This is a genomic window from Nocardia sp. NPDC003482, from assembly GCF_053588115.1.
Genome location: NZ_JBSFPI010000001.1, coordinates 200,223 through 253,373 on the forward strand (window position 1 = coordinate 200,223; position 53,151 = coordinate 253,373).

61 protein-coding genes and 1 pseudogene (2 of these 62 running past the window's edge) are annotated in these 53,151 nt (G+C 70.9%); 27 read left to right on the forward strand and 35 right to left on the reverse strand.

Features of this window, described 5'->3' with window-relative positions:
• On the forward strand, positions 1 to 758 hold the 3' portion of the coding sequence (locus tag ACWDSJ_RS00905; protein WP_450028614.1) for a helix-turn-helix domain-containing protein. It extends 481 nt beyond the left edge of the window; the window shows 758 of its 1,239 coding nt (coding positions 482-1,239); its start codon lies off the left edge, out of view; its stop codon occupies positions 756 to 758.
• Here the strand turns inward: ACWDSJ_RS00905 and cutA (ACWDSJ_RS00910) are convergent.
• Complete coding sequence (gene cutA, locus ACWDSJ_RS00910; RefSeq protein ID WP_450028615.1) at positions 739 to 1,071, reverse strand: divalent-cation tolerance protein CutA; 333 nt, start codon at positions 1,069 to 1,071, stop codon at positions 739 to 741. The genes ACWDSJ_RS00905 and cutA (ACWDSJ_RS00910) overlap by 20 nt on opposite strands.
• A 128-nt stretch (positions 1,072 to 1,199) precedes the next feature.
• On the opposite strand from cutA (ACWDSJ_RS00910), the gene ACWDSJ_RS00915 reads away from it, so the two are divergent.
• Positions 1,200 to 2,009, forward strand: coding sequence for a phosphotransferase enzyme family protein (locus ACWDSJ_RS00915; RefSeq protein WP_450028616.1), 810 nt, complete (start codon positions 1,200 to 1,202; stop codon positions 2,007 to 2,009).
• A gap of 6 nt (positions 2,010 to 2,015) precedes the next feature.
• Here ACWDSJ_RS00915 and ACWDSJ_RS00920 read toward each other — a convergent pair whose 3' ends face one another.
• Positions 2,016 to 2,555, reverse strand: coding sequence for an NUDIX hydrolase (locus ACWDSJ_RS00920; protein WP_450028617.1), 540 nt, complete (start codon positions 2,553 to 2,555; stop codon positions 2,016 to 2,018).
• 149 nt (positions 2,556 to 2,704) lie between these two features.
• Entirely contained in the window at positions 2,705 to 2,881 is a 177-nt protein-coding gene (locus ACWDSJ_RS00925; RefSeq protein ID WP_450028618.1) for a DUF6011 domain-containing protein, read from the reverse strand.
• A gap of 310 nt (positions 2,882 to 3,191) precedes the next feature.
• Between ACWDSJ_RS00925 and ACWDSJ_RS00930 the strand changes: the two genes are divergently transcribed.
• Positions 3,192 to 3,473 carry a hypothetical protein gene (locus tag ACWDSJ_RS00930; RefSeq protein ID WP_450028619.1) on the forward strand — a complete coding sequence of 94 codons (282 nt, stop codon included), beginning with the start codon at positions 3,192 to 3,194 and terminating at the stop codon, positions 3,471 to 3,473.
• A 10-nt stretch (positions 3,474 to 3,483) separates the two neighbouring features.
• A complete protein-coding gene (locus tag ACWDSJ_RS00935) occupies positions 3,484 to 3,882 on the forward strand; it encodes a hypothetical protein (protein ID WP_450028620.1) in 399 nt (132 codons plus the stop codon).
• Between the two features lie 81 nt (positions 3,883 to 3,963).
• Here ACWDSJ_RS00935 and cutA (ACWDSJ_RS00940) read toward each other — a convergent pair whose 3' ends face one another.
• Together cutA (ACWDSJ_RS00940) and ACWDSJ_RS00945 are read right to left on the reverse strand one after the other, a co-directional pair.
• Positions 3,964 to 4,296: a divalent-cation tolerance protein CutA gene (gene cutA, locus ACWDSJ_RS00940; protein WP_450028621.1), complete on the reverse strand. Its 333-nt coding sequence runs from the start codon at positions 4,294 to 4,296 to the stop codon at positions 3,964 to 3,966.
• Between the two features lie 19 nt (positions 4,297 to 4,315).
• Positions 4,316 to 5,533: a cytochrome P450 gene (locus ACWDSJ_RS00945; RefSeq protein WP_450028622.1), complete on the reverse strand. Its 1,218-nt coding sequence runs from the start codon at positions 5,531 to 5,533 to the stop codon at positions 4,316 to 4,318.
• Positions 5,534 to 5,596: 63 nt separating this feature from the next.
• On the opposite strand from ACWDSJ_RS00945, the gene ACWDSJ_RS00950 reads away from it, so the two are divergent.
• Entirely contained in the window at positions 5,597 to 6,130 is a 534-nt protein-coding gene (locus ACWDSJ_RS00950) for a TetR/AcrR family transcriptional regulator (protein ID WP_450028623.1), read from the forward strand.
• 3 nt (positions 6,131 to 6,133) lie between these two features.
• Here ACWDSJ_RS00950 and ACWDSJ_RS00955 read toward each other — a convergent pair whose 3' ends face one another.
• Entirely contained in the window at positions 6,134 to 7,372 is a 1,239-nt protein-coding gene (locus ACWDSJ_RS00955; protein ID WP_450028624.1) for a multidrug effflux MFS transporter, read from the reverse strand.
• Positions 7,373 to 7,488: 116 nt separating this feature from the next.
• On the opposite strand from ACWDSJ_RS00955, the gene ACWDSJ_RS00960 reads away from it, so the two are divergent.
• The gene (locus ACWDSJ_RS00960) at positions 7,489 to 8,073 is read left to right on the forward strand and encodes a dihydrofolate reductase family protein (protein WP_450028625.1); all 585 of its coding nucleotides are present in this window, start codon (positions 7,489 to 7,491) and stop codon (positions 8,071 to 8,073) included.
• A 180-nt stretch (positions 8,074 to 8,253) separates the two neighbouring features.
• Positions 8,254 to 9,072: a hypothetical protein gene (locus tag ACWDSJ_RS00965; RefSeq protein ID WP_450028626.1), complete on the forward strand. Its 819-nt coding sequence runs from the start codon at positions 8,254 to 8,256 to the stop codon at positions 9,070 to 9,072.
• Here the strand turns inward: ACWDSJ_RS00965 and ACWDSJ_RS00970 are convergent.
• Positions 9,053 to 11,395 carry an ATP-binding protein gene (locus ACWDSJ_RS00970; RefSeq protein WP_450028627.1) on the reverse strand — a complete coding sequence of 781 codons (2,343 nt, stop codon included), beginning with the start codon at positions 11,393 to 11,395 and terminating at the stop codon, positions 9,053 to 9,055. The two genes, ACWDSJ_RS00965 and ACWDSJ_RS00970, sit on opposite strands and share 20 nt — an antisense overlap.
• Positions 11,396 to 11,568: 173 nt before the next feature.
• Between ACWDSJ_RS00970 and ACWDSJ_RS00975 the strand changes: the two genes are divergently transcribed.
• On the forward strand, positions 11,569 to 12,477 hold the full coding sequence (locus tag ACWDSJ_RS00975; RefSeq protein WP_450028628.1) for a universal stress protein: 909 nt from the start codon (positions 11,569 to 11,571) through the stop codon (positions 12,475 to 12,477).
• Positions 12,478 to 12,483: 6 nt separating this feature from the next.
• Here the strand turns inward: ACWDSJ_RS00975 and ACWDSJ_RS00980 are convergent, their stop codons facing one another.
• The 3 genes from ACWDSJ_RS00980 to ACWDSJ_RS00990 form a co-directional block, all read right to left on the reverse strand.
• On the reverse strand, positions 12,484 to 13,131 hold the full coding sequence (locus ACWDSJ_RS00980) for a response regulator transcription factor (RefSeq protein WP_450028629.1): 648 nt from the start codon (positions 13,129 to 13,131) through the stop codon (positions 12,484 to 12,486).
• A gap of 56 nt (positions 13,132 to 13,187) precedes the next feature.
• Positions 13,188 to 14,192: an Acg family FMN-binding oxidoreductase gene (locus ACWDSJ_RS00985; protein ID WP_450028630.1), complete on the reverse strand. Its 1,005-nt coding sequence runs from the start codon at positions 14,190 to 14,192 to the stop codon at positions 13,188 to 13,190.
• A 116-nt stretch (positions 14,193 to 14,308) separates the two neighbouring features.
• On the reverse strand, positions 14,309 to 16,042 hold the full coding sequence (locus ACWDSJ_RS00990) for a GAF domain-containing protein (protein ID WP_450028631.1): 1,734 nt from the start codon (positions 16,040 to 16,042) through the stop codon (positions 14,309 to 14,311).
• 198 nt (positions 16,043 to 16,240) lie between these two features.
• Between ACWDSJ_RS00990 and ACWDSJ_RS00995 the strand changes: the two genes are divergently transcribed.
• Positions 16,241 to 17,131 carry a universal stress protein gene (locus ACWDSJ_RS00995; RefSeq protein WP_450028632.1) on the forward strand — a complete coding sequence of 297 codons (891 nt, stop codon included), beginning with the start codon at positions 16,241 to 16,243 and terminating at the stop codon, positions 17,129 to 17,131.
• Between the two features lie 172 nt (positions 17,132 to 17,303).
• Here ACWDSJ_RS00995 and ACWDSJ_RS01000 read toward each other — a convergent pair whose 3' ends face one another.
• The 6 genes from ACWDSJ_RS01000 to ACWDSJ_RS01025 form a co-directional block, all read right to left on the reverse strand.
• Complete coding sequence (locus ACWDSJ_RS01000; protein WP_450028633.1) at positions 17,304 to 17,525, reverse strand: ferredoxin; 222 nt, start codon at positions 17,523 to 17,525, stop codon at positions 17,304 to 17,306.
• Positions 17,522 to 18,760 (reverse strand): NADH-ubiquinone oxidoreductase-F iron-sulfur binding region domain-containing protein, encoded by a 1,239-nt coding sequence (locus tag ACWDSJ_RS01005; RefSeq protein ID WP_450028634.1) that lies wholly within the window; start codon positions 18,758 to 18,760, stop codon positions 17,522 to 17,524. Before ACWDSJ_RS01005 ends, ACWDSJ_RS01000 begins: the two co-directional genes overlap by 4 nt.
• Complete coding sequence (locus ACWDSJ_RS01010; RefSeq protein ID WP_450028635.1) at positions 18,757 to 19,326, reverse strand: ferric reductase-like transmembrane domain-containing protein; 570 nt, start codon at positions 19,324 to 19,326, stop codon at positions 18,757 to 18,759. The genes ACWDSJ_RS01005 and ACWDSJ_RS01010 overlap by 4 nt, the downstream gene beginning before the upstream one ends.
• Positions 19,323 to 20,246 carry an FAD:protein FMN transferase gene (locus ACWDSJ_RS01015; RefSeq protein ID WP_450029011.1) on the reverse strand — a complete coding sequence of 308 codons (924 nt, stop codon included), beginning with the start codon at positions 20,244 to 20,246 and terminating at the stop codon, positions 19,323 to 19,325. Before ACWDSJ_RS01015 ends, ACWDSJ_RS01010 begins: the two co-directional genes overlap by 4 nt.
• Complete coding sequence (locus ACWDSJ_RS01020) at positions 20,246 to 20,485, reverse strand: hypothetical protein (protein WP_450028636.1); 240 nt, start codon at positions 20,483 to 20,485, stop codon at positions 20,246 to 20,248. Before ACWDSJ_RS01020 ends, ACWDSJ_RS01015 begins: the two co-directional genes overlap by 1 nt.
• A gap of 279 nt (positions 20,486 to 20,764) precedes the next feature.
• Entirely contained in the window at positions 20,765 to 20,980 is a 216-nt protein-coding gene (locus ACWDSJ_RS01025) for a hypothetical protein (RefSeq protein WP_450028637.1), read from the reverse strand.
• 116 nt (positions 20,981 to 21,096) lie between these two features.
• Here ACWDSJ_RS01025 and ACWDSJ_RS01030 point away from each other — a divergent pair, with 116 nt between their 5' ends.
• A complete protein-coding gene (locus ACWDSJ_RS01030; RefSeq protein ID WP_450028638.1) occupies positions 21,097 to 21,669 on the forward strand; it encodes a hypothetical protein in 573 nt (190 codons plus the stop codon).
• Here ACWDSJ_RS01030 and ACWDSJ_RS01035 read toward each other — a convergent pair.
• Both ACWDSJ_RS01035 and ACWDSJ_RS01040 read right to left on the reverse strand, forming a co-directional pair.
• Entirely contained in the window at positions 21,638 to 24,241 is a 2,604-nt protein-coding gene (locus ACWDSJ_RS01035; RefSeq protein WP_450028639.1) for a LuxR C-terminal-related transcriptional regulator, read from the reverse strand. The two genes, ACWDSJ_RS01030 and ACWDSJ_RS01035, sit on opposite strands and share 32 nt — an antisense overlap.
• A gap of 184 nt (positions 24,242 to 24,425) precedes the next feature.
• Positions 24,426 to 24,818 (reverse strand): VOC family protein, encoded by a 393-nt coding sequence (locus ACWDSJ_RS01040; RefSeq protein WP_450028640.1) that lies wholly within the window; start codon positions 24,816 to 24,818, stop codon positions 24,426 to 24,428.
• 115 nt (positions 24,819 to 24,933) lie between these two features.
• Between ACWDSJ_RS01040 and ACWDSJ_RS01045 the strand changes: the two genes are divergently transcribed.
• Complete coding sequence (locus ACWDSJ_RS01045; protein ID WP_450028641.1) at positions 24,934 to 25,947, forward strand: sigma-70 family RNA polymerase sigma factor; 1,014 nt, start codon at positions 24,934 to 24,936, stop codon at positions 25,945 to 25,947.
• A 78-nt stretch (positions 25,948 to 26,025) separates the two neighbouring features.
• Positions 26,026 to 26,451, forward strand: a complete 426-nt coding sequence (locus ACWDSJ_RS01050) for a hypothetical protein (protein WP_387357428.1) — start codon at positions 26,026 to 26,028, stop codon at positions 26,449 to 26,451.
• A gap of 3 nt (positions 26,452 to 26,454) precedes the next feature.
• On the opposite strand, the gene ACWDSJ_RS01055 is transcribed toward ACWDSJ_RS01050, so the two are convergent.
• The 5 genes and pseudogenes from ACWDSJ_RS01055 to ACWDSJ_RS01075 all read right to left on the reverse strand — a co-directional run bounded on the left by ACWDSJ_RS01055 (position 26,455) and on the right by ACWDSJ_RS01075 (position 32,317).
• Complete coding sequence (locus ACWDSJ_RS01055; RefSeq protein ID WP_450028642.1) at positions 26,455 to 27,222, reverse strand: DUF1707 SHOCT-like domain-containing protein; 768 nt, start codon at positions 27,220 to 27,222, stop codon at positions 26,455 to 26,457.
• Between the two features lie 8 nt (positions 27,223 to 27,230).
• On the reverse strand, positions 27,231 to 28,301 hold the full coding sequence (locus tag ACWDSJ_RS01060; protein WP_450028643.1) for a DUF1707 domain-containing protein: 1,071 nt from the start codon (positions 28,299 to 28,301) through the stop codon (positions 27,231 to 27,233).
• Between the two features lie 38 nt (positions 28,302 to 28,339).
• Positions 28,340 to 29,017 carry a SanA/YdcF family protein gene (locus tag ACWDSJ_RS01065; protein WP_450028644.1) on the reverse strand — a complete coding sequence of 226 codons (678 nt, stop codon included), beginning with the start codon at positions 29,015 to 29,017 and terminating at the stop codon, positions 28,340 to 28,342.
• A gap of 44 nt (positions 29,018 to 29,061) precedes the next feature.
• Positions 29,062 to 30,375, reverse strand: a complete 1,314-nt coding sequence (locus ACWDSJ_RS01070) for an MFS transporter (protein WP_450028645.1) — start codon at positions 30,373 to 30,375, stop codon at positions 29,062 to 29,064.
• Positions 30,372 to 32,317: pseudogene (locus tag ACWDSJ_RS01075) on the reverse strand (heavy metal translocating P-type ATPase). Before ACWDSJ_RS01075 ends, ACWDSJ_RS01070 begins: the two are co-directional and overlap by 4 nt.
• A gap of 95 nt (positions 32,318 to 32,412) precedes the next feature.
• Here ACWDSJ_RS01075 and ACWDSJ_RS01080 point away from each other — a divergent pair.
• A complete protein-coding gene (locus tag ACWDSJ_RS01080) occupies positions 32,413 to 32,778 on the forward strand; it encodes an ArsR/SmtB family transcription factor (RefSeq protein ID WP_450028646.1) in 366 nt (121 codons plus the stop codon).
• 2 nt (positions 32,779 to 32,780) lie between these two features.
• Here ACWDSJ_RS01080 and ACWDSJ_RS01085 read toward each other — a convergent pair whose 3' ends face one another.
• A complete protein-coding gene (locus tag ACWDSJ_RS01085; protein ID WP_450028647.1) occupies positions 32,781 to 32,939 on the reverse strand; it encodes a hypothetical protein in 159 nt (52 codons plus the stop codon).
• Positions 32,936 to 33,598 carry a class I SAM-dependent methyltransferase gene (locus ACWDSJ_RS01090; protein ID WP_450028648.1) on the reverse strand — a complete coding sequence of 221 codons (663 nt, stop codon included), beginning with the start codon at positions 33,596 to 33,598 and terminating at the stop codon, positions 32,936 to 32,938. Before ACWDSJ_RS01090 ends, ACWDSJ_RS01085 begins: the two co-directional genes overlap by 4 nt.
• An 88-nt stretch (positions 33,599 to 33,686) precedes the next feature.
• Between ACWDSJ_RS01090 and ACWDSJ_RS01095 the strand changes: the two genes are divergently transcribed.
• Positions 33,687 to 34,316: a TetR family transcriptional regulator gene (locus tag ACWDSJ_RS01095; RefSeq protein ID WP_450028649.1), complete on the forward strand. Its 630-nt coding sequence runs from the start codon at positions 33,687 to 33,689 to the stop codon at positions 34,314 to 34,316.
• A gap of 43 nt (positions 34,317 to 34,359) precedes the next feature.
• On the opposite strand, the gene ACWDSJ_RS01100 is transcribed toward ACWDSJ_RS01095, so the two are convergent.
• Positions 34,360 to 35,004 carry a hypothetical protein gene (locus ACWDSJ_RS01100; protein WP_450028650.1) on the reverse strand — a complete coding sequence of 215 codons (645 nt, stop codon included), beginning with the start codon at positions 35,002 to 35,004 and terminating at the stop codon, positions 34,360 to 34,362.
• 135 nt (positions 35,005 to 35,139) lie between these two features.
• Between ACWDSJ_RS01100 and ACWDSJ_RS01105 the strand changes: the two genes are divergently transcribed.
• From ACWDSJ_RS01105 to ACWDSJ_RS01115, 3 genes are read left to right on the forward strand one after another with little or no spacing between them, the layout of a single operon-like run.
• On the forward strand, positions 35,140 to 36,249 hold the full coding sequence (locus ACWDSJ_RS01105; RefSeq protein ID WP_450028651.1) for a sensor histidine kinase: 1,110 nt from the start codon (positions 35,140 to 35,142) through the stop codon (positions 36,247 to 36,249).
• Between the two features lie 37 nt (positions 36,250 to 36,286).
• Positions 36,287 to 36,943, forward strand: a complete 657-nt coding sequence (locus ACWDSJ_RS01110) for a response regulator (RefSeq protein WP_450028652.1) — start codon at positions 36,287 to 36,289, stop codon at positions 36,941 to 36,943.
• Between the two features lie 39 nt (positions 36,944 to 36,982).
• A complete protein-coding gene (locus ACWDSJ_RS01115) occupies positions 36,983 to 37,477 on the forward strand; it encodes a DinB family protein (RefSeq protein ID WP_450028653.1) in 495 nt (164 codons plus the stop codon).
• Here ACWDSJ_RS01115 and ACWDSJ_RS01120 read toward each other — a convergent pair whose 3' ends face one another.
• Positions 37,478 to 38,245, reverse strand: coding sequence for an AraC family transcriptional regulator (locus ACWDSJ_RS01120; protein WP_450028654.1), 768 nt, complete (start codon positions 38,243 to 38,245; stop codon positions 37,478 to 37,480).
• A 55-nt stretch (positions 38,246 to 38,300) separates the two neighbouring features.
• Between ACWDSJ_RS01120 and ACWDSJ_RS01125 the strand changes: the two genes are divergently transcribed.
• A complete protein-coding gene (locus ACWDSJ_RS01125; RefSeq protein ID WP_450028655.1) occupies positions 38,301 to 39,308 on the forward strand; it encodes a zinc-binding dehydrogenase in 1,008 nt (335 codons plus the stop codon).
• Here ACWDSJ_RS01125 and ACWDSJ_RS01130 read toward each other — a convergent pair.
• Complete coding sequence (locus ACWDSJ_RS01130; protein WP_450028656.1) at positions 39,281 to 40,222, reverse strand: patatin-like phospholipase family protein; 942 nt, start codon at positions 40,220 to 40,222, stop codon at positions 39,281 to 39,283. The genes ACWDSJ_RS01125 and ACWDSJ_RS01130 overlap by 28 nt on opposite strands.
• Positions 40,223 to 40,266: 44 nt before the next feature.
• On the opposite strand from ACWDSJ_RS01130, the gene ACWDSJ_RS01135 reads away from it, so the two are divergent.
• Positions 40,267 to 40,680 (forward strand): NUDIX hydrolase, encoded by a 414-nt coding sequence (locus ACWDSJ_RS01135; protein WP_450028657.1) that lies wholly within the window; start codon positions 40,267 to 40,269, stop codon positions 40,678 to 40,680.
• Here ACWDSJ_RS01135 and dinB read toward each other — a convergent pair whose 3' ends face one another.
• On the reverse strand, positions 40,681 to 41,904 hold the full coding sequence (dinB, locus tag ACWDSJ_RS01140) for a DNA polymerase IV (RefSeq protein ID WP_450028658.1): 1,224 nt from the start codon (positions 41,902 to 41,904) through the stop codon (positions 40,681 to 40,683).
• A 115-nt stretch (positions 41,905 to 42,019) separates the two neighbouring features.
• On the opposite strand from dinB, the gene ACWDSJ_RS01145 reads away from it, so the two are divergent.
• On the forward strand, positions 42,020 to 42,541 hold the full coding sequence (locus ACWDSJ_RS01145; RefSeq protein ID WP_450028659.1) for a pyridoxamine 5'-phosphate oxidase family protein: 522 nt from the start codon (positions 42,020 to 42,022) through the stop codon (positions 42,539 to 42,541).
• Here ACWDSJ_RS01145 and ACWDSJ_RS01150 read toward each other — a convergent pair.
• Positions 42,520 to 43,032, reverse strand: coding sequence for a carboxymuconolactone decarboxylase family protein (locus ACWDSJ_RS01150; RefSeq protein WP_450028660.1), 513 nt, complete (start codon positions 43,030 to 43,032; stop codon positions 42,520 to 42,522). The two genes, ACWDSJ_RS01145 and ACWDSJ_RS01150, sit on opposite strands and share 22 nt — an antisense overlap.
• The gene (locus ACWDSJ_RS01155) at positions 43,029 to 44,108 is read right to left on the reverse strand and encodes an NAD(P)H-dependent amine dehydrogenase family protein (protein WP_450028661.1); all 1,080 of its coding nucleotides are present in this window, start codon (positions 44,106 to 44,108) and stop codon (positions 43,029 to 43,031) included. The genes ACWDSJ_RS01150 and ACWDSJ_RS01155 overlap by 4 nt, the downstream gene beginning before the upstream one ends.
• A gap of 159 nt (positions 44,109 to 44,267) precedes the next feature.
• On the opposite strand from ACWDSJ_RS01155, the gene ACWDSJ_RS01160 reads away from it, so the two are divergent.
• The 3 genes from ACWDSJ_RS01160 (at position 44,268) to ACWDSJ_RS01170 (ending at position 46,665) form a co-directional block, all read left to right on the forward strand.
• A complete protein-coding gene (locus tag ACWDSJ_RS01160) occupies positions 44,268 to 45,389 on the forward strand; it encodes an NAD(P)H-dependent flavin oxidoreductase (RefSeq protein WP_450028662.1) in 1,122 nt (373 codons plus the stop codon).
• A gap of 200 nt (positions 45,390 to 45,589) precedes the next feature.
• A complete protein-coding gene (locus tag ACWDSJ_RS01165) occupies positions 45,590 to 46,402 on the forward strand; it encodes an HNH endonuclease family protein (protein WP_450028663.1) in 813 nt (270 codons plus the stop codon).
• A 35-nt stretch (positions 46,403 to 46,437) separates the two neighbouring features.
• On the forward strand, positions 46,438 to 46,665 hold the full coding sequence (locus ACWDSJ_RS01170) for a hypothetical protein (protein WP_387357448.1): 228 nt from the start codon (positions 46,438 to 46,440) through the stop codon (positions 46,663 to 46,665).
• A 1-nt stretch (position 46,666) separates the two neighbouring features.
• Here the strand turns inward: ACWDSJ_RS01170 and ACWDSJ_RS01175 are convergent, their stop codons facing one another.
• A complete protein-coding gene (locus tag ACWDSJ_RS01175; RefSeq protein ID WP_450028664.1) occupies positions 46,667 to 47,104 on the reverse strand; it encodes an SRPBCC family protein in 438 nt (145 codons plus the stop codon).
• A 25-nt stretch (positions 47,105 to 47,129) separates the two neighbouring features.
• A complete protein-coding gene (locus ACWDSJ_RS01180) occupies positions 47,130 to 47,699 on the reverse strand; it encodes a TetR/AcrR family transcriptional regulator (protein WP_450028665.1) in 570 nt (189 codons plus the stop codon).
• A gap of 40 nt (positions 47,700 to 47,739) precedes the next feature.
• Between ACWDSJ_RS01180 and ACWDSJ_RS01185 the strand changes: the two genes are divergently transcribed.
• The 4 genes from ACWDSJ_RS01185 to mtnC all read left to right on the forward strand — a co-directional run bounded on the left by ACWDSJ_RS01185 (position 47,740) and on the right by mtnC (position 52,276).
• A complete protein-coding gene (locus ACWDSJ_RS01185; protein ID WP_387357451.1) occupies positions 47,740 to 48,990 on the forward strand; it encodes a KasA/KasB family beta-ketoacyl-ACP synthase in 1,251 nt (416 codons plus the stop codon).
• Between the two features lie 333 nt (positions 48,991 to 49,323).
• The gene (gene mtnA / locus ACWDSJ_RS01190) at positions 49,324 to 51,009 is read left to right on the forward strand and encodes an S-methyl-5-thioribose-1-phosphate isomerase (protein ID WP_450028666.1); all 1,686 of its coding nucleotides are present in this window, start codon (positions 49,324 to 49,326) and stop codon (positions 51,007 to 51,009) included.
• The gene (locus tag ACWDSJ_RS01195) at positions 51,006 to 51,584 is read left to right on the forward strand and encodes a 1,2-dihydroxy-3-keto-5-methylthiopentene dioxygenase (protein WP_450028667.1); all 579 of its coding nucleotides are present in this window, start codon (positions 51,006 to 51,008) and stop codon (positions 51,582 to 51,584) included. The genes mtnA and ACWDSJ_RS01195 overlap by 4 nt, the downstream gene beginning before the upstream one ends.
• Entirely contained in the window at positions 51,581 to 52,276 is a 696-nt protein-coding gene (gene mtnC / locus ACWDSJ_RS01200; protein WP_450028668.1) for an acireductone synthase, read from the forward strand. The genes ACWDSJ_RS01195 and mtnC overlap by 4 nt, the downstream gene beginning before the upstream one ends.
• 91 nt (positions 52,277 to 52,367) lie before the next feature.
• Here the strand turns inward: mtnC and ACWDSJ_RS01205 are convergent, their stop codons facing one another.
• Together ACWDSJ_RS01205 and ACWDSJ_RS01210 are read right to left on the reverse strand one after the other, a co-directional pair.
• Positions 52,368 to 52,949: a GTP-binding protein gene (locus tag ACWDSJ_RS01205; protein ID WP_387357455.1), complete on the reverse strand. Its 582-nt coding sequence runs from the start codon at positions 52,947 to 52,949 to the stop codon at positions 52,368 to 52,370.
• 5 nt (positions 52,950 to 52,954) lie between these two features.
• Positions 52,955 to 53,151 carry the 3' portion of a DUF742 domain-containing protein gene (locus ACWDSJ_RS01210; RefSeq protein WP_387357456.1) on the reverse strand. It continues 175 nt past the right edge of the window, so only the last 197 of its 372 coding nucleotides appear in the window; its start codon lies off the right edge, out of view; it ends in the stop codon at positions 52,955 to 52,957.

Below are 53,151 nucleotides of genomic sequence, written 5' to 3' on the forward strand. Positions count from 1 at the left end.
ACTGCGCTCTGTCGGTCCGTAGGGCTCTGACGGAACTCGCTGCCGAGCAGGCTCAACAATCCGGGTGGGCGGCGTTCGACGCGGGATTCACCGATATCGCCGTCACCTTGTACACCTACAGTCACCGCGCGGCACAGGAAGCCGACAGTCCGGAACTTGTGGCGAACGCGTGCATCCACATCGCGTACGCGACCGGTTCGACGGACGCGCTTCGCGCGGCCGACTCCGCCTGCGAGACGATTGGTGTCGAAGCCAGGCCGAGGGCGAAGGCCCTCTTGGAATCCCGACGGGCGTGGGCGCTGGCGAGCCTCGGAGACCGCGAAGGCGCTGCGCGGGCGCTCGACGCGGCTCGCACCGCGCTTCTGGCCGACGACGGGACCGACGCGGCTTGGTGCGCCTGGGTCGATCACGCGGAGCTCGACATCATGACCGGCCGCGTCTGGTCGGTCCTGCACGAGCCGGAGAAGGCGATCGCGCCCCTTCGCGCGGCGCTGTCGTCGTATCCCGACCAGTGGGCACGCGATAAGGCGCTGTATCTGACCTGGCTCGCGGACGCGTACATCGATGCGGGCGACCCGACCACGGCATTGACCATGGCCGAAACGGCGTCGGGGCTCGCGGAGAAGGTCGCCTCGGTTCGGCCTTCGGCCCGGGTGTGGGAGGTGGCCCAGCGTTGTGTGAGCAGGGGCGCCGTGGGGGCAGCCGACCTCGTCCGTCGGCTCGCGATCGGCTCGTCGGCTAGTGATGGTCGGCTGTAGTGCGACCGACCCATTCGGCGTAGCTGTCCGCACACCAATCCAGCTGTGTCGCTGTGACTTCCGGGCTTTCCCATGGATGCAGCTCGGCCACTCGAGCTGCCAGGCGATCGCGAGTGTCCTGAGAGGTACGAAGGTTGACTCGCCATTCGTTTCCCTCGCCGAGTTCGCCGAGGTGCCAGAATATCGAGGTGTACGGACCGGTGATCTCCGCGCCCGCCGCAAGCCGTTCTCCCACTGCGGTTCTCGCGATCGCCACCGCATCCTCCCGCGTCGGGGTCGTCGAGGTAACCGTCCAGACACCGGTCATCGCCATGCTTGTCAGGGTAGTACCTTGACCAGCTCGGGCCGTGGAGGGCGAGCATCGGAGGACTACTGAACAATTCGTCGAGACTAGTGCTTGCCAGAGCTGCTCACCTGGTCGGTGTCGAGGTGAACGGCAGCATGATCATCCGTGAGGGCTCGCACGCCATCTATCGGCTCGCGGGTGGCATAGTCGCCCGAATCGGAAGGCCCGGGACTCGGGACGATGCCGAACGTGAGGTGCGAATCGCGCAGTGGCTCAACGACTCTGCCATACCGGCCGTTCGACCGGTGGCGTCGTTGCCGCAGCCGGTTGTGGTTGATGAACATCCGGTCACCTGGTGGCACTTGATTCCGGATCATCGTCCGGCGACGCCGGGACAGCTCGGGTCGGTGCTTCGTGGGCTGCACGCCTTGGCTCCGCCGACGACCTTCGCGCTGCCGGATCAACATCCGTTCGAAGACCTGCGGGAGCGACTTGCCAGTGCTGCGGTGATGAATGAGTCCGAGCGCGGCTGGTTGCTGGCGCACTATGACGAATTGCGTGGTCGGTATGATGAACTGCCGCAACCAGTCTCGCCGTGCGTGATCCATGGTGATGCCTGGCAGGGGAACCTTGTCGTTCCGCCCTCCGGGGTACCCACGCTGCTCGACTTGGACAAGGTTTCGGTGGGCCGTCCCGAATGGGACCTCGTTCAGTTGGCGGTGGATTACACCGACTTCAGCCGCGTGCCCGAAGCCGCATACCGGGAATTCGTCGACGCCTACGGCGGCTACGACCTGACGACACAACCGAGCTTCCGTGTTCTCGCCGATATCCAAGAGCTCAAATGGGTCGGCTTCGCGCTGAGTCGCGCCGAGGCGAGCGAAACGGCCGCCCGTCAGGCGAGGCATCGGATCGCGTGTCTTCGCGGTGAGGTGGCGAGGCCATGGCGGTGGGAGGCGTTGTGAGGCGGTTCAGCGAGGTTCGAGCGTGCAGGCTCGATAGACCGCGACAACCGTTGCCGCCCCGACGATCTCGCCCCGATCGATCATCGCGACCGCCTCAGAGAGCGGAAACCACGCGATCTCCTCGGCCTCATTGATGTCAGGCGCGGTGCCTGTCGGCTCCGCACCCGTCGCCAAGTAGATCTCCTGCGGATGGTCCAAACTTCCGATCGCTGGCTGATACGTGACGAGGTGCCGCATCGATCGCGGCCGCCAACCCGTCTCCTCTTCGACTTCACGAGCCGTCGCCGCGGTCACATCCTCGGCACCGTCGACATAGCCACCGGGCAGTTCCCACACCCACTTGTCGATGATGAACCTGTGCCGATACATGAGCAGAGCTTCGCGATCTTCATTGAGCACCAGGGTCATCGCGCAACGCGGCATCCGTGCGACGTACTGTGTGAACCGCACTCCATCCGGCAGCTCCACATCGACCGTGCTGAGCCGAATATGCCGGTTCTCGTCGACAAGCCTCTCGCCGTGAATCGTCCACTGCGTGCGCGTCACCCATCGACAGTAGCGCGCCAGGACAACAGAGTTCGTCAACACGGAGAAGACCGGATCGGCGCAAAACAGGTAGGCGGCCAGCCCGGCCGAGCCTGAAGCGGTGGCGAAGCCGTGGCACTGGGACGCTTTGTGACACCCCTGAGCGTTGGTCAGCCGATGTCGAACAGGGTGAGCGTCCTGGCGGCGGTCGCGCGGGCGTCGGCGCGTTCGCGGGCCGCGCAGGTGGGGCCGATGCCCTCGGCGACCGAGGCGGGGGAGACCAGCCAGCCGTGGCAGCGGCGGCAGTGGGCGACGAGGCGGACCTCGGGTCTGTCGGCGGCGGCCATGGATTCCTCCTGGGGCCTGGGTGGTGCGTGTATCTGCCGCCGATCCTGGCATGGGGCACCGACAACCTGGTGATGGTGAGTTTGCGAGGCCCGTGGTGGAAGGAGGGAACCGGCCGGGCCGTGGCTGCGTCGAATCAGGTGTGGGGGTTGGTCGACGGGGATCGCCCGCACGGTCGGTAACCGAAAAACGGGGGGCTGGGTGCCGGTGCATCGGCGGGGGTGATTCGTCGCTTTCCTCGTTGCCTGGGCCCGCGGTGACCGCGTGTCCGCGCGGCTACCGACCTCCCACACCATTCCTGAAGGGGGAAACATGAAGCGAGGGTTGATTTCTCGGGCGGTGGTCGTCACCACGGTGGCCGGAGCGGGGTTGTGGCTCGCGGCGGGTCCGTCCGGGGCGGTCACTCCGGCGCAGTGCGAGTCCGACCACCGCGGCCGAGTGCATGTGGTGCTGGATCCGAGCACGGGCTACTCCGGGGTCTGCACCTGCGAGGGCGGGTTCTACGACGGGCAGCAGGTGTTCGGACCGCACATCTATCAGGTGGGCGATACCCCGTTGCCGATCACGTGTGTGGGCCTGGAGATCCCGGCCTAGGCTGACCGGTATGGGGAGCGAGCGCGACGAATGCCGAGTCACCATCGACGGGGTGGCGCCCACGCTGGTGGTGCTGTTCCGCCGCGCGGCCGCCATCGCTGCCGACCACGGTCGGACCTGGGTGGGTGTGGAGGACCTGTACGCGGCCCTGGCCGATCGTGAGCGCGCCCCGCTCTGGTGGCCCCGCGTCGGGAAACCCCGCATCGAGCCGGGCGGCACCGGCGCGGTGCTGTCGACGGATCTGGAAGGGGACACGGTCGCGTTGTCCTACAACGAATTTCGTGACCTGGTGAACGAGTGGATCCCGGGACCAACCCCCGAGATCGGGCCCAAGGATCCGGCCACGGTCACCTACCAGATCAGCGGGCCCCACGCCGAGGAGTTCACGGCGATGATCGAACGGTCCTGACCCGAGACGAGCGAGGTCAGCCGCGGTGGCCGCGCTCGCCTACCGGGGATCCGGTGCGTAATGGCCAGATGAGGTCGAGCTTCAGACGCTGTCAGGGTCCGTCGTAGCCCGCTCGACCCACCCCGCGTAACTCTCCGAACACCACTCGACCGGCGTCGCAGTAACCTCCGGACTCTCCCACGGATGCAACTCGCCCACCCGAGCGGCCAAACGATCACGCTGGACCGCCGACGTGCGCAGGTTGACCCGCCACTCCTGGCCCTCACCGAGCTCACCGAGATGCCAGAACACCGACAAAAACGGACCGGTGATCTCGCCCCCAGCCGCGAGCCGTTCCCCGACAACGGTTTTCGCGATCGCGATCGCGTCCTCCTGCGTCGGTGTCGTCGAGGTCACTGTCCATACCCGGGCCATCGACGTACCGTAGCCCGGACTACCTCACCCGCACCGGCACATTCGTCCACCCGGCCACACTCGTCACCCGGGACCGCCGCAACCCGGCCCGATCCACCTCGAACTCCGATATCCGATCCAGCATGGCGTGCAACGCGATTCGCCCTTCCAGTCGGGCCAAGGCCGCGCCCAGACACCGGTGAATCCCGTACCCGAAGCCGAGGTTGTGGCCCGTGAACGGACGGGTGATGTCGAAGCGGTCGGGGTTGGGGAACATGCGGGGGTCACGGGTGGCGCAGGCCAGTAGCATCAGGAGGGGGCTGTGGGCGGGGATGGTGCGGTCGTGCAGGGTCACGTCGCGCAGGGTGTAGCGGACGTCGTACTGGACCGGGCCCTCGTAGCGGAGCAACTCCTCGAACGCCCCGGCGATCAGCGAGCGGTCGGCGCGCATGGCTTGCCACTGGTCGAGGTGGTCGGCGAAGACGACCGTCGCGATGCCGATCAGCTTGGCGACGGTCTCCGCGCCCGCGCCCGCCAAAAGCGCTGTGAAACCGAGGATTTCGAGATCAGTCAGTCGGGTCAGCGTGCCGTCGTCGCGTTCCACCTCGACCTCGGTCAGGCGGCTGATCATGTCGTCACGCGGGCGGGCGCGGCGTTCGGCGATCAATCCGGCGTAGAAGGCGGTGGACGCGCGGACCGCGGCCAGTCCCTCCTCGTCGATACCCAGCTGGCCCTGCGCGCGTTGCAGCGGCGCGGTGAGCCAGGCGCGGAGCTGGGCGCGGTCCTCGGGTGGGACGCCCAGCATGGTCGTGATGACCTCGATGGGGAACAGGTCGGAGAAGTCGGCCACCATGTCGAAGGAATCCGGCAGCGGGTCCAGGAAGCGGTGAACCGTGGCCGTGATCATCGGTTCCAGTTCGGCGATGGCGCGCGGGGTGAAGACCTTGCTCACCAGTTTGCGCATGCGGGTGTGCTCGGGCGGATCCATCGAAATGATCATCGGCACTTGCTGTTCCGGCGGTTCGGGGGCGAGGACCTGTTCCAGGGTGACGCCGCGGCCGGAGGAGTAGACGTCGAAATCCTTCATGCCGGGGGCCACGTCGGCGTAGCGGGACAGCGCCCAGAAGCCGTAGCGGGCATTGTGATACACGGGAGCTTCGTCGCGGAGCCTGCGGTACAGCGGATACGGATCGTCGTGGAATTCCGCGGCGAACGGGTCGAAGTCGATGGCGTCGTCGGAGACGATCGTGTCGGTCATGATGCCTCTTCTCTCGGACGACCCGAGTATTACATTCGTTACAAAGTGTGTAAAGGTTGTAAAGTGGACTCGACTTCCGGCACCCGCGACGACAGCACCCGCGCGCGCATCCTCCGCGCGACCTTCGAGGTGCTCGGCCGCAAGGGGTACGACAAGCTGAACCTGTCGGATGTGGCCGCCCAGGCGAAGATCTCGCGGCCGACGCTGTACCGGCTGTTCTCCTCGAAGGCGGAGTTGCTCACCGCGTTCGGCGCCTACGAGCAGGCCAATATCGAGAACGGCCTGCGCGCGGCGGCCGAGGGGCACACCGGGGTGGCGCGGCTGGACGCGGTGCTGCGGTTCATCGTCGAATTCCAGGAGTCGTACTCGCTGAGCCGCATGGTCCACGTCGAACCCGATCACGTCCTCGCGCAGATCGAGCGCGTCATCCCGATCATGCGGGCGCATCTGGAACCGCTTGTGCCGCAGGGTGATCCGGTGATCGTCGCGGGGACGATCGTGCGCCTCGCGATCTCGCACTATCTCGTGGGCGGCGACGACAAGGCCGACGCCCTCGCCCAGCTACGCCACGCGGCGGGCATCTCCGGGCAGGTGTGACGCTCAGCTCCGCTCGAGTTCGGCCGCGGCCGCGCCCGTATTCCGGCCGAGCGGTACGAGGGTCGTGAAAGCCGCTGCGCCGCAGGCCAGGACGACCAGCATGACCGCGGCCATGGGCAGCGCGCTGTGCCCGCCGAACGCCCCGGCCACGGGCGAGGCCAGCGCGCCGAAGAGGAACTGCGCCCCGCCGAGCAGCGCCGACGCCGCGCCGGAGGCCGGACGGCCCAGGGTCTGCCCGAGCGTCATGCTCGCGGGGAAGACGCCGCCCACGCCCGCCACGGTGAAGAACAGGCACACCCACGTGATCGCCGCGTTCCCGCCGACAGTGAGCACCAGCGCCACGTGCACGGCCGCCGCGCTCGCCGCGAGCGCGCAGTAGCCGGCCAGCAGCACGGGCACCGCGAAACGCCGCGACAGTGCGCCGAAGAGGGCGCTCGCGGCCATCATGCCCCCGGCGTTGACCGCGAAGACCATGCCGTAGAACGCGGCCGAGGTGCCGTACACGTCCTGGAACACGAAACTCGAACTGCCGATGTAGGAGAACAGCGCCGCCGCCGCGAACCCGAGGGTGAGTCCGCACCCGACGAAGGCCCGGTTCCGCAGCAGCCCGCCCATCGCCCGGAAGGTGCCGCCGAAGCCGCCGGTATGCCGTTCGGCGGGCGGCAGCGATTCGGGCAGCGTGCCCAGCACGGCCACGAACAACGCCACCCCGAACGCCGCGAGCACCACGAACACCGTGCGCCACGTCCCGGCCGACAGGATCGCGGTCCCGATCACCGGCGCGATCACCGGGGCCACGCCGAGCACCATGGCCAGCAGCGAGAAGTAGCGCGGCAGCCGAGGTCCGTGGAACAGGTCGGTCAGCACGGCCCGCGCCAGCACCGTCCCGGCGGCGCCCGCGACCCCTTCCAGGAACCGGAACCCGTTGAACAGCACGATGTTCGGCGCGAGCGCGCACGCCAGCGACAACACCGCGAACAGCACGGTCCCGCCCAGCAGCAGCCGCCGACGCCCCAGACTGTCGCTGATCGGCCCGATGAGCAGCTGGCCGACGACCATGCCCGCGAGAAAAGCCGTGAGCGACAACTGGATTCCGGTGTCGCTCGCGGTGAGCGAGCGGCCCATCTGCGGGAACCCGGGCACGTACATATCGATCGCGAGCGGCCCGACCGCGGTGAGCGCGCCCAACAGCACGATGACCGCGGCGGTGCGTCCGCGACCGGGTTCGGACTTCTTTACCATCGCTAAGTACGGTAGCAATTCGTCCTTCCCGGGCGTCGTGGGCCGCGGGGACCGATGAGTTTCGTCCTCCGGCCCGGTCGACACACCGACCCCACCGATTCCAGAGGAGGCCCGCCATGGGCAGCGTGCTCACCCATATGACGATGTCGCTGGACGGTTTCATCGCCGACCGGGACGACCAGGTCGGCGAGTTGTTCGACTGGTACGACGCCGGGGACGTGACGATCTCGACGCCCAATCCGAACGTCACCTTCCACGTCGACGCCGCCGGCGCCGGGATGCTCGAGGAGCTGTTCGGGAAGACCGGTGCGCTCGTGTGCGGACGGCATCTGTTCGACATCACCGACGGCTGGGGCGACCGGCATCCGGTGGGCGCGCCCGTCGTGGTGGTCACCCACCAGCCGCCGGACGACGTATCCCGCTGGCCGCGAACGACATTCGTGGACGGCGTCGAGGCCGGGATCGCCCGCGCGCTCGAGATCGCCGACGGCAAGGATGTCGTCGTCGCGAGCACGACCGTCGCGCAGCAGGCGCTGGATCTCGGCCTGGTGGACGAGGTGTGCGTGAGTCTCGCGCCGGTGCTGTTCGGCGACGGCATCCCGTACTTCGGCGCGCTCACCCGCGGCCATCAGGTGCTGGACGATCCGGTCGTGGTGTCGGGACTGCGCGCGGTGCATCTGCGCTACCCGGTCCGCCGCTGACCCCCTCGTGATCACGATGGTGCCGCGCGCGGTGGCCGAGCATGGGGGCGACCGCGGGCGCGGCGTCGCCGGTCCGCGCGCCAACCACGATGGGGGACGTGTTTTCCGGTCGTCCGGGGCCTTGTGGCATCCTGGTCAGTCGACATCGGGCATCACGAGCTGAAGGTTGGTCGCGTCGTCGTGACATCGGAAAGTCCCACACCGCAACGGTTCTCGCTCGTGCCCTGGATCATCGTGCTCGTCGCGCTCGTGCTGGCCGTGGCCACGGTGATACTGCTCGTGTGGCAGACCGGCACGGCCGACGAACCGGCGGCCACCGGCACGCCGTCGAGCGCGGAGGGCGCGCCGCTCGCGGACGGCGCGCCGTCCCCGGCCGAAACCGCCGTCGCCGCAACGGATTTCGGGTATCAGCCGCTGTGGCCGTTCGACGGTGTCGACGAGGCGGTGGACTGGCAGCGGGAGGCGAACCCGGGTGGACACCAGCCGTGGCATCTGGACGCGGGCGCGACCGCGCGCATGTTCACCGGCGACTACCTCGGCTACGGCGACATCGACAAGATCGTGAAGACCGATGTGCGCGGCGACGAGGCCTGGGTGAGTGTCGGATTCGACAACCCGAACGGGACGACGGTGACCGCGGCGGTCGTCCACCTGGTCCGGATCGGCGCGGGCGCGGACCGGCCGTGGGAGGTGGTCGGCACCGAGGACGGCACGCTGACGCTGAACAAACCCGGCTACGGCGCGCCGGTCACCTCGCCGATCACCGTCGGCGGCCGGATCACCGGCGTCGACGAGAGCCTGCGCGTGCAGATCCGGACGCAGGGCCGCGCCCAGCCGCTCGCCGAGGCGTCCGCGACCCCGGCCGGTGGTACGGATGTGCCGTGGTCGGCGACGGTGAAGTTCCCCGGCGGCTGTCCGGGCGTGCTCACCGTCGCCGTCTCCACCGGCGGGCACGTCGCGGAGGTGGAGCGGTTCGCCGTCACCGGCGTGCGCTGCTGATCGGCACCGTCCACGTCCAAATCGTCGTGTCGGGCGCGGGCGTGGCGACGGCCAGGGTCGCGCCGAGAGCGGTCAACGATCCGGGCAGCAATTGATCGACGCCCGGCCGCGCGGACGCCGCGCTCGCGCGGGTCGTCTCGGCGACGGTGACGACCAGATCGGCGGCGCTCACGGTCGCGTGCAGCGACAGGGCCGTCGCGGTGGCGCGGCGCGCGATGTCGGCGATCAGCTCGCGCACCGCGTCGTGCACGGGATCGGTGAGTTCGCGGTCGAGCGCGTCGACCGCTCCCGCGAACGACACCTCCGACCGCGCCCTCAGATGTTCGGCGCACTGGCCGAACAGGTCGAGCAGACCCGCCCGGAAGGCGACCCGGTCCGCGGCGGGCGGATCGAGTTCGTTGACGGTGTGGTGGATCTCGCCGATCACCGAATCCAGTTCCGCCACGGCCGCATCGATGCGCTGCCCCACCACGGGCACGCGGGCCATCGACCGAATCCCGCTGAGCTGCAAGCCGATCGCGAACAGCCGCCGCGTCACCGTGCGGTGCAGTTCCAGCGCGATCCGTTCCCGCTCCCCGGCGATGCCCAGCGCGCGCAGCCGTTCCTCGGTGAGCCGCAGGTTCACCAGATTGTCGACCCGCGCCTGAAGTTCCTCGAGCCCGAACGGTTTCGCCAGATAGTCGTTGGCGCCCGCGCGCAGCAGCGCCAGCCGGGTGGCGTCGTCGGCGCGGGCGCTGAGGATCAGGACGGGCGTGGTCGCCAGGATCGGGTCGGCCCGCACCCGGTTCAGCAGGTCGTCGCCGCTGAGCCGGGGCATCATGATGTCGCAGACGATCAGATCGGGTTTGCGCGCGTGGGCCAGTTCCAGCCCGGCGTACCCGTCGAGCGCGGCCGCCACCTCGTAGCGGGCCGAAAGGGCTTGGCGGACAAGCGTGTTGAGATCGGCGTTGTCCTCGATCACCACGACCAGCGGCCGTGAGCGCGGCCGGGCGGTGTCGGGCATCGCGTCGGGGACGGTCGGGGCGAGGTCGGTCAGCACCGCGACGGCCTCGGCGGACGGCTCGTCCGACAGCCGGATCGCGGCGTCCGCCCGCACCGGCGTACCGGCCGGGGCGCGGGTCGGCAGGTCCACCACCAGCAACGCGCCGCCCTCGGGCGCGTCGCCGATCTCGATGGTCCCCCGATGCAGGGCGACCAGATCGCGCACGATGCTCAGACCCAGCCCGGTGCCGCCGACCGCACGGGCCGGGCCGCCGTCGACCTGCCGGAAGCGATCGAAGACGAGCGCGCGGTGCGCGGCGTCGATTCCCGGTCCGCTGTCGGCGATCTCGACGACGAGCCGGTCCGCCGCCGCCCGCAGCGCGCACCGCACGACGCCGCCCGCCGCGGTGAACTTGAAGGCGTTGGACAACAGGTTCACCAGGATCTGCTGGAGATGTTCGGGATCGAGTTCGGCCCGCACCGGCGCGGTGCGCACCACCAGCTGCACGCCCCGGTCCACCGCGAGCGACTCGAAGAACGCCGTCGCGAGCCGCACCTGTTCGGCGGCGTCGACGCGCGCGTAATTCGGTTGCACCGCACCGGCTTCCAGCCGCGACGCGGCGAGCAGATTGTTCACCTGCCGCAGCAGCAGCCGGGCGTTGCGGGCGATCAGCTCGAGATCCGCGCGGACGGGATTCCCGGCCGGGGCCGCGTCGAGCAGCTTGCGTACCGGGGCCAGGATCAGCGTCAAGGGCGTGCGCAGTTCGTGGCTGACGGTGGCGAAGAACTGGCTCTTGAGTTCGTCCAATTCCTTGGTGCGCGCGTACAGGTCGGCCAGTTCGGCGTTGACCTCCTTGAGGCGGCGGCTGGCCTCGGCCACCTCCTGCGTGCGGGCGAAGACCTCCTGTTCCATCCGCCGCCGCTCCGCCCCGGAACTCTGGAGCCGGACGAATTCGGTGACGTCCTCCACGCGGTGGATGATGTACCGCAGCGCGCCGTCGTCGGCGCACACCGGGGAGTTGGACGGACTCCAGAAGCGGGTCTCGTAGGTGCCGTCCGGGCGGCGAATGTCGTAGCGCTGCACCGGCATCGAATCGGCGATCCGTTCGCGGACCACGCGGTCCAGCGACGCCCGCAGGTTGCGCACCCCCTCCGCGGCGGAATCGTCCGGATTGTCCGGGAACACCTCGAAGACGTGCCGCCCGACGATCTCGTCGCGCGCGGTCATCGTCGCCCGCGCGTAGGCGTCGCTCACGGCCGCGATGCGCAGATCCGGCCGCAGCACCAGATACAAGGCGGGCGACGCCTCGAACAGGATCCGGAAATCGATCGATTCGGTCACGACGTCGCTTTCCGTGCGGTCGGCGGTCGAGCGACTCTATCGCAGTTCGCGACCCGGCGTGCCGGTGACGGGCGTTCCGGCGACCTCGCCCCCTTTCGCTAGCATCGGAGAAGATCACCTGCTCCATCGGTTCGGAATTCGTCGCCCGGAACACCGATCATGAGGAGGGCCTGATGGCCGAGCACGGGGTCCCGCAGCGGATCGATTCGGATACGATCGTCGCCGCCGTCGACGGATCGGCGGTCTCCTATCACGCGGTCGGGTGGGCCGCGGCCGAGGCGGCCCTGTACGGCCGCGCCCTGCACCTGATCGCCTCGGTGTATGTGCACGTCCCGGCGGGGTGGGGTCCGGGAGTCATGCTCAGCGAGAGCAATATCGACGATCTGCACGCCGACGGGGAGCGCATCGTCACCGAGGCCACCCGTGTCGCCCGCGCCGCCGCGCCCGACACCGTCGCGATCACCACGGCGGTGACCTTCGACCCGATCATTCCCGTACTCCTCGAACAGTCCGGTGTCGCCGCGATGGTCGTGGTCGGCAGCCGCGGGCACGGCGCGCTGCGGCGCGGGCTGCTCGGTTCGGTCAGCACCGCGGTCACCCGGCACGCGCACTGCCCGGTGACCGTCGTGCGCGGCTGGTCGCCCACCGATCCGGTGGCCGCGAACAAACCGGTGCTGGTCGGCGTGGACGGCAGCGAGAACAGCGTGCCCGCCATCGAATTGGCCTTCGAGGCGGCGTCACGGCGCAAGGTCGGCGTCACCGCGCTGCACGCCTGGAGCGATGCCGCGATGGGGCGGGAGGTGCCGATCATCGGCTGGGACGACGTGCTGCACGAGCGGGCGGCCGCCGACTTCTCGGCGAGCCTGGCGGGGTGGTCCGAACAATATCCGGACGTGCCGGTGCGCCGAATCCTGGTGCCGGACAGGCCCGTTCGCGCCCTGCTCGAGGCGGCCGAGGACGCTCAGCTGGTCGTGGTCGGCAGCCACGGGCGCGGCGGGTTCACCGGCATGCTGCTCGGCTCGACCAGCGCGGCGCTGGCGCAGTCGGTGGACTGCCCGATCACGATCGTGCGGAAGCGCTGACCGCGCTCACCGCGAAATTTGTTGCGTCCCGTGCAGTTTGGTGGCGTAGACGGCGGCCTGGGTGCGGCGTTCCATGCCGAGTTTGGCGAGGAGGCGGGAGACGTAGTTCTTGACGGTCTTCTCGGCGAGGAACATGCGTTCGGCGATCTGCCGGTTGGTGAGGCCGTCGCCGAGCAGGTCGAGGAGTTTGCGTTCCTGGTCGGTGAGGGTGGCGAGGGGGCCCTCGGGTTCGGTGGCGCGGCGCAGGCGGTCCATGAGGGCGGCGGCGGCGCGGTTGTCGAGCAGGGAGCGGCCGGTGCCGACGGTTTTGATGGCGTCGGCGAGTTGCATGCCCTTGATGTCCTTGACGACGTAGCCGCTGGCTCCGGCGAGGATGGCGTCGAGCATGGCCTGTTCGTCGGTGAAGGAGGTGAGGATCAGGCAGTGCAGGTCCTCGACGCGGGAGAGGAGTTCGCGGCAGAGTTCGATGCCGTTGCCGTCGGGGAGGCGGACGTCGAGGACGGCCACGTCGGGGCGGAGGGCGGGGATGCGGGCGAGGGCCTCGGCCACGTTCCCGGCCTCGCCGACGACGGTGAGTTCGGGGTCGCTGTCGAGGAGGTCCTGGAGGCCCCGGCGCACGATTTCGTGGTCGTCGACGAGGAACACGGTGATCATGGAAGGCGTCCAATCGGGAGAAGAGGTGGGGTGATCCTCGGTCGTCCTGCTCGGCCTCAGCTCGAGCGTACCTCGAACACCTCCGCCAGCGGGCGACGCGGCGTCGGCGGCGGCTGCTCGCCCTCGGGCGCGGTCCCGATCCGCAGCACGACCTGCGGCACGGTCTCGTGCGGCAGCAGCGTCGCCACCGTGCGCCGACCCGCCGGAAGTTCGGTGATGTGGGTGACCGGGCAGGTCGCCAGCCCGGCGGCCGTGGCCTCGAGCAGGACGGCCGAGAGCGCCTCGCCGGTGCGCAGCCACCGCGGCGGCGCGTCCTCCTCGGTGCTGAACACCGCCAGCCGGGCCGCGTCGGTGAGGTCGGCGCGCCGGGTCGAATGCTGTGCGGCGGGGAAGGCGCGGCCGACGTCGACGCGGCTCTGTTCGGCGTGGGAGACCAGCGCGTCTGGCGGGATGCCCTCGGGGGGCTCGGAATTGCCTGTCCACCACTGTAATTCGTGCTGGTACATCAGGTCGTCGTGGCGGGCGGCGTCGGCGTGTTCGGAGACCGCCGCCAGCCGCGGCCGGGCGTCGTCGCCGAGGACGTCGAATTCGATGTCGTGCGGGTTCGCCAATCGCCGCAGCGCCGAGACGAATTCACCGCTCCAGCCATGCGGCGCGAGCATCGGCAACCGGTCGGTGCGGCGGCGTTCGATCGCCTCGGCGCGGGTGACGACTCCGGGTGGGGGATCGGGCCAGGGCCGAAAGTCGATGACCGCCAAGTGATCCGGTTGCGCCGGATCGGGCAGCCGGACGGTGTCGGTGTGCCAGCCGCGCGCCGCGAACGCGGTCCGCGCGTGATGCAGCGCCGCGCCGCAGCTGATCGTGCGCTGACGGCCGTGCGGATCCGCGGCGGCCAGCACCCGATCCGGGTCGGAGTACAGGTGCAGCCGGGCGCCGTCGAAGCGCCAGCGCCACGGTTGGGTGTTGTGCACGGAGGGGGCGCGGACGGCGAGTCGCATGACCGCCAGCAGGGTCCGATGGTCGGGGACGGCGGTGGTCGTGGGGGAGTCGCTCGTCGTCATGACCCGAGCATCCCGCCGGTCCCCGGGCAGGGCTATGGACTTCCGCCGTGTCGATGGGGGCCGTTGGTCCCTGGCGGATGGGGACCATCGGGGCCATCCGGACCATCGGGCCGCCCTCATCGGAGGGGAACGGCCCAGTGCAATCGGGTGCCGGGGCCGCGGGGGCCCGGGAGGGCGGCGGGTGAGACGGTGAATGTGCCCCCGCACTGTTCGGCGCGGCGGGCCATGTTGCGCATCCCGCTCGGGGTGACGTCGGCGGGGATGCCGCGGCCGTTGTCCTCCACCACGATGTCGAGGTCGTCGCCGACGGTGATCGTGACGACCAGCGTGTCGGCCCCGGAGTGCCGTGCGGCGTTGCTGACCGCCTCGCGCACGACGGCCTCGGCGTGATCGGCCAGTTCGTTGCCGAGCACCGACAGCGGGCCGGTGATGCGCAACGAGGCGTTCAGCGCGGTGTCGGCGGTCTGCTGATGCACCGCGTCGTCGAGCCGCTGCCGCAGCCGGGTGACGTGGCGGTCGCCGCCGTGCAGGTCGAAGATGGAGGTGCGGATCTCCTGCACGACCTCCTGCAACTGGTCGACCGCGTTCGAAATGCGTTCGCGCACTTCGGGTTTGTGACTGCGCGGGATGGTGCCCTGCAACGACAGGCCGATCGCGAACAGCCGCTGGATGACGTGGTCGTGCAGATCGCGGGCGATGCGGTCGCGGTCGGTGAGCACCCCGAGTTCGCGCATCCGTTCCTGGGCCGAGGCTAGCTGGATGGCCAGGGCGGCCTGATTGGCGAATGCGGTTGTCAATTCCAGGGTTTCGTCGTCGTAGGGCGCGGCGTCGCGCGGCCGGGCCGTCACCAGTACGCCGACGGTGGCCTCACTGGTGTAGAGCGGCAGCAGCAGGACCGGTCCGCACTCGGGCAGTTCGGCCCCCAGCGCGGCGGCCTCGGGCGTGTCGACACGCACCGTGGTGCGCTCGCGCAGGGCGGTGCCGACCCCGGTGTCGCGCATGGGCAGTTCGTGCCCGACCAGATCGGCGCCGGGCCCGTCCCATTGATCGACGCGCAGCGAGACGACCTCGTGCGCGGGCGTGTCGGGATCGTCGCAGACCGCGAGGAAGGCGTGCGACGAACCGCTGAAGCGGCGGGCGTAGTCGACCAGATGGGCGAGCACCCGATCGGAGTCCGCGCCCGCGAGGAATTCGGTGGTGATGTCGCGGGTGGCGGCGATCCACGCCTGCCGGGCGCGAGCCGACTCGTAGAGCCGGGCGTTGTCGATGGCGACCCCGGCCGCGGCCGCGAGGGCCTGCACGATCACCTCGTCGTCCTCGGTGAACAGCTGACCGTCGAATTTCTCGGTGAGGTACAGGTTTCCGTACACCTCGTCGCGGATCCGGATCGGCACGCCCAAAAAGCTGCGCATCGGCGGATGGTTCGGCGGAAAGCCGACCGAGGCCACATGATCGGCGATGTTGTCGAGCCGGATGGGCTTGGGCTCGTCGATGAGCACGCCGAGCACGCCGCGGCCCTGCGGCAGATCCCCGATCCGGGCGCGCAGGGCGTCGTCGATGCCCTCGTAGATGAACCGGGTCAGCTCGTGGCCGTGGCCGCGCACGCCCAGCGCGCCGTAGCGCGCGCCGACCAGGGTGATGGCGGTGTGCACGATCGTGCGCAGGGTGTCGTCGAGTTCGAGTCCGGCGGTGACGGTCAGCATCGCCTCGACCAGGCCGTCCATCCGGTCGCGGGCGTCCATGATCTGCTCGATCCGATCGCGCACCTCCGCGAGCAACTCCCGCAGCCGGAGCTGGGAGAGGGTGTCACGGACGGAGTAGGCGTCGGCGGGGTTGTTGCTGTCGGTCACGAGCGGCCTCCCCTGCGTCGGTTGGTGGCCCCGGACCGCGTCGCAAGGGTCCAAAGTCCTCACTTCACGACCAAGGTAATACCCTCCGCCACCGAATTCGGTGACCGAATTGAACGCATCGATCCCATATTCTCGGAATCGGCGGATCTCGAGCGGCACCACGGAAGACGATTCGGACGACTTCGCGGGAGGCGCGGCATGACCGACGACTATCTGGCCGGGCGGGCGGGGTTCCCGATCCTCGTGGCGGTCGACGGCTCCGAGATCGCGCTGCGCGCGGTCGTGTGGGCGGCGGTGGCGGCGGCGCTGCATCGCCGCGATCTGCACATTCTCACCTCCTACGGGGTCGCGCCCGGGGAGGGGTTGGATTCGGTGGTGGCGGCGAGCGAGCGCGACTGGTTGCGCGCCGACGGGGAACGGCTGTTGGCCGAGGCCGAGGCGGTGGCGCGAAACGCCGTGCCGCACAGCGAGATCGCGATCACCACCGAGCTGACCTTCGATCTGATCACCCCTACCCTCATCGATCGTTCGCCGCGGCAGCGCATGATCGTGGTCGGCAATCGGGGTCGCGGCGCGATCCGGCGCGCGGTCCTGGGTTCGGTGAGCACGGCCATCAGCCGCCACGCCCGGTGCCCCATCGCGGTCGTGCACGGGGATTCGGCGACCGGGCCCGAGTGGGCGCACAAGCCGGTCCTCGTGGGGGTCGACGGCACCGAGAACAGCGTGCCCGCCATCGCGATCGCCTTCGACGAGGCGTCGCGCCGCAAGGTCGGCCTCATCGCCCTGCACACCTGGAGCGACACCAGCGGCTACGACCTGCCGGTCGCCGGATGGGAGGGCATCCGCGACACCGAGCACACCCTGTTGGCCGAAAGCCTCGCGGGCTGGCGCGAACGCTATCCGGACGTGCCCGTGGAACGCGTCGTGCGCTGTGACAGCCCCGCCCGCTCGCTGCTGGAACGCTCGACCGCGGCGCAACTGGTGGTCGTCGGCAGCCGCGGGCGCGGCGGCTTCGCCGGAATGACCCTGGGTTCCACCAGCACCGCCCTGCTGCATTTGGCCGAATGTCCGGTGATTGTGGCGCGGTGAAGGTTTTGGATGAGCGCTGGGTCATTGTGGTGCGCTGGGGGTTTCGGCCGAGTGCCGGGTCATTCTGGCGTGCTGTGGTTTTGGCGGAGTGCCGGGTCATTATGGCGCGGTGACAGGTTCGGCCGAGCGTCCGGTCATCGTGGCGCGCTGAGGGTTTCGGGCCCAGCGGACGTCAGGGCGTGGGTGGGTGCAGGGTGAGGGCGAGGCGTGGGCAGAGGGCGACGGCGTCGTGGGCGGCGGGGAGTTGGTCGGGGGTGAGGGCGGGGTCGGGGCGGTCGGCGGTGAGGGGGTAGCCCCATTCGTCGCGGGTGAGGGTGTGGGGGAGGAGTTCCGCGCAGAGGCCGCGGGCCGCGCAGCGGGTCCAGTCGATGTGCAGTCGCCAGGGGGTGGTCACGCGGTCGTCCGTTCGGTGTCGAAGGTGGTGTGGCACAGTCCCTTTCGGTGCAGGGTGACGTCGTCGGCGAAGGCTGTCAGTGCGGAGCGGACGAGTCGGGCGGTGCCGTCGGGGTGGTGGCAGGCGCCGCGGCCGTCGACGAGGCCGGTGAGGTATTCGATCTCGCGGGGGTCGCCGGACCCGCCGTGCGCGAGGTGGGTGAGGGCCGCGGCGATTCGGGGCAGGCCGTTGCGGCAGGGACCGCATTGTCCGGCGCTCTGCGCGGCGAGGTAGGCCGTGATGTCGGCCGTCGCCTGCAGACCGCACTCGTCGCGGGTCAGGATCCGCAGGACGCCCGCGCCCGGATCGGCGCGCAGATCGCGAAGACCCTTGCGGGACAACGGCGTCGCGTCGAGGCGCGCGGCCGGAACCCAGCTACCGTGATAGCCGCCGACCAGGACCGCGCGCACCCGCGCGGGATCGGTGCGGCCGAGGCGCGTGATGATCTCGAGCAGGTTCGTGCCCATCGGCACCTCGAACACGCCGCCCACCGGGCTGCCGGACAGGGTGACGAGCATGGTGCCGGGCTCGTCGGGCGTGCCGACCGAGCGGAACCAGTGCGGACCGAATCGGGCGATCAAGGCAAGGTGCGCAAGGGTTTCCACATTCTGCACGAGCGTGGGACGGCCGCGCGCTCCCCGCTCGGAGGTGCTGATCCGCTGATCGCGCGGCAGCGCCGCCCGTCCGGCGAGCCGGTTGACGACCGCGGTCTTCTCCCCGGCCAGGAAATGGTCCGGGGCGGCGGTGAGTTCGATACGCGGGCCCAACCCGGCCGCGCGGCGCTCGGCGAGAGCGCGGCGCACCGGTTCGAAGACGGCGGGCGGGGCGTAGAGATGGCAGCGGTCGGCGCCGACCGCTGCGGCGGCCACCGCCAGCCCGTCGAGCACGAGATGCGGTGCGCGGGTGAGCAAGACGGCGTCCTTGCGGCTGAGGGGTTCGCCCTCCGCGCCGTTGCCGACCACGATCGGGGCCCGGCCCGCGGCGACGGCCGCGAGCTTGCGCGCCACCGGGAACCCGGCACCGCCGCGTCCGGTGAGCCCGGCCGCGCCCACCACATCGATGAACTCCCGCCCCACCCGCGGCAATGGCCCATACACGGCGGAATGCGTTGGTAGATCGGGCGTTTCGGCTCGAAGCAGACGCTGCGCGCCGGGCGGCGCGCCGACGCCGGGGAAGGGGCTCAGCTGAGCGGTCATCGCGGACTCCGTTCGCTCGTGCACGGGAATTCGGTGAAATCCGTCGCCACCCGCCAGGCGACGGCGGCGGCCACGGTGAGCGCGCACGCGGCGGCCACGGCGAGCATCCAGACGCGGGTGGCGTCGGTGCCGGAACCGAGCGCGTGCGCCAGCGCGATCGGCCACAGCGGATACGCCGCCCAGTGCACGACCCGGAAAGCCCTCGGCCCCAGCCTGTTCCGCAGCAGCGCCGAGAGCACGACCGCCGCCGCGATATCGACCGCGATCGTCCCCAGCCCCACCCACAGCGGGCGGTAGGTGTTCGTGAACGGGATCACCACATCCACCAGCCGCAGCTGCGCCTCGGGATCGGCGAGCAGGCTCACCACATGCACCGCGATCAGCGCGGTCGCGAAAAGCGCCGCGCCCCGGTGGAATTCGGCCAGCCCGGCGCGCGGCAACACGACGGCGCGGCCCGACCGCGCGGCGATCCCGGCCGTCAGCGCCACGGTCAGCACGATCAGCGCCATGACGCCGCTGCCGCGCCCGAACGCCCACAGCGCCTGCTCCACGTCGGGGTGCGTCATGCGCGGCTCCCGTCGCCGTCGGCGGGCCAGCCGTTCACGGTGACCACGCGTCCCTCCCGATCCACCAGCCGCGCGGGCAGATTCGACCGCCGCAGCGCCGCCAGCGCCGAACGGCCGCGCACGATCGCGACGGTGCTCTCCGCGTTGGCGGCCAGGCACGTGTCGGCCGCGACCGAGACCGTGCGCCAGGCCGGTTCGGCCGACGCCCCGGTGCGCGGGTCGACGATGTGGTGCAGCAGCCTGCCGCCGCGAAACCAGCGGCGCCGCAACGTACTCGACGTCGCCAGCGCCGCGCCCGCGGGCAGCCGGACCCGGCAGGGCGGTTCGGTGGGAGTGTCCTGGACCAGCACCTGCCAGTCGCCGTCGGGACCGGGGCCCGCGGTGGCGATATCGCCGCCGAGGCTCACCAGCGCCCCGCAGCCCAGTTCGTCGGCGATCATCCGGGCGCAGCGGTCGGCGGCCACGGCCTTGGCGGTCGCGCCGAGATCCAGGCGCACGCCCGGCGGTACGGTCACGGTGCGTCCGCGCAGGGCGATCCGGGTCCAGTCCACGCGCGGCACGAATGTCGTTGCGGTGCCGCCTGATTCGGCCGCCACGAGCGCGAAGTCCCGATCGTAGCCGAGTCCGGCCAGGGCCGCGCCGACCGTCGGATCCACATCGCCGCCGGTGTCGCGGGCCACCGTGAGCGCCGCGTCGAGATAGTCGGCGAGGACCGGGCCGATCGGTGTGGGCGCGCCCGCGCGCGGGACGAGGCGGGACAGTTCGGAGTCGTCGCGGAAGCGGCTGCACGCGCGGTCGACCACGTCGAGATAGTCGCCGATGCGGGCGCGGGCGGCGGGCAGCGCGGCGGGGTCGGTGACCACCAGGCGAGCCGTCGTGCCCCACACGGCCCATTCGGTGGCGGCGAATTCGGTTGTCATCACGAGCCGTTCGATCGCGCATGCGCCGGGCCCGAACCCGTGCCGAGTTGCGGTGCGGTAGCGGAATCGCCGGTCGTGGCGTCGGGCGCGGTGGTCGTGGTCGCCGATCCGTTGTCGGCGCCGGTGTGCGTCTCGGCGTAGGCGAGCGCGGAAACGCCCGCGGTGCCCGCGACTCCGGCGGCGATCAGCACGATCGTCGCGTTGCGCCCGACTCGGCGGGGCGAGGGTGAGGACGCCATCGCGGGCTCCTGTCGAGGGTGTCGAGGCGGGCCGCGAATCGGCGCGCCGGGAACACCCAGAATGGGTCGCGATGCTGGGAGGCCGCTGGGAGGAATGCCCTCGGATTGCTGCGAGACGCCTCACGCCTCGTCGAGGGTGGGGAACAGCAGTTCGGTCAGCAGCAGCTGCGCCCGATCGCGGCGGCGGAACAGCGGTGCGGGTGTCGGGCGGGACCACCGACCTCCTCGGCCCGGTCGTCGTCGTTGTCGTCCACTGCCCGGCCCCGCATCCTCCGCGCTTCACGTCAAACGAAACGTACCCGAGCCGAGCAGCCCCCGTAGTTCGGCGGCCGTCGCCGCCGGACCGTCCCGGCCGGTGACGATCGCGTCCACGACCACCTCGTTCTGTCGTTGCGTGGCGGGCGGATACGGCGGCACGAAGCCGGCCCGGTCAGGATGATCATTTCCCGGCCCCTCGGCCGGGAGCGGCGGCCGGTATCCGGATGTTGAGATCATCCTTTTCGGGCGATGCCCGGGCGGGCGCGGTGGCGCAGACTCGGATCCGCGGGCGGTCAGTTGGCCCACGTTTCGAAATTCCGCCGAACGCCATGCCACGTTTCCCGGAGGTCGAGATGACTCTGACCTACCCGACCAACCACCTGCTCGCCGAGCCGCCCATCGGCGTTCCGTGTCGTCAGGTGCAATTGCTGGCCGCCGTCGAGGATCCCACGGGCTGGCAGATCCGGATCGACCGCCTGCTCGCCGCGGGAGACCGGCGCTGGCGTGGCCGCGGCGACTCCGAGACCCGGGAGTTCCTGCGGCGATGGCGGCACACCCCGCTCCCGCCCACCCCGTACGGACATCCGACGCTGCCCGGGGCGCTCGCCGCCGCGGCGGCCGGGCGGCGCGTTCCCGGGCCCGCCCTGACCGACTTCGCCACCGCCGTCATGCTGCTGTCGGGTTGTCCCACGGTCGGCACCGTCTTCGACCCCGCGCCGGTGGCCAGTCCGCCGCGGGTGATCACCGTGACGCTGTTCGCCCTGCCCGGCGACGATCTCACCCTCGCCGAGGATCTGGCCGAGGTGACCATCACCGGCGCGGGCGTGGTGGCGTTCCGCTGCGAGACGACCGTGCTGCTGTCGGGTGAGCGGGCGGAGTTCGGTGAGCGGGTGATCAGATCGTCCCCAGACTGCGCGCCCGGCTGATGGCGTCGGCCCGCGTTCGCACGCCCAGTTTGCGATAGATGCCGCGCAGGTGCGTCTTCACGGTGTTGATCGACACCCCCATGTCCGTGGCGATGCTGTGCGCTGTCATTCCGGAGGGCAGCTGTCGCAGCACCGCGATCTCGGCGGTCGTCAATTCCGTTGCCTGCGAATCGGTTTCGGCACGGCCACGGCGGCGGATGGTGTCGACGAATTCGTCGAGGTAACCGAACCGGCCCATGTACTGGTCCAGTAGCTCGATGATCCCGGGCACGTCGAGGAACGGGCGGATCAGCCGATCGGTGTAGGCGAGGGCGCACGCGCGCCGCAACGCGTCGTGCGCGGCGGCGGGACGGTCGAGCCGGGAACACGCCGCGGCGTAGAGCAGCCACGCCTGGATCGCCGACACCGGATGCAGCCGGTCGTCCCGCTCGAGCAACGGCTCGACCAGTTCGGCGGTCGTGGCCGGACTGCGCTGGGCCTCGGCGAGCGCGGCCTCGGCGAGCACGGTCTCGGGGACGCGGCCCAGCACCGCGCGGGCCCGCCCGAGCAGGCGCTGCGCGGCGTCGTACCACCGCACCCGCAGCAGCACCCAGGTCACGTGGACCAGCAGCCCGGCCGTCGTCGCGGCGGGCGCGGCCTCGTCGAGCAGCCGCTGCATACCGTGCCGCAGGGCGTCCGCGACGGCGTGCCGGTCGGTCGCGGTGTCGAAGTCGAACAGCCGGGCCAGGACCTCGGCGTGCCAGCCGGGCGCGGGCGCGATCGAACCGTCGATGCGCTGGGTGCTCGGCACGGTCCCGACACTCGCACCGGGCCGCTCACCCGCCCGCAGATACGCCAGGAGCGCGATCATGATCCGGGCCTGACTGGGTGCGGTGGGGTCGTCGAGGGCGCGGCCGTCGGCGAAGGCGACGGCCTGCCGGGCCCGCTGATCCATCAGCGCCAGCGCGCCGCGCATCCCCGCCGCGGCCGCGAGCCGGGTCAGGGCCTGCATGGTGAGTCGATCGAGTCCGGCGCTCCGGGCCAGCGCCAGCGCGTGCCGCAATCCCGGTTCCGCGTCGCCGCGCGGGGAGGGCCGGTACAGCCGCGCGGTCGCGGTCTGCAACGCGATGTAGCAGTCGATGTCCGCGTGCCCGGTCGCGGGCGGTGGCCCTGCGGGCGCGTCGACGGCGAGGCGGACCGCCAGATCGACGGCGAGCACCACCGCCTCGGCGAACGCGCGCACGAGATCCGTTGCGGCGACACGGGATTCGGCGTCGCGGCGGTCGCGCACGAGTTCGGCCAGCGCGGTGGCCGCGACCAGATCGGCGCGTTCGACCGCGTCGGCCGTGCGCAGCACCAGGACGAAGACGTCGTCGGCGAGCGGTCCCACGCGTTCGAGCCGCCCCCACAGCGCAGGACCGTCCCCCTCGAAGACCATGCGCGGCCCGCGCTCGCGCACGAACGCCGTCAGGGCCGGATGATCCGGTTCGGCGAGGACGTGATGCAACGCCTCGGGCAACATCCCCGCCTCGGCGAACCAGTGCGCGCAGTCGCGGTGCAGCGCGGCCGCGCGATCGGGAGCGGTGCGCGCGATCTCCGCGAGCAGATAGGCGCGCAACATCGGATGGCAGGTGTACCAGAGCTCGCCGCCGCGGGCCACCGCCTCGAGCGGAAAACTGTTGCGCAGCAACGTCTCCAGCGTCCCAGCGGCCGTCGGCCCGGCCAGTCGCCGGGCCAGCTCCACGGAGAACGCGCCGGGCACCGCGGTGCTGAGCAGGAAGTCGAGTTCCGCGGGCGCGAGCGCCGCCAGCAGTTCGCCGACCAGGAAGTCGGCGACCGCGTGCGGGCCGTGGGCGAGCGCGGTGATGGCGGTGGCGCGATCGCCGTCGTACGCGGCCAGATGCAGGGCCCCGATCCGGACCAGACCCGCCCAGCCGCGGGTGAGTTCGTGGAAGGCGGCCAGTTCGGCGTCGGTCAACCGGCAGTCGTGCTGGTCGAGCAGCGCCGCGGTGCGCTCGACGTCGAATTGCAGATGCTGCGGTTCGATGCGGGTGAGCCGGGCCGTCATCTGGAGCGCGTGCCAGCGCAGCGGCGGATCGAACCGGCCGATCACGACCGTGGTGAGCGTGGCCGGGGCGTGTTCGACGAAGTACTCGAGACCCGCCAGCGCGAGCGGATCGCTGAGCAGATGCGCGTCGTCGATCACGAGCACGGTCGGCGCGGCCGATTCCGACAGCGCGGCGCAGATGCGCGCGGCCTCCTCGACGGGCGTGTCGGGAACCGGTCCGGTGGGCGCGAGCGGCGCGAGGCGCAATGCCTCGGCCACCGCGGACCACAACCGGGCGTCGCCGATATCGGCGACACCGATCCAGCGCACCGCCGTCGAAGGTCGTTGTCGCCCAGCCCATTCCGCGACCAGCACGGTCTTTCCGCTGCCCGCGGGCGCGCGCACCAGCACGGTGTGACCGTTGCCCGCGCGCCCGGCGCGATCCAGCCGGAGCTGTGCGTCGGGCATTCGCAGCGGGGTGAACGTCAGGATCGGTGCCGCGTGCGCGGTCCGCGCGGGCGCGGTGAACAGTTCGGGTACGACCACAACGCCTCCGTGAGCTTCTCCGTTCGGTCGAGCCTCTGCCAAGCGCCTGATCTGTCTGATTCGGAACGTATACCAGTTGTTTGCCGATATCGAGTGAAACATTGGTCTTTTGACCGAATCGAGGCCGGGTCGAAAGGTGCTTGCAGCCTTGCGCACGGAGAAGTCCCGCGGCGGCGTCCGGCGTTCAGGAGCCGTAGGTGGTGACCTTCCACAGGTACCCGTCGGGGTCGGCGAAATAGCCGAAGTAGCCGCCCCACCGGGCCTCGGCCGCGTCCTTCACGACGCTGCCGCCCGCGGCGACGGCGGCGCCGAGGAGGTCGTCGACCGCCCGGCGGGACCCGGGGTCGATGTGGAAGGAGACGCCGCGGAAGCCCGAGCCCTCGGCGGGCACCCCGGCGTCGGCGGCCGCGGCCTCGCGTTTGTAGAGGGCCAGCCGGGGGGAGCCCTCGGCGAGGATCAGCGCGACGAACCGGGGGGTGTCCTGGTCGATCGTCGCGCCGAGGGCCTCGGTGTAGAACGTCTTCGCGCGGGGCAGGTCCGCGACGCCGAGCATGACGGCGTTCATCTGCGTGGACATGGTTGTCTCCCAAGGTGTTTCGGTGGATGGACGCCGACGACCCGGGGCGGATGTCACATTCACCCGGTTTCGCCGGTCGTTGTTCATGACAGGCGCGGACGGAGGAATGTGACAGATGGTCGAGCGGGATCGGGTCGGTGCGCAGTTCACCGACCATCGGGGTCGGCTGCGGGCGGTTGCTCAGCGGATACTGGGCTCGGCCACCGAGGCCGAGGACGCGGTGCAGGAGGCGTGGCTGCGCATCAGCCGCGCGGACACCGACGCGGTGGAGAACATGGCCGCCTGGTCGACGACGGTGGTGGCGCGGGTGTGCCTGAACATGCTCGAGTACCGCCGCGCGCGTCCGGAGGAGGCGAGCGGGGCGCTGCCGCCGGAGCCGCGCGCGGAGCGCGAGCCGTCCGGGCCGGAAGACGAAGCGCTGCTGGCGGATTCGGTGGGTGTGGCGTTGATGGTGGTGCTGGACACGCTGAGTCCCGCCGAACGGCTCGCCTTCGTGCTGCACGACGTCTTCGCGGTGTCGTTCGGTGAGATCGGGGAGATCCTCGGGCGCACCCCGACGGCGACGCGGCAACTCGCCAGCCGCGCCCGGCGGCGGATTCGGGGCGCGGCGGGGGACACCGCGGCCGCGCGCTCCCCGCAACGGGAGATCGTGGACGCGTTCCTGGCCGCGTCGCGGGCCGGGGATTTCACCGGACTGCTCGAACTGCTGCATCCGGAGGCGGTCTCGGGGGAGGCGCGCGGCGCCCGCGCGGTGGCCGAGTTCTTCGCCGGGCGCGCCCAGGCCGCCCGGCTCGCCCTGGTCGACGGCGTGCCGGCCGCGGTCTGGTGCCATCGCGGCCGCCCGCGGGCCGTCTTCCATTTCACGGTCGTGGGCGCGCGGATCACCCGCATCACCGTCGAGTCCGACGCCGCGCGCCTGGCCGAACTCGATATCGTCGTCCTCCCCGCCCGCCGCCGCCTCGACTTCGTCACCGACGACTGCGACGCCACCTTCGAACATCTCGAGGCCACCGGGGCCGAGGTGATCCAGGAGCCCATCACCCGCCCCGACGGATCCCGCGACTGCGCCTTCCTCGACCCGTCCGGCAACATCCTGCGATTCAGCCAGCGCGTCCCGCTGTCGCCGTAGACCTCGGGGACGGTAACACTGGCCGTCGCCGACGCGAGAACATTTGTACCTACGCGGTCGAGCGAGAAGGAGAGGCCGATGATTCCCGTTTCCGGCGAGGGCCCGCACTCGTGGATCCGTCCCTACGGTCCGGCCGCGGTGGCGGAGTTGCGGACGTTCGCCGAGGTGGCCGGGTGGGATGTGCACATTCTCGACCCGGATCATCCCGACGGAACGTGCGCGGGGGCCAAGGTGATCGAGGATCACCACCAGCTCGTGGTCGACGCCATCCGCCGCGCGGTGCAACTGGGTCGGCCGGTCGATCGGCTCGAGCGCCCGGTGGTGTTGATCGTGGGCGCGCTGCCGCGCGGCGGGCAGACCGTGCATCAGCTGTCGGTACTGGCCTGCCACGGGCCGGTCGTGGGGGTGCGGCTCGCGCTGGCGGATCATCTGGCCGCGCAGTTGCCGCGGGTGTTCGCCGACGGCGGGTACATCACGGGCCGGTTCGACCTGGCCGTGGCCTAGTTTTCAGGACGGGTAGATCGCCAGCGGTTCGCCGGTGAGGCTGGCCTGGAGCCAGCCGTGGTCGTTCACGTAGATCCCGACCACCGTTTCCGGCGGCTGCCCGGAGGCGGAGCGCTCGATGCCGATGTGGGAGATCGGGGCACCGGGACCGCGCAGGGTCTGCGGGGCGCCCGCGCAGATCCGGGCGAGGCGCGGCAGATCGATCGAGGCGAGGTCCCACGCCTTGGCGTCCTTGGCGCGGGAGGTGTCGTCCCAGGTGCTGAAAGTGCCGTTGTAGCGCAGTCTTTCGGTTCTCGTCGGATCACCCGGGCGGGGTCGTTCGATCATGGTGTAGCCGGGGTAGAAGGTGATCTCGTCGACCATCGCGTCGCCGAAGTGGTCGCGGTAGGCCGCCAGCACGGTGGCCATGCCGGACGCGGAGGTCATATCGGGCACACTCGGTCCGGGACCGGCCTTTTCGGCGACGCAGCCGACGAGCCCACCGGCCAGCCCCGCCGCGACGATCAGTCCGAGCGCGACGGGCAGCCGCCGGGAGCGCCCGCGCCGGTCGGTGCGGACCACGGGCGCGTCGACCAGATTCGCCGGGATCTGGAGATCCCCGACCAGCGCGTCCAGATCGCCGAAGGTCTTGGCGCGCATGGCCTTCGCGGTGCGGTCGGCGTGTTCGTCCGGGGTGAGTTGACCGTCGTCGCGCGCGGCGTCGAGCAGCGCGCAGGCGTCGACCCGATCGGTGTCGCGTACCCGCAGGGTGCTGTGCCGGGAACCTGCCATGATCGGTCCTATCGTTTGAACGGCGACGTACGCCGCACCACACCCGCGAAATCGGCCTCCAGGTAACCGCTTTCGTTGAACGTGTTGCTCACGAAGATGCGGACGAGGGGTGTGCCGTGGTCCAGGTCGAATGTGAGGTGGCTGATCGTCCCGTCCGGTACCTGCAACGTCGCCGGGGCCTGGGTCAGCAGCCGCCCGATGGCCGCCGCGTCGAGGGGCGCGAGGTCGATGGTGGGGGTGTCGGGCTTGCGGGTGGTCGGGTTCCGGCTCGGGGCGAAACCGCCGCGGTAGGTGTAGTCGACCAACCGATTGGGTTGTCCCGCAGGCGCTTTGGTGAGCGAGGCGTAGTCCGGGAAGAGGGTCAGGGTGTCGACCACGGTATCGCCGAACCGGGCGCGCAGGCTGTCGCGGAACACCGAGATCCCTTCCGGCGTCAGCAGATTCGGGGTGGGGACCACGAGCGGCTCGACCCGGCCGACATCGACGACGCGGATCGGCTCGCGCTCGGCGAGGCGCGCGCCGCCGAGCACGCCCGCCACCCCCACGACCACCACCGCGGCCGTGAGCGCCGCCGTGTACCAGCGGCCGCGATTCGAGCGCGGCGGCCGCGGCTCGTCGGGCGCGTCCGCGGACCGTTGCAGATCGTCGGTCAGCTCGGCGAGATCCCCGAGCGTCGTCGCCTCGTTCGCCAGGTCGACGAGGGTGCGATGGTCCTCGGCCGACAGCTGTCCGTCGCCGAGGGCGGCGTCGAGCAGCGCGCACGCGGCGGCCCGGTCCTCGGCGCGGGCGCGGGTGCGCGGCGGGTAGTGCCCGGTGCGCCGGGCGGTCGGGCGGCCCGGTGTCGGGGCGGGGTCGATGCCGCCGCTGGGCTGGAGATCCGCGATCAGGTCGTCGAGTTCGCCCAGCGTCGCGGCACTCGCCGCGCGGTCGGACCGCTCGTGGTATTCGTCGGAGCCGAGCTGGCCCTCGTCGAAGGCGGCGTCGAGCACGGTGCGCGCGTGTACCCGGTCGATGTCCCGGGCCCGCATCCGCCCGTCCCCGGTCGAGCGCCCCGGAGTTCCGGACGATGATGGAGCCACAACCAGCATGGTAAAGCGACGGCGACGTTCCCGCGCCGCTACCGCGCGGGTGCCTCCATCGCGTCGCGGACGCTGGTCTCCTGGTTGCCGAGGAAGGTCGGCTCGGGGTGGGTGACGATATCGAAGACGGCCTTGATGGCGGCCAGCTGATCCCGCAGCCAGCACTTGATATAGGTGGCGTTGTGCGGTTGGCGGTCGGCCACGGCGGAGGTCTCGATCCCGGCGTCCCGGCACAGGGCGACCGTGCGGGGCAGGCTGAAGTCCTGGGTCACCACGACGGCCGACCGCACCCCGAAGATCCGACGGGCCCGCACGCACGATTCGTAGGTGCTGAAACCCGCGTAATCCAGGGCGATTTTCGCCGCGGGCACGCCCTTGCTCACCAGGTACCGGCGCATAGCGCTCGGCTCGTCATACGTCGACGTCCCGTTGTCCCCGCTCACCAGCAGCGCCTTCACCTTGCCCGCCGCCAACAGCTCCCGCCCGAGATCCAGCCGCGCCGCCAGATACGGCGACGGCTGCCCGTTCCCGTACACCTGCGCGCCCGGGATCAGGGCGATCTCCGCGGCCGGGACATCGTCGACTCGATACTCACCCCCGCGCGCGGCCACCCGGATCCACACGATCGACCCCACCACGACCACCGCGACCAGCAGCACGACGCAGCCCGCCAGCCGGATGATCGCGCGCCGACGAAACCACCGTCGAACCTCCATGTGTTCGACTGTAGCCCAACGAGATTGCGGGCGGCGTCGGCCGTTCAGGCCGGGAGCGCTCCGGGACGGGGCCAGCGCCGGTGCTCGTCGTCGATGACGAAGGGATGGGCGTGCACGTAGCGGTGTGTGCCGCCGGGGACGAGGTGGACGTGGGTGAGGACCGCCGGATCGCGGCGAGGCCAGCAGCGCAGCGCGGTGGCGGTGCCGAGCGCGGCCAGCGCTGACAGCACGATCCAGGTGGTCGCGAAACCCGTTGTGGTGGTGAGCCATCCGGCGATCGGGTAGGTGACCAGCCAGCACAGATGGGACAGGGAGAACTGGGCGGCGAACAGCGTCGGCCGGTCGGTGGGGCGCGCGGAGCGCCGGAGGATCCGGCCGGTCGGGGTGAGAACCATCCCGGTGCCGACGCCGATCAGCGCCCACACCGCCAGCGCCGCGGGCCAGCCGCCGTGGGTGACCGTCATGACCACGGCCGCCGCCGTGCCGAGCGTCGCCGCGGCCGCGCCGAGCGTCATGACCGCGCGCTCACCCATCCGATCGAGCACTCGCGGCAGGGTCAGGGCTACGGCCATGGTACCGAAACCGTTGGCGGCCAACAGGATCGCCACCGACGACGAATCGCCGCCGAGCACGTCGCGCGCGTAGTTGACCGTATCCACCATCACCACCGCACCGGCGGCGGCGACGGCCAGATTCAGGCCCATCAGTCCGCGCAGCCGCGGGGTCGCCGCGAAGATCCGCAGCCCGGCCAGCGTTCGATCGCGCACGCCGGATCGGGTGGCGCGGGCGGCGTCGGGGATGCGGGTGGTGACCACCAGCGCGGCCGAGGCGAGGAATCCGAGCGCGGTGCCGAGGAACAACCAGTGAAATCCGATGAAGCTCAACAACACCGCCGCCAGCAGCGGACTGAGCAGCGTTTCCATGGTGGCCGCCAACTGCGCGGCCGACAGGGCGCGGGTGTAGTCGCGCTCGTCGGGCAGGATGTCGGGCAGCACGGCCTGGAATGTCGGGGTGAACGCCGCCGACGCCAATTGCAGCAGCACGATCAACACGTAGATCTGCCACACCTGGTCCACCAGCGGCAGCACCAGCACCGTCGCCGCGCGCACCAGATCCAGCGCCACCAGCAGCGAGCGCCGCGGGAGCCGGACGGCGTACGCCGAGGCGAGCGGCGCGACGGTCACATAGGTGATCATCTTGAGCGTCAGCGCGGTGCCCAGCACCGCGCCCGCCGCGGGCCCGGCCAGCCGGTAGGCCAGCAGTCCGAGCGCGACGGTGGTCGTTCCGGTGCCCGCGAGGGCCGCCAGTTGCGCGGTGAACAGATGCCGGTAGTCCCGCCGGGCGAACAGCGATCTCACGACGGCTCCGTCCAAGCGGCGCGGCGCAGCAGCCGTAAACCGTTGAGGCCCACGATGATCGTGGAGCCCTCGTGGCCGGCGACGCCGAGTGGTAGCGGCAGGGTGCCCACGAGGTCCCAGATCACGAGTGCGCCGATGAACGACGCGGCCACCACCAGATTCGCGATCACCGTGCGGCGCGCGCGGCGGGCCAGGGCGAGTACGGCCGGAACTGCGGTGAGGTCGTCGCGGACCACGACCGCGTCGGCGGTGCGCAGGGTCAGGTCGGAGCCCGCGCCGCCCAGGGCGATGCCGGTGTGGGCGGCGGCGAGCGCGGGGGCGTCGTTGACGCCGTCGCCGACGACCGCGACTCGCGCTCCGGCCGTGTGCCATTCGCGTACCGCGTGCACCTTGTCCTCGGGCAGCAGGCCGGCGCGGAATTCGGTGATGCCGACCTCGGCGGCGATCCGCCGGGCCGCGGCGTGATTGTCGCCGGTGAGCAGGGTCGGCGTGGGGCCGGTGACCCGCCGGGTGGCCGCGACGGCGCGAATCGCCTCCGGACGCAGGCGGTCCCGCACGGCCAGCGCGCCGATCGGGCGGTCGTCTCGGGTGACGACGACCGCGGTGTGGCCGAGCGCCTCCCAGCGTTCGACGACCGCGGCGATCTCGGCGTGGGCGGGCATCGAGGCGGGCGAGCCGACGGCGATGCGGTGGCCGTCGACTATCGCCGAGATTCCGCGTCCCGGCTGGGCGGTGAACTCCTCGGCGGGTGGCAGTGTGAGCCCTCGGGAGCGGGCGGCCCGCACGATCGCGGCGGCGAGGGGGTGTTCGCTCGCGTGCTCGGCGGCGGCGGTCACGCGCAGGAGTTCCGTGTCGTCGAAATCGGCGTCGGCGCAATGGGTTTCGACCAGTTCCGGGGTGCCGTGGGTCAGTGTGCCGGTCTTGTCGAACGCCACCCGGTCGACGGTGCCCAGCCGTTCCATCACCACCGCGGATTTCACCAGCACCCCGTGCCGCCCGGCATTGGCGATCGCGGCCAGCAGCGGCGGCATGGTCGCCAGCACGATCGCGCACGGCGACGCGACGATCATGAACGTCATGGCCCGCAACAGCGCCCGCCGCAGCGGATCGCCGAACAGCAACGGCACCACGAACACCGCGAGGGTGACCGCGACCATGCCGAGCGAATACCGCTGCTCGACCCTCTCGATGAACAACTGCGTCGCCGCCTTGGTCCGCCCGGCCCGCTCGACCAGCGCCGCGATCCGCGCGACCACCGAGTCCCCGGCGTGGCGGTCCACCCGCAGCCGCAGCACGCCGGTGCCGTTGTGGTGCCCGCGAACACCTCGTCGCCGACGGTCTTGTCCACCGGCAGCGGCTCACCGGTGATCGTCGCCTGATCGACCTCGCCGCCGCCGCCGATCACCGTGGCGTCGGCCGGAATTCGCTCGCCGGGGCGCACGATCACGGTGTCGCCGACCGCCAGATCCGCCGCGCGCACCGGATGCTCGCGGCCGTCGGCGTCGACGCGGGTGGCGGTCTCCGGGGCCAGGTCCATCAGCCCGCGCACCGAATCCTCGGTGCGCGCGGTGGCCAGTGCCTCCAGCGCGCCCGAGGTCGCGAAGATGACGATCAGCAGCGCGCCGTCGGTGATCTGCCCGATCGCCGCCGCCCCGAGCGCGGCCACCACCATCAGCAGATCCACATCGAGGGTCCGCTCCCGCAGCGCCCGCAGTCCCGCCAGCCCCGGCTCCCAGCCGCCCGCGGCGTAGCACGCCAGGTACAGCGCCCACACCAGCGCCGGGGGACCGTCGCTCAGCTGGGCCGCGAGGCCGAGCACGAACAGCGCCAGAGCGGTTGCGGCCCAGCGGGTTTCGGGTAGGGCGAACAGCCGTGTGCGCCGGGTCGGCGGCGTGGGCGCGATCGGGGTCGAACGGGTCGTCGAGAGCGTCGGCGCGACCACGACATCACCTCCGAGGGGTAGCGGAACGAACGAGCCGACCATATCAGAAGACATGAACACGTCTTCATGTATAATTCCGGGTAACATACCGCCGTATGGGACACGGAGTCGAGGGCCACAGCCGCCCGGTGGCGCGGCTCGACGCCGACGCCGCCACCCATGTCGCGACCACCCTCCAGGCCCTCGCCACCCCCAGCCGCCTGCTCATCCTCACCGAATTGCGCCACGGCCCACTGCCCGTCACCGAACTGGCCGACGCGATCGGCATGGAACAGTCCGCGGTCTCCCACCAACTCCGCCTGCTCCGCAACCTCGGCCTGGTCGTCGGCACCCGCAGCGGCCGCTCGATCGTCTACAGCCTGTACGACAATCACGTCGCGCAACTGCTCGACGAGGCGATCTACCACATCGAGCATCTGCGGCTGGGCCTGTCGGAACGGCCCGCCTCCGACGCCGGGTAGTCTCACGGTCGCCGGAAGTGACGCCGGGCCAGTACCACGCCGACGACGTGGACCGCGAGGGCGAGAGCCGCGGCGGCCAGGCCGATCCGGGACCCGAGCCACAGGTGCGCGGTGAGGCCGCCGAGGAACAGCGCGAGCACGCCCAGCCGGGTGGCGGTCACGCGGGGGAGCCCGGTTTGGTGGCGGACACGTAGTAGATCCACGGTCGCACGACGCCGTCGGCGATCGCGGTGAAGCCCGCGTCCGCGGCCAGCGGAGCGAGGGCCGCGATGGGGTTGTGCTCCATGGCGGGCCCGGTCAGCGCCCCGATCAGATGCCGCCCGACCGGGTTGGCCGGTGGGCGGAAATCGGCGATCAGCAGGCGACCGCCCGGCCGCAGGACGCGGAACATCTCGGCCGCCGCCTTGGGCCGCAACGCGGGCGGGAGATGGTGGACCATCAGGCAATTGGCCACCACGTCCAGCGAATCGTCCTCGGCCGGAAGCGATTCCGCGACGCCGACCGCGTAATCGCAGTTCGGCTCCCGGGTGGTGCGCCGGGCCTGCTCGAGGACCGACTCCGACGGATCGATGCCCAGCGCCGAACCGCCCGGCGCGACCACCGCCGCCAAGCGGCGGGTGAGATGGCCGGTGCCGCAACCGATGTCGAGCACGCGATCGCCCGGCCACGCGCCGGACAGCGCCGCCAGGCGGGTGTACACGTGCGATCGGCGGCCGCCGAAGTAGACCGCGCCGAACAGGTCGTAGCCCCGCCCGTGGTCGATGGTCGCGCCGGTGGTGTGGGGATTGGGCTGGCGATGCAGCAGTTGTCCGAGGCCCATGACCGGGCCCTCCTAACTTAGTGACGACTAAGAACGTCCTTAACTTAGTCGCGACTAAGTTGATTTGGCAAGGGGTTAGGATGACTCGATGCCCCCTGGTTCCTCCGCCCCGGCCGACAAGCGGCGCACCCGCCTGCGCGCGGCCGATCGGCGGGCCACGATCGTGGCCGCCGCGACGGAGGTGTTCGCCGAATCCGGGTATCGCCGAGCGACAATGGCCCAGATCGCCGCGCGTGTCGGCGTGACCGAGCCGGTCGTCTTCCAGAACTTCGGCACCAAGATCGGCCTGTACGCCGCGGTCGTCGAACACGCCTCGAATCAGATGTGCGAGCTGTTGCGCGCGGCGGCCGCCGAGACCGAGTCCATCGTCGACCTCCTGGAACTCCTGCTCGGCCCCGGCCACATCGATCAACTGCACGCCCCCGGCTCCCTCGGTGTGATCTTCGCCGACGCCATGTCCCTCATCGCCGAACCGGAGATGGAACACGCGGTGCGCCACCATCTCCGCTCCCTCGCCGACACCCTCACCGACCTGCTGACCGAGGGTCGCCGCGCGGGCGACCTGCGCCCCGACCTCGACCCCGCCGCCACCGCCTGGTGGGTCCTGTCCTTCCTCGCCGCCCACGGCTTCCGCCGCGCGGTCATGCCCGATCGCGATCGGCTCGAAAGCCGAATGGCGGCAATGACTCTCGACGCGCTGCGGGCGGAGCGGGGTTAGATATTCCGGCATCGGAAGGCCGCCGTGGGCACGACGGCCGAGATCAGGTTTCGGGGTGTGACCACCGTCGTGCGACGGCGGCGAGCCACAGCAGGAAGGTGAGGGTGCTCGCGGCCAGGACCGGGAACAGTGCCGTGCACACGAGGGTGGCGCTGCCCAGCAGGCTCAGTGCGAGCACGAGCGTGCCGGTGCCGCGGAGCCGTCGGGCCCGGGTCGGCAGTCCGAGGACGATCGCGCCGATGAACAGCGTCCGGGGGAGCGCCGACAGGGCCAGGCCGAACGGGGCGGCGGCGTCCCAGCCGGCGAGGATGCGCGGATCGGTTCCGGCCGTGGCGGTTTCGAGGGCGAGGTCGTGCAGCAGGGCCGCCAGCGGCCACAGCAACGCGACCAGCGTGCCCGAGGTGACGGCGACGGTCGCCAGTACGCCCGACGCGTCGGACGCGCGCAGCCGCGCCCGGACCGCGCCGAGGAAACCCAGCAGGAGCATGCCGGAGATCATCAGCGCGAAGTTGCCGAGCCGATAGGTCTGCTGCGCGTCGAGCACCCGCAGGCCGCGTTCCAGCGGGGCCGCGTCGGGTGCTCCGGCGCGCGGCAGCACGAACACCGCCATCGCGGTCACGACCGCCGATTGGCTTGCGGCGTACGCGGTTCCGAACCGGGCGCTGAGGCGGGTGGGTGGGGTGAGCATGACTCGAAGAGTAGGAATGCTCGACCGGCCGCCGCATCGACCGGCGGGCGGGTCGGATTCCACCCGCTGAGCTGGTCGGGGGCTCATCCCGTGGGATGACGACGCCCGGTCCGGCGCTGACCTACCCTCGCAGGAATGGACCTGGCCCGGCGCTCGCGCAGCACGCCGCTCGACGCGGCGCTGGCGGCGGTCCTCGTCGCGGCGGGGCTCGTGCAGACCGCGATCGTTCCGATCGCCGCGCACGGCGTGGGCGAGGCGTACGTCCTCGGCTCGACGCTGCCGCTGGCCTGGCGACGGACCTGTCCGGTGGCGTCCGCGGCCGTGTCGTCGCTGGCCTGGCTGATCCCGCTCGACGGCTTCCCGGTGCTCGGATTCGTGGCGGTGGTGCTGCAGTTCTACGCGCTGGGGGCCTGCGGCCGTGCGGGTTTCGCGGTGCCCGCGGTCACGGCGTGGGCGGCGGTGGCCGCCGTGGCCGGTACGTTCCTCGGCCCCGAGCAGCCGGTGGCCGCCGTCGGCGCGGTGCTGGTGGTGGTCGCCCCGGTGGTCGCGGGCCGGATCGTCGCCCGGCAGCGCCGTCAGAACGCCGAAATCCGCGCGCTCACCACCGAATTGCGCCGCGAACGCGATCGTGCGGAGGAGGCCGCCGTCACCGCCGAACGCGCCCGCATCGCCCGCGAACTGCACGATGTGGTCGGCCACGAACTCACCCTGATCGCGATCCAGGCCGAGGCGGCGGCGTCGGCGCTGAAGGTGGCCCCCGACAAGGCGATCGGCCCGGTGGAGGCCATCCGCTCCACCGCCCACCACACGCTCACCCAGATTCGGCAGGTCCTCGACGTGCTCGCGCCGCCGCACGAGGACGGGCCGCCCGGCGACGCGGATCTCGTGCGGCTCGCCGACAACGCCCGCGCGGTCGGCATCGCCAACACCCTCACCGTCACCGGCGCCCCGCCGCCCGAATCCGGCAACGCGGTCGCCGCGATGAATCGCATTGTGCGCGAATGCCTTACGAACGCGGGCCGGCACGCGCCGGGCGAGCGGATCGATATCGCCGTGGACTGGCTGCCCGACCGGGTCACGCTGCGCTCGGCCAATCGCACGTCCGTGTCGACCACCCCACGCCCCGGCAGGGGACTGACCGGTATGCGGCACCGCGCCCTGCTGCTCGGCGGCGTCTTCGACGCCCGAATCGACGGCGGCCGCTTCGAGGTCACGATCACCATCCCGGTCGGGGGTGCCCGGTGATCCGCGTACTCGTCACCATCCCGGTCGGGGGTGCCCGGTGATTCGCGTACTCGTCGTCGACGACCAGGATCTGGTGCGTCAGGGTCTGCGCACGATCCTCGAACTGGGCGGCATGGCCGTTGTCGGGGAGGCGGCCGATGGTGCGGCGGCGGTCGAAGCCGTGACCGCGCTGGGCCCGCAGGTGGTGCTCATGGATCTGCGCATGCCCGGTATGGACGGGGTGACGGCCATTCGCCGCATCGCCGCGCTCGACGCCGACGTCCGGGTGCTCGCGCTGACCACCTTCGATCTCGATCAGCACGTCGTCGACGCCCTGCGCGCGGGCGCGTGCGGATTCCTGCTCAAGGACGTGACCGCCGACGGTCTCCTCGACGCGGTCACCCGCGCGGCCACCGGTGAACCGGTCGTCTCCCCGGCGGTGCTGGCCCGCATGATGACCCACTTCGCGGCCCGCCCGCCCGCGCCCGTCGCCGTGCCGCGCGGTTTCGCCGATCTCAGCGCCCGCGAGATCGAGATCCTCGCCCTCATCGGCGCGGGCCGCTCGAATGCCGAGATCGCTGCGGACTTGTTCATCGGCATGGCGACGGTGAAAACTCATGTACGCCATATCTTCGCGAAACTCGACCTCCGCGATCGGGCGCAGGCAGTCCTGGCCGCGCGTGACGCGGGACTGGAACCGCCGCGTCGGCAGTGACATCGGCGCGATCCTCATCGAATCCCCAGGAGTACACGCATGACCGCTGTTCTGGATCCCGGCCGCCCGTTCACCGGTGGCGAGCGGGAGTTGCTCGAGCACATCCTCGATATGCACCGGGCCGAACTTGTGGCCGCCGTCGCGGGTCTGTCCGACGAGGCGGCGCGGCGTCGGCTGGTGCCCTCGCTCACCACGCCCATCGGGCTGGTCAAGCATTGTGCGGCGGCCGAGCGCATCTGGTTTCAGCGCACGCTGGCCGGGTGGAGTGTCGACGCGTGCGACGGGCACGCCGTGGGTGGGGACGGCAGTTTCGTTGTGGCGGAAGGGGAGTCGCTGGCCGAGGTGATCGCCGAGTACGCAGCCGCTTGCGCGCGGTCGCGGGAGATCGCGGCGCGGTTCGAGCTGGACGATGTGGTCGAGCATCATCTGGTCGGCGCGGTGAATCTGCGGTTCGTCTACCTCGGCATGATCGGCGACATCGCCCGTCACGCGGGGCACGCCGACATCCTGGTCGAGCAGATCCGGGCGGAGTAGTCACCGCGAGCGCGCGCGGTATCGGCCGGGGGTCGTGCCGAGCAGGCCGGTGAAGGCCGAGATGAACGTGCTCGGATTCGACCACCCGCACGCGTGCGCCACGCGGACGGTGTCGTGGCCCTCGGCCAGCAGGACCAGGGCGTGATAGACGCGCAGCTGGGTGCGCCATTCGTAGAACGTCATGCCGAGCTCCGCGCGCAGCAGGCGGCTCAGGGTGCGGGAGCTGGCCCCGATCCGGCGGCCGAGTTCGGCGAGAGTGCCGTTCTCCGAAGGGTTTTCGTACAGGATCGCGGCCAGCGCGCGCAATCGGTCGTCGCGGGGTTCGGGCAGATGCAGGGGCTGTTCGCGGGCCTCGCGCAGTTCGTCGACGAGGACGCGGTGCAGGCGGTCGCGTGCCGCGCGGTCGTGGGTCCGCTCCCCGGTCAGAGCGAGCACCACCTCGCGGGCCAGACCGGAGGCGAGGAACACCGCGGGATGGTCGGGTACCCGGCGAGCGATCGCGTCGGGCAGGAAGATGATCCGCATATCCGTCTCGCCGTGCGCCCGATGGAAGTGCGGGAACCCGGCGGGCGTCCAGGCGATCCGATCGGCGGGGACGATGGACGTGCCGCCCTCGGTGTGCACCGACAACACGCCCCGGGCCGCGTAGACGAGGTGTCCGCGCGAATGCGCGTGTGAGGCACTGGTTCCCCCGGACGGCCACAGGTGCACCCCACCCGACGGCCACACCCGCGAGGTCACCGCGGCGGGTTGGCGGTGAACGGGCATGACTCGGCATTCTATCGGTGGTCGGCCAGCCCGTCGTCCGGCGAGAGTGGGTCGCATGAATGCGACCACGATGCGAGCGGCGGTCTGTGTCCGTCCCGGCGGCCCCGAAGTACTCGAGATCCGGGACGTCCCGATACCCCGTGTGCGTGCGGGCTGGAGCCTGGTGCGGGTCCGGGGCGCGGGCCTGAACCGGTCGGAACTGCGCACCCGGCAAGGACATTCACCGACCGTGCGGTTCCCGCGCGTGCTCGGCATCGAATGCGTCGGCACGATCGCCGCGTCCACCGACCCGGCCCTGCCGGAGGGCGCCACCGTCGCGGCGGTCATGGGGGAGATGGGGCGCGCCTTCGACGGCGGCTACGCCGAATACGCGCTGCTGCCCGACCCGCTGCTGATGCCGATCACCACCACCCTGCCCTGGACGGTGCTGGCCGCGCTGCCCGAAACCTACCTCACCGCGCACGGCTCCCTCGCCGCCTTGGGAGTCGGACCGAACACCAAGGGCCGCTTGCTGATTCGTGGCGGCAGCTCCTCGGTGGGTATGGCGGCGATCGCCATCGCCGCGGCCCGGGGCGTCGAGATCGCGGCCACCACGAGGCAACCCGGCAAGCGGGCCGCCTTGCGCGCGGCGGGCGCCGCCCACGTCCTCGTCGACGACGGACCCCTCGCCGACCGGGTGCGCGCGCTCTGGCCCGACGGCCCGGATCGGGTCCTGGATCTGGTCGGCGCGCGCACGGCGGTCGAATCGCTGGCGCTGGTCCGCCGCGGCGGCACCGTCTGCGTGTCGGGATCGCTCAGCGGCTGGCTCGTCCCGGACTTCGAACCGATCGCCATGATCCCCTCCGGCACCAAGCTCACCTCGTTCCACAGCGACGACGTCAAGGGCGCCGCGGCGACCCTGCAACACCTCGTCGAGGAGGTGGAAGCCGGTGTCCTGCAACCGAATATCGATCGGGTCTTCGCGCTCGAGGAGATCGCCGCCGCCCACCGGTACCTGGAGGACGACCGCGCCACCGGCAAGGTCGTGGTCGTCCCTCAGCCCGCCAGCGGCTGCGGCAGGTAGGTCGCCAAGGCGTCGAGAACCGCCGCGCGGCCGAGGTCCAGCGCCCGCATGAGGGTGCCGTGATCACGCGAGATCCGGCCGATATCGGGCGAACCCAGCGGCGGGCGCACCTGGAGAATCCGGGGATCGGTGGCGAGGGTGTGCTCGTCCTCGGCGTGCCGGGCGGCCCGGGTGCGCCAGGTGTCCACCACCCCGGGCGCGTGCCGGGCGAGGAAGCGGGTCACGATGCGCAGTTCCAAACGCGATGGGGGAGCGGACTTTTCGTCGGCGCGGCGGGTGCGGAACACCAGCGCGTGGGTGGCGCCCTGGGCGAGCGCGGTGCGGATCGGCACCGCCTCGGACAGGCCCGCGTCGACGTAGCGGCGGCCCGCCAGCGCGGTCGGCCGCCCCGCCAGAATCGGCAGACACGTCGACGCGCGCAACGCCCGCTGCACGGCGGCCGCGTCGGTGAGGTCGGGGTGCAGGTCGACCGCGCTGCCGTCGTCGACGGAGGTCGCCAGCGGATGGAAGGTGACCGGATTGGCCAGGATCGCGGCGAAATCCATCGGCACGATGCGCTCGTACACCCCGTGCACGAGGAAGTGGGTGTCCACCACCCGCCCGCCGCGCAACGCGCGCGCCGGATTGATCACCCGGCGCACCACATCGCCCTCCCACGCGCGCCGCGCGACGCCCGCCCGACCGCACAGCAGCCACGCCCCGTTCAACGCCCCCGCCGACGAGCCGTACACCGCGTCGAAGCAGCGCACCAGGCCGAGTTCCTCGAGCGCGGTCACCATGCCGTGCGAATACGCCCCGCGCGCCGAACCGCCCTCGACGACCAGCGCGAAGCGGGCGTCGTCCGAGCGGCGGCCGGGCGCGCTGCCGTCCGCGTACCTGCGCGCGAGCAACTCACCGACGACCGAGTTCTCCACGCCCCCTGTCTAACACACCGCGGCCGCGCGGTTAGGCTGCCGGGGTGCGGACCGAACCGAGCCGGCGGCTCATCGATACCGTGGCCTGGGTGCTGATCGAGGACGGCCGCATCCTGTGCGCGCGCCCGCGCGGCAAGGACGTCTTCTACATCCCGGGCGGCAAACGCGAAGGCGGCGAGAGCGATTCGCAGACCCTGATCCGCGAGATCGACGAGGAACTCACCGTCGCCCTGATCGCCGACACCATCGCCCACGTCGGCACCTACGAGGCCGAAACGCCCGGCGGCGGGGAGCTGGTCCGCATGGCCTGCTACACCGCCGAGCACACCGGGACGATCACCGCGAGCAGCGAGATCGCCGAGATCGCCTGGTTCACCTACGCCGACCGCGACCGGGTGCCGCCCGTCGATCGGGTGTTGTTCGACGATCTGGTGGCGCGCGGCCTGCTGCCAGGCTGATCAGTCCGGTAACAGCGGCACCGACAGCCCCTCCCCGCGGCCCAGCAGCGCCGCGCGCGTGACGGTGCCCGCGCCGAACCGGTCGCGCAACCGGTCGAGCGTGGTGTCGAGGGTGGCCTCGGGCCGCTCGTCGAGCGGGAGCGCGAGTTGCACGCTGTCGGCGTCCTCGAGATTGGTCAGCGCCAGGCCGATCAGGGTGATACCGCGCTCGCGGATCAACGGCATGGCCGCCGCCAGCAGCCGCAGCGCGGTGTCGAGGAGCACGGCCCCGTGGTCGGTGGCCTGAATCATGGTGTGCGAGCGCGTGGCTCGCCCGAAATCGTCGAAACGCAGGCGCAGCACGACGGTTCGGCACATCCGCCGCGCCGCGCGCAACCGGTGCCCGAGCCGATCGGCCAGACCGTGCAGATACGCCTCGAGCTCGGCCTCGGTCCGGGGCCGCCGCCCCAGCGCGCGCTGCGCCCCGATCGAGCGGCGCCGCCGCCCGGTGTCGACGCGCCGCGGATCACGCGCCCACGACAACGCGTACAGATGCCGGGCCGCGGCCGCGCCGACCAGGGGTCGCAGGCCGCGCTCGCCGAGTTCGGCCAGTTGCCCGATCCGGGTGACGCCGTGCTCGTGCAGCACCCGCGCGGTCACCTCGCCGACGCCCCACAGCCGTTCCACCGGCAGCGGATGCAGGAACTCCAGCTCTCGGTCCGGCGAAACCACCAGCAGCCCATCGGGTTTGGACACCGCGCTGGCGACCTTGGCCAGGAACTTGGTGCGCGCCACCCCCACCGAGATCGGCAGCCCGGCCTGCTCCCGCACCCGCGCCCGCAGCCGTGCGGCGATGACGGCCGGATCCCCGGCGATCCGCCGCAGCCCGCCGACGTCGAGGAACGCCTCATCGATGGAGATCCCCTCCACCTCCGGTGTGGTGTCGCGGAAGATCTCGAACACGGCCTTGCTCGCCGCCGAATACGCCGACATGCGCGGCGGCACCACCAGCGCGTGCGGGCACAGCCGCAGCGCCTGCCGCGCGTTCATCGGCGTGCGCACCCCGTACGCCTTGGCCTCGTAACTGGCCGCCAGCACCACCCCGCCCCCCACGATCACCGGCTTCCCCCGCAGGCGCGGATCGTCGCGCTGCTCGACCGAGGCGTAGAACGAGTCGAGATCGGCGTGCAGGATCGATGCCTCGGACCGCACCGGTCGGGATGTTTCGGGGCGGGACACGAACATATGTTCGCATACCCGTCGGTCATCGGGGTGAGAGCCGACCGTCCTCGATGAATTCCGGGACGTGGTCCCGTCATACCTCGTGCGCCCGTGCTTCTCCGGACTCGAGGATGTGGATATGTCGGACAGCGAACCGAACGTCGTACTGGGACCGTTCTCCGCGCCGGGGGCGCGCCCGATTCCCTGGTCGGCGGTGTCGGCGATCCTCGACGCCGCGGAGGTGTTCTGGCTGACGACCGTGCGCCCGGACGGGCGGCCGCACGTGACGCCCCTGCTCGCGGGGTGGAGCCTGGGCGGACTGTGCTTCACGACGGGTGGGCGGGAACGCAAGGCGCACAACCTCGATCAGAATCCGCGGTGTGTGTTGACGACCGGCACGAACGCTTTGACCGGTACCGATGTCGTGATCGAGGGGGTCGCGTCCGTCGTGGCGGAGCGCTCCGAGCGGGAGCGGGCGGTCGCGGACCTCGAGGGCAAGTACGGCCCGCACATGACCGATCCCGAGGGCACCTGGTACGGACTGGGCGCGGCGGTCGTCGCGGGGGACGTCCGGCTGTATCGCGTCGCGCCGACGGTCGGCTTCGCCTTCGGCAAGCTGCCGACGGCGAGCCAGACCCGCTACACGTGGCCGGGCCGGTGACGACCCTCGCCGAGATGGCTCGGTAGCACGCACACCGCGTCCAGGCCGAAGACGCGGTTGAGGCGGCCGAAGCCGAGCCAGGAGCCCAGACACATGGTCAGTTCGACGGCCTCGCGCTGGGTGTAGTGGGCCAGGAAGCGGGACCAGAACTCGTCGTCGAGGCCGTGGTGGTCCAGGACGTAGCGCTCGGCGTACTCGGCGGCCAGGCGGGTGCGGTCGTCGAAGAGTTCGGTTGTGCGCCAAGCGGTTACGGCGTCGGCGAATTCGGGTTCGACCCGCGTGCCGTCGCGTTCGGTGCGCCAGTCCTGGCAGAACAGGCAGCCGTTGAGTTGAGCGACGCGCAGCCGCGCCGCCTCGAACTCGCGCAGGCCGAGGGATGAGTGCGTGTAGACGGCCAGGGCGAATGCGCTTGCCGCCGGGCCGATTCCGGGCACCAACTCGCCCCACACGTACTCGATCGGGTCGCGGCCCTCGGGCACGTCGATGATCATGCGGTTCTCCTTCCGAGGGCGCCGACCGGCGGGCGCAGCGGGATGTCGAGCGCGTCGTAGAGGCCGGGTTCGGCCTCGACGAGCCAGTCGATCGCGTTCACCAATCTGCCCACGGCCGTGGCGTTTCCGCCCGCCGCGCGATTGCCGCCCTCGTCGCTCGCCTCGACGGTGACCTCGAGGCGCGGGCGGCCCTCGATGATCACGCGGTGCGCGCCGGAGCCGTCGGGCGGGGTGGGCCAGTCCGGGGCGCAGGCGGGATCGATGCGGGTGACGTGCTCGATGATCAGCCGCGGCTCGCCGTCCACGATGCCCCGCACCTCGAACCGCACGGCTCCCTGTGTGCCCGCGGCGAATTCGCCCATCCGCTCGGTGACCACCGTGCGGTCCAGGGCGCGCCGATCGAGGGTCTCGCGGATCTCGTCGAGCGGCGCGCCCAGCGCGCGGGCCAGCAGCCGAATCTGCCCACCCCACACCATGGTCGGCACGCCGGGTGCGAGCATGGGCGGGGCGTAGTCCAGCGGCTGCCCCATGCCGACCAGGTACCGCACCGAATCGGGCTGATCGTAGGTGGTGTAGTCGAAGATCTCCTGGCAGCGGATCGCATCGATCCGGCCGCCGAGACCGCTCAGCAGCACCGGCAGCACATCGTTGCCCCACCCGGGATCCACGCCCGACACGAACAGCGACCCGCCGCCCGCCTCGATCGCGGCCAGCACCCGGTCCCGATCCGCCGCGGGGGCGCTGTGCGGATCGTAGAAGGCGTACAAAGCGGGCGTCACCACCGCGGCCCCGGCCCGGATTGCCGCCAGCACATCGGTGAGCGCGTCGTCGGGCCGGATGTCGCCGGAGGCCGCGTACACCACCGCGCCCGGCCGCGCGGCGAGCACCGCCTCGACATCGTCGGTCGCGGTCACGCCGAGCGGGGTGTCGAGCCCGGCCAGTTCGCCCGCGTCGCGGCCGACCTTGTCGCGGTTGTGGACCAGGACACCGGCCAGGGTCAGGGCGGGATGCGCCGACACGGCCCGCACGGCCGCGCGGCCGACGTTGCCCGTGCCCCAGACGATCGTGGGGATCATGCGGTGAAGGTAGCAGAACTGAAACGTGTTTTCGGTGGAGTAGTAAAGATCATTCCAGCTCAGCTGTCCCGCTCACCGAGCTATTGGCTTGAATATGAAACGTGTTCTAGTGTTGTTGGCACAGACTTCCGCGCGGCAATACGAGGAGACCAGCACCCCATGCGTACCGAGATCTGCGAACGACTGGGCATCGACGTCCCCATCTTCGCCTTCACCCACTGCCGCGACGTGGCCGCCGCGGTGAGCAACGCCGGCGGGCTCGGCGTGCTGGGCGCGGTCGGTTTCACCGCCGAACAGCTCGAGGTCGAACTGGCCTGGCTCGACGAGCACGTGCACGGCGTCTACGGCGTGGATCTGGTGATCCCCTCCAAGTACGAGGGCAAGGGCATCGAGGGTCTGTCGCCCGAACAGCTGGAAGCCGAACTGGCCAAACTGGTTCCGCAGGGTCACCGCGATTTCGCCGAGAAGATCCTCGCCGACCACGGCGTGCCGCCGCTGCCGGAGGACGAGCACCACAACCAGCTGCTCGGCTGGACCGCGACCACCGCGGGCCCGCAGGTCGAGGTGATCCTGCGCCACCCCAAGGCCAAGCTGGTCGCCAACGCGCTGGGCACTCCGCCCGACGAGATCGTCAAGCAGGTGCAGGACTCCGGCCGCCTGATCGGCGCGCTGTGCGGATCGGTCAAGCACGCGCTCAACCACAAGCGGGCGGGCCTGGATTTCGTTGTCTGCCAAGGCACCGAGGGCGGCGGGCACTGCGGCGAGATCTCCTCGCTGGTGCTGTGGCCGCAGGTCATCGACGCGGTCGGGGATCTGCCGGTGCTCGCGGCGGGTGGTATCGGCAACGGCCGTCAGGTCGCGGCGGCGATGGCGATGGGCGCGGCGGGCGCGTGGACCGGCTCGATCTGGCTGACCGTCGAGGAGGCCAATGTGCCGCCCGCGCAGATGCAGACCTACATCGACGCCACCAGCCACGACACCATCCGTTCGCGCGCGTGGACCGGGAAGCCCGCCCGCATGCTGCGCAACGACTGGACCGACGCGTGGGAGGCCGCCGACACGCCCGACCCGCTGCCCATGCCGTTGCAGATGATGGTCGCCCTCGACGGCGTCAAGCGCGGCCACCGCTACCCCGAGGCCGCCAAGGACGTCAACTTCAATCCCGTCGGGCAGGTGGTCGGCCTGATGAACAAGGTCGAGCGCACCTCCGACGTGATGCGGCGGCTCATCGAGGAGTACCTCGAGTCCTGCGAGCGGCTCAACAAGCTCAACAACGCCTGACCGAAAGCCCGGCCGCGCCCGGGCCTTTCGAAGCCTCCCACAGACCCCGCCGGACGCTCCGTGCGGCGGGGTTTGCCGGGTGTGTCGCGCGGAATTCGCTACAGTTGCGGCGTCTTTTGTTCTTCGGTGTGACATCGGCTACCGAAGGGGTTGTCCCCCTTGCCGATTGTCACCCCCGGTTGCGAGTGTGGTTGTCCGAGATGAATAGTGCACAGCGCCGACGCTCGCCGCGCGGCACCAAACCAGTCCTGTCGTTCGGCGCCGCGCTCGTGTTGCTGGCGGTCATCGTCGGAATCGCCGTCGTGGCACAGCGTTCCGGCCACACCGGGGGCGGCGGGCCGAGTCCCACCGCCGCGCCGGGCGTGCCCGAACCCGGGCCGGGCACCGAATCACCCCAGGAGATCGGCGATCTGCTCGCGTCGCTGCCGGTGGCCGCCGAGGGTCCGATGACCGGGTACAGCCGCGAGCAGTTCCCGCACTGGGACACCAACACCCCCGAGCACGGATTCGGCGACAAGTACGCGCAATACGCCAAATGCGACACCCGCGACATCGTGCTGCTGCGCGACGCCGAGGGCCCGGTCACCCTGGACGCGAAGACCTGCAAGTTCACCGTCGGCAAGGGCGGCGGCTGGCGCGATCAGTACGGCGTGCTCGACCGCAAGACCGGCAAACTCGCGCCCTACAAGTTCATGACCGAGGCCAAGGACGTCGACGCCGACCACATCGTGCCCCTCGCCGAGGCGTGGCGCTCCGGCGCGGCGACCCGCGACGAGGCCACCCGCCGCAATCTCGCCAACGACGCGCTGAACCTCGTCGCCTCCGACCCCTCGGCCAATCGCTCCAAGGGCGATCAGGACGCGGCCAACTACCTGCCGCCCGGAAAGTACCGGTGTGCCTATGTCGCCCACTACGTGAAGGTCAAAGTAAAATACGGCCTGAGTGTCGACCAGGCCGAACAGACCGCGTTGCGTACCGCAGTCGACGACTGCGGCCGTCGAGGAGGCTTCTGATCATCGAAATCGTCGAGATCGCCGCCAAGGCCGCCGTGCTGACCCAGGAGGAGGGCACGGTCTCCGGCGAACTCGACGTGGCCGTGGACGAGCAGGGCACGCCCCTGGTCCGCTACCGCGGCACCGAAACCTGGTACACCATCGGCAATCTCGACGGGAACCCGCCGGTGCGCTGGTCCTCGGCCCGCGAGCTGGCCGCCGCCATCCAGAGCGAGGCCGGGACCCGCGACGCGGCGGGCAACACCATCCCCTTCGAGACCTGACTCAGGCCAGCTGCTCGGCGCGGGTCTTCAGCGCCGCGGTCATACCGCCGAAGCCGGAGTGCAGCGCCGTGCCCATCGGGCCGGTGACCACACCGCGCAGCCAGCCGCCCAATTCGAAGTGCGAGGTGTAGCGGGTGCGCGTCGCGTCGAGCGGGGTGAGGGTGTGCGAGCGCAGGCTGTGCAGGGCGCCGAGCGGCACCGGCTTCATGCCGTAGCTGAATTCGGTTCCGGGCGTGCAGGTTCGGATGTACTCGCGCTGGGCGCGCTCGCGCGGGCCGAGACGCACCTGCATATCGATGGGGGAGCCGGGTTCGAGGGTGGTGGCGCAGGCGGGAACGAAGGGATTCCACTGCCCGTAGTCGTCGAAATCGGTGAGCACCTTCCACACCACCTCGGCCGGAGCCGCGATCTCCACACTGTCCTCGATCACAAATGCCATGGCCGGAACAATACTGAAACCGGTGTCAGGATGCCGAGGGAAGGGTCGAGTTGATCAGCAGCCGCGCGGCTTTCGACACGCGGGTGTTGTCGCCGGTGACCAGCCGGTCCTGCAACAGACCGCGGATACCCGAGATGAGCACGGTGGCACGCGATTCCGGGTCGGGGTGGTCCGGATCGAGCTCGCGCAACACCGCGGTGAGCGCCTCGACGAGGATGTGCACGGCGTCCGCGGCGTAGCGGACGTAGGGACTGCCCGGCACCGAGGCGACGCCGAGCACCTGGAACAGCACGCGGGTGCTGGTCACCCAGTCGCTCGTGGTGTTGACGACGAACGATGCGATGAGCCGCCGCCGCAGCGTATCGATATCGGGCACATCGGCGAACAGGCCCGCGATATCGGGCCGCTGCGTCTCGAGCGCGGCCACGAGCATCTGCTCCTTGGTCCCGAAGTAGTGGATCAGCATTCGTGAACTCGTGCCCAGATATTCGGCGAGCGGGCGCAGCGACAGTTCCATGAGTCCGAATTCGGCGATGTAGGCGATCACGCCGGAGAGCAGTTCGGCGCGGCGAGCCGTGTCGAGAGGTCTGGGCACCGGTTGACTGTAGCGGGTGCTACAGGTATCTATTGACCGCATGACTGTAACGACTGCTTCAGTTTCGCCCGCGCGACGAGCGGTCGTCGTCACCGGAATGACCACCACCACCTCCCTCGCGCCCGATCTCGACGGCACCTGGGACGCGCTGCTGCGCGGCGAAAGCGGTATCGGCCCGCTGGACGACGACTTCGTCACCGAGTACGACCTGCCCGTGCGCATCGGCGGCAAGCTGGTGCGGCAGCCGGGCGAGCAGCTGACCCGCATCGAGCAGCGACGGCACTCCTACGTCCAGCAGATGGCGCTGGTGCTGGGCCGCCAGGTGTGGGAGGAGGCGGGCAAACCGGATGTGGACGGCGAGCGGCTCGGCGTCGCGGTCGGCACCGGGCTCGGCGGCGGCGACGCGTTCCTCACCGCGGTCGACGCCATGCGCGCGGGCGGCTATCGCAAGGTGCCGCCGCTGACCGTGCCGATGGTGATGCCCAACGGGTCCGCGGCGCGGGTCGGCCTCGAATTCGGCGCCAAGGCAGGCGTTTACGCGCCGACCTCGGCGTGCTCGTCGGGTGCGGAGGCGATCGCGCACGCGTGGCGGCTCATCGCCACCGGGGAGGCCGACGTGGTGATCGCCGGGGGCGTCGAGGGCTACATCGAGGCGATCCCGATCGCGAGCTTCGCCATGATGCGCGCGATGAGCACCCGCAATGACGACCCCGAGCGCGCCTCGCGGCCGTTCGACCGCGACCGCGACGGATTCGTGTTCGGCGAGGCCGGGGCGATGCTGGTGCTCGAATCGGAGGAGTTCGCGCGGGCGCGGCGGGCCCGGATCCACGGCCGGGTGCTGGGCGCGGGCATCACCTCCGACGGCTACCACATCACCGGCACCGAACCCGAGGGCGCGGGCGCGGCGCGGGCCATGCGCAAGGCGATCGACGCGGCCGGTCTCACCGGATCCGATATCGATCACGTCAACGCGCACGCCACCTCGACCCCGGTCGGCGACGCCTCGGAGGCGAATGCCATTGCGGCCGTGGCGCCGGACGCGTCGGTGTACGCGCCCAAGGGCGCGCTGGGACATTCGATCGGCGCGGTCGGCGCGCTGGAGGCGATCCTCACCGTGCGCACGCTGGCGGAGCGGATCGTCCCGCCCACCCTGAATTTCGAGAACCCGGATCCGGGCACGAATCTGGACGTGGTACACGGGGTTCCGCGCGCGCAGACCATGTCGTACGCGCTGAGCAACTCGTTCGGGTTCGGCGGTCACAACGTCACCCTGGCCTTCGGCCGCGCCTGAAAACCCTTCGTCCCCAGGTTTGTTCCACCCCTGGGGACACGAGCGAATGTGGAACTCGGTCTGTTCACGCTTATCCACCGAAAGCTGTGGATGAAGGTGAGACTCGGCGGGATTCGTACCATTCGCCCCGATTGTCTATGGGAGACGGGCGTTTTCGCCACTGCGAGGAACCGAACGGTCGGCCTCGAATGCCGGATGGCACTCGATGCGGATTCGCACGCTCGGCCGTGAACCCGGGGACAATAAGGATCGAGGGGACGACAAACCTGGTGCGCCCGCCTCGTGCCGGATTGAGTAGTTTGGATGAGCTGTAGATCGACATGAAGGTTGCGGATGAGTGAGGTTTCGATCGCGTGGGTCGACGGTGCCCTGGTCACCGTCGATCAGCGCGCCCTGCCGCGGGAACTGCGCGAGCTGCGGATCACCACGGTCGACGAGGTGATCGACGCGATCAAGACGCTCGCGATTCGCGGCGCGCCCGCGATCGGCGTATCCGGGGCCTTCGGCGTGGCGCTGGCCGCGTTCGCGCACGGCGGCGACGCGGAGAAGGTGCGGTCGGAGGCCGAGCGGATCGCCGAGGCCCGGCCCACCGCGGTCAATCTCGCCTGGGGTGTGCGCCGCGCGCTCGCCGCGCTGCCGAGCGGGCCGCAGGCGGTCCTCGACGAGGCCCTCGCGCTGCTCGCCGAGGACGGCCGGGTGAATCGGGCCGCCGCCACCCATGCCGCCGACCTGCTGCTCCGGCTCGGCCCGGACCGCCCGCTGCGCGTGCTCACCCACTGCAACACCGGCCGCCTGGCGACCACCGCCTTCGGCACGGCCCTGGGCGCGTTGCGGGTGCTGCACGAGCGCGGCGCGATCGAATCGGTTCTCGTCGACGAGACCCGCCCGCTGCTGCAAGGGGCCCGGCTCACGGCGTGGGAGCTGGCCGAGGCCGGGATCCCGCATCGGCTCACCATCGATTCCGCCGCCGCGTGGGCCATGGCCACCGGGCAGGTCGACGCGGTGGTCGTGGGCGCGGACCGGATCACCGCCGACGGCTCGGTCGCCAACAAGATCGGCACGTACGCCCTGGCCCTCGCCGCAAATCACCACGGGATTCCCTTCGTCGTCGTCGCGCCGGAGTCCACCCGCGATCCGGACACGCCGACCGGCGACCGGATCGTGGTCGAGGAACGGGCCGCGGGTGAGATCACCCATGTCGGGGGAATGGCGACCGCGCCGGAGGGGACCGAGGTCTTCAATCCGGCCTTCGACGTCACGCCGCCGGAACTCGTCACGGCCGTGGTCACCGAGAACGGGGTGTTGCCGTCCACGTCCCCGGCCTGGGCGGCGCTGGTCGCGAATGCGACTGGCGGCCACGGTGATTCGGGCAGTGCGGGCAACTATGCGGCGGATGCCGAATCGGCGGGCGAGGAGATCGCCGGGATCGCCCGCGAGCTGTACGCGCGGGGCTGGATGCCGGGCACGGCGGGCAATATCTCGGTGCGCGTGGACGATACGGCCGTGGTCACCGGAAGCGGTTTGTCCAAGGGCGAATTGCGCGCCGACGACATGGTGACCGTGCGGGTCGCGGATTCGAGCGTGGTCGCGGGCACGCGGCGGCCCTCGGCGGAGACGACCATCCACACCGCGGTGTACCGGTCCACCGGCGCGCGGGCCGTGGTGCACGTGCATCCGCCGCACGCCACCGCGCGCTCGGCGGGGGCGTCCGGCGCGTTGCGCTTCGCCGGATACGAACTGATCAAGGGCCTGCGGGCACACGACCGCATCGACATCCCGGTGTTCGCCAATCACGCGGACGTGCCGAGCATCGGCGCGGATATCGAACGGCATCTCGCCGCCCGTCCGGACGCGCCGCCGGTGCTGTTCATCGCGGGCCACGGCATCACCGCGTGGGGCGATACCCTCGCGCAGGCGCGCGATCGCGCCGAATGCCTGGAGGCGATGTGCGAACTGGTGACGCTCACCGGCCGCCGCGAGATCGGGACCGACCACAGCTCCGAGGAGGACTACCGATGACCCTGTTGCAGATCATGCCCGACGGCGACGCCGCCGACGTCCGGCTGCGCACCAGCGACCCCGAGGTGATCGCCGCCGAATTGCGCCGCCGCGGCGTCGTTTTCGACCGCTGGGCCACGCCGGAGACCCTGGACGCCAGCACCTCCACCGACGACCTGCTGGCCGAGTACGCCGACCGCATCGGCGAACTCAACGCCGACGGCCGCTACAAGCACATCGACGTCGCCCGCATCCACCCCGACGACGACGATCCCGAATGGCCCGCCAAGGCCAAGGGCGCGCGGGAGAAGTTCCTGTCCGAACATCGCCACGCCGAGGACGAGGTCCGCTTCTTCGCGGGCGGGCGCGGCTGCTTCTACCTGCATCTGAACGACGAGGTGCTGGCCGTGGTGTGCGAGGCCGGGGATCTGGTATCGGTGCCCGCGGGTACCCTGCACTGGTTCGATATGGGCACCCGCCCCGACTTCGTCGCCGTGCGGTTCTTCGAGGAGGAGGACGGCTGGGTCGGCGACTTCTCGGGGAACACGATCGGGTCGCGGTTCCCGACCCTGGACGAATTGCTCGCCGCCGCATGACGATTCGCGCGGTCGTCGTCGATATCGAGGGCACGACGAGTCCGACCGCCTCGGTGCGGGAGGGGCTGTACGGGTACACGCGGGAGCGGCTGCCGCGCTGGCTGGCCGAGAATCGGGACGGGGCGGCCGAATCCGTCATCGCGCGGACGAGGGAGCTCGCCGAGCGGCCCGATGCCGACACCGACGAGGTCGCCGAGATTTTGATCGGCTGGCTGAACTCGGATGTGAAGGCGCAGCCGCTCAAGACCGCGCAGGGGTTGATCTGCGCCGAGGGCTTCCGGGACGGAGACCTGCACGGCGAGTTCTTTCCGGACGCGCCGCCCGCCCTGCGCGCCTGGCACGCCGCGGGCCTCGCCCTGTACGTGTACTCCTCGGGTTCGGTGCGCAATCAACAGGATTGGTTCGCCCACGCCCGCGGCGGCGAACTCGCCTCGCTCATCGGCGACTGGTTCGACCTGAACAACGCGGGCGGCAAACGCGAATCCGCCTCCTACGACAAGATCGCCGGAGCCATCGGGCGGCCCGCCGGGGAGATCCTGTTCCTGTCCGACCACCCCGACGAACTCGACGCCGCCACGGCCGCGGGCTGGTCGGCCGTCGGCGTCACCCGGCCGGGTGAACCGAATTCCCCACGCCCACCGCACAAGTGGATCGCCTCGTTCGCCGAGATCGACCCCGCCGCGGGGGAGTAGCCGTCCTTCAGGCCATAGAGGTGGTGGCGCGCAAGGCGAGTTGCCTCCCTCGGGCCACCGAAGTGGTCGCGCGCGGGGAAGTGGTCGCCCCTCAGGCCACCGACGTGGTGGCGCGCACGATCAGGTGCTCGACAAGGGTCATCAAAACGGTCTTGCAGGAGGAGCGGTCGCGGGCGTCGCAGAGGACCACGGGGGTGTGGGGGTCGAGGTCGAGGGCGTCGCGGACCTCGTCGGTGGTGTAGACCGGGGCGCCGTCGAAGCAGTTGACCGCGACGGCGAACGACAGGCCGCGGCGTTCGAAGAAATCGATGGCGGCGAAGGAGTTCTCCAGTCGACGGGTATCGGCGATGACCACCGCGCCCAGCGCGCCGCGGGCCAATTCGTCCCACAGGAACCAGAATCGGTCCTGACCCGGCGTACCGAACAGGTACAGCACGAGATTCTCGTCGATGGTGATGCGGCCGAAGTCCAGTGCCACCGTGGTGGTCGTCTTGCCCTCGACGCCGGACAGATCGTCCACCCCGGAGGACAGTTCGGTGATGAGCTCCTCGGTGCGCAGCGGGGCGATCTCGCTGATCGAGGACACCATGGTGGTCTTACCGACACCGAACCCGCCCGCGATGAGGATCTTCACCGAGGCGGCAAGTGGTGCCGCGGACGTCGTATCAGACACTGGTGTTACAGCTTTCGGATTCCGTCGAGCACAGCTCGCAACAGGTTGAGGTCACCGGGCCCGTCGGCGCGCAACGGGGCCCGGAAGATCAGATGCCCCTCGCTGATCAGGTCACCGACCAGGATCTTCGTCACGGCGAGGGGCAGTTTCAGCGCGGCGGACACCTCGGCCACCGACTGGGGGACCCGGCACAGCGCGACGA

What these genes read in the sequence shown, in the direction of transcription:
- ACWDSJ_RS01095 (WP_450028649.1), top strand. Translation starts at nt 33,687, where the DNA reads ATGCCCCCTGGTTCCTCCGCCCCGGCCGACAAGCGGCGCACCCGCCTG.
- ACWDSJ_RS01020 (WP_450028636.1), bottom strand. Translation starts at nt 20,485, where the DNA reads ATGGCGTCCTCACCCTCGCCCCGCCGAGTCGGGCGCAACGCGACGATC.
- ACWDSJ_RS00930 (WP_450028619.1), top strand. Translation starts at nt 3,192, where the DNA reads ATGAAGCGAGGGTTGATTTCTCGGGCGGTGGTCGTCACCACGGTGGCC.
- ACWDSJ_RS01185 (WP_387357451.1), top strand. Translation starts at nt 47,740, where the DNA reads ATGACTGTAACGACTGCTTCAGTTTCGCCCGCGCGACGAGCGGTCGTC.
- ACWDSJ_RS01055 (WP_450028642.1), bottom strand. Translation starts at nt 27,222, where the DNA reads ATGGCAGGTTCCCGGCACAGCACCCTGCGGGTACGCGACACCGATCGG.
- dinB (WP_450028658.1), bottom strand. Translation starts at nt 41,904, where the DNA reads ATGTTCGTGTCCCGCCCCGAAACATCCCGACCGGTGCGGTCCGAGGCA.
- ACWDSJ_RS01115 (WP_450028653.1), top strand. Translation starts at nt 36,983, where the DNA reads ATGACCGCTGTTCTGGATCCCGGCCGCCCGTTCACCGGTGGCGAGCGG.
- ACWDSJ_RS01010 (WP_450028635.1), bottom strand. Translation starts at nt 19,326, where the DNA reads ATGACGCACCCCGACGTGGAGCAGGCGCTGTGGGCGTTCGGGCGCGGC.
- ACWDSJ_RS01100 (WP_450028650.1), bottom strand. Translation starts at nt 35,004, where the DNA reads ATGCTCACCCCACCCACCCGCCTCAGCGCCCGGTTCGGAACCGCGTAC.
- ACWDSJ_RS01160 (WP_450028662.1), top strand. Translation starts at nt 44,268, where the DNA reads ATGCGTACCGAGATCTGCGAACGACTGGGCATCGACGTCCCCATCTTC.
- ACWDSJ_RS00960 (WP_450028625.1), top strand. Translation starts at nt 7,489, where the DNA reads ATGGGCAGCGTGCTCACCCATATGACGATGTCGCTGGACGGTTTCATC.
- ACWDSJ_RS01145 (WP_450028659.1), top strand. Translation starts at nt 42,020, where the DNA reads ATGTCGGACAGCGAACCGAACGTCGTACTGGGACCGTTCTCCGCGCCG.
- ACWDSJ_RS01105 (WP_450028651.1), top strand. Translation starts at nt 35,140, where the DNA reads ATGGACCTGGCCCGGCGCTCGCGCAGCACGCCGCTCGACGCGGCGCTG.
- ACWDSJ_RS00985 (WP_450028630.1), bottom strand. Translation starts at nt 14,192, where the DNA reads ATGACGACGAGCGACTCCCCCACGACCACCGCCGTCCCCGACCATCGG.
- ACWDSJ_RS01045 (WP_450028641.1), top strand. Translation starts at nt 24,934, where the DNA reads ATGGTCGAGCGGGATCGGGTCGGTGCGCAGTTCACCGACCATCGGGGT.
- ACWDSJ_RS01090 (WP_450028648.1), bottom strand. Translation starts at nt 33,598, where the DNA reads ATGGGCCTCGGACAACTGCTGCATCGCCAGCCCAATCCCCACACCACC.
- ACWDSJ_RS01155 (WP_450028661.1), bottom strand. Translation starts at nt 44,108, where the DNA reads ATGATCCCCACGATCGTCTGGGGCACGGGCAACGTCGGCCGCGCGGCC.
- ACWDSJ_RS00915 (WP_450028616.1), top strand. Translation starts at nt 1,200, where the DNA reads ATGATCATCCGTGAGGGCTCGCACGCCATCTATCGGCTCGCGGGTGGC.
- ACWDSJ_RS01050 (WP_387357428.1), top strand. Translation starts at nt 26,026, where the DNA reads ATGATTCCCGTTTCCGGCGAGGGCCCGCACTCGTGGATCCGTCCCTAC.
- ACWDSJ_RS00945 (WP_450028622.1), bottom strand. Translation starts at nt 5,533, where the DNA reads ATGACCGACACGATCGTCTCCGACGACGCCATCGACTTCGACCCGTTC.
- ACWDSJ_RS01065 (WP_450028644.1), bottom strand. Translation starts at nt 29,017, where the DNA reads ATGGAGGTTCGACGGTGGTTTCGTCGGCGCGCGATCATCCGGCTGGCG.
- ACWDSJ_RS01080 (WP_450028646.1), top strand. Translation starts at nt 32,413, where the DNA reads ATGGGACACGGAGTCGAGGGCCACAGCCGCCCGGTGGCGCGGCTCGAC.
- ACWDSJ_RS01150 (WP_450028660.1), bottom strand. Translation starts at nt 43,032, where the DNA reads ATGATCATCGACGTGCCCGAGGGCCGCGACCCGATCGAGTACGTGTGG.
- ACWDSJ_RS01175 (WP_450028664.1), bottom strand. Translation starts at nt 47,104, where the DNA reads ATGGCATTTGTGATCGAGGACAGTGTGGAGATCGCGGCTCCGGCCGAG.
- ACWDSJ_RS00995 (WP_450028632.1), top strand. Translation starts at nt 16,241, where the DNA reads ATGACCGACGACTATCTGGCCGGGCGGGCGGGGTTCCCGATCCTCGTG.
- cutA (WP_450028621.1), bottom strand. Translation starts at nt 4,296, where the DNA reads ATGGCCCGGGTATGGACAGTGACCTCGACGACACCGACGCAGGAGGAC.
- ACWDSJ_RS00980 (WP_450028629.1), bottom strand. Translation starts at nt 13,131, where the DNA reads ATGATCACCGTGTTCCTCGTCGACGACCACGAAATCGTGCGCCGGGGC.
- cutA (WP_450028615.1), bottom strand. Translation starts at nt 1,071, where the DNA reads ATGGCGATGACCGGTGTCTGGACGGTTACCTCGACGACCCCGACGCGG.
- mtnC (WP_450028668.1), top strand. Translation starts at nt 51,581, where the DNA reads ATGACGATTCGCGCGGTCGTCGTCGATATCGAGGGCACGACGAGTCCG.
- mtnA (WP_450028666.1), top strand. Translation starts at nt 49,324, where the DNA reads ATGAGTGAGGTTTCGATCGCGTGGGTCGACGGTGCCCTGGTCACCGTC.
- ACWDSJ_RS01015 (WP_450029011.1), bottom strand. Translation starts at nt 20,246, where the DNA reads ATGACAACCGAATTCGCCGCCACCGAATGGGCCGTGTGGGGCACGACG.
- ACWDSJ_RS01025 (WP_450028637.1), bottom strand. Translation starts at nt 20,980, where the DNA reads ATGATCTCAACATCCGGATACCGGCCGCCGCTCCCGGCCGAGGGGCCG.
- ACWDSJ_RS01005 (WP_450028634.1), bottom strand. Translation starts at nt 18,760, where the DNA reads ATGACCGCTCAGCTGAGCCCCTTCCCCGGCGTCGGCGCGCCGCCCGGC.
- ACWDSJ_RS01030 (WP_450028638.1), top strand. Translation starts at nt 21,097, where the DNA reads ATGACTCTGACCTACCCGACCAACCACCTGCTCGCCGAGCCGCCCATC.
- ACWDSJ_RS00935 (WP_450028620.1), top strand. Translation starts at nt 3,484, where the DNA reads ATGGGGAGCGAGCGCGACGAATGCCGAGTCACCATCGACGGGGTGGCG.
- ACWDSJ_RS01120 (WP_450028654.1), bottom strand. Translation starts at nt 38,245, where the DNA reads ATGCCCGTTCACCGCCAACCCGCCGCGGTGACCTCGCGGGTGTGGCCG.
- ACWDSJ_RS01195 (WP_450028667.1), top strand. Translation starts at nt 51,006, where the DNA reads ATGACCCTGTTGCAGATCATGCCCGACGGCGACGCCGCCGACGTCCGG.
- ACWDSJ_RS01165 (WP_450028663.1), top strand. Translation starts at nt 45,590, where the DNA reads ATGAATAGTGCACAGCGCCGACGCTCGCCGCGCGGCACCAAACCAGTC.
- ACWDSJ_RS01125 (WP_450028655.1), top strand. Translation starts at nt 38,301, where the DNA reads ATGAATGCGACCACGATGCGAGCGGCGGTCTGTGTCCGTCCCGGCGGC.
- ACWDSJ_RS01040 (WP_450028640.1), bottom strand. Translation starts at nt 24,818, where the DNA reads ATGTCCACGCAGATGAACGCCGTCATGCTCGGCGTCGCGGACCTGCCC.
- ACWDSJ_RS00975 (WP_450028628.1), top strand. Translation starts at nt 11,569, where the DNA reads ATGGCCGAGCACGGGGTCCCGCAGCGGATCGATTCGGATACGATCGTC.
- ACWDSJ_RS00925 (WP_450028618.1), bottom strand. Translation starts at nt 2,881, where the DNA reads ATGGCCGCCGCCGACAGACCCGAGGTCCGCCTCGTCGCCCACTGCCGC.
- ACWDSJ_RS00955 (WP_450028624.1), bottom strand. Translation starts at nt 7,372, where the DNA reads ATGGTAAAGAAGTCCGAACCCGGTCGCGGACGCACCGCCGCGGTCATC.